At 37.0% G+C, this 57,671-nt stretch carries 39 protein-coding genes and 5 pseudogenes (2 of these 44 running past the window's edge); 23 read left to right on the plus strand and 21 right to left on the minus strand.

All coding sequences use genetic code 11. The features are described 5' to 3' along the window. Both STA7437_RS04240 and STA7437_RS04245 read left to right on the plus strand, forming a co-directional pair. Nucleotides 1-1,212 carry the 3' portion of a glycosyltransferase family 4 protein gene (locus tag STA7437_RS04240; protein ID WP_015192136.1) on the plus strand. It extends 51 nt beyond the left edge of the window, so only the last 1,212 of its 1,263 coding nucleotides appear in the window; the start codon falls outside the window, past its left edge; its stop codon occupies nucleotides 1,210-1,212. A gap of 304 nt (nucleotides 1,213-1,516) precedes the next feature. Next, entirely contained in the window at nucleotides 1,517-1,771 is a 255-nt protein-coding gene (locus STA7437_RS04245) for a hypothetical protein (protein WP_015192137.1), read from the plus strand. A gap of 165 nt (nucleotides 1,772-1,936) precedes the next feature. Here STA7437_RS04245 and STA7437_RS04250 read toward each other — a convergent pair. Next, nucleotides 1,937-2,500, minus strand: a pseudogene (locus STA7437_RS04250) (photosystem antenna family protein); the annotation flags it as partial. 362 nt (nucleotides 2,501-2,862) lie between these two features. On the opposite strand from STA7437_RS04250, the pseudogene STA7437_RS04255 reads away from it, so the two are divergent. The 3 genes and pseudogenes from STA7437_RS04255 to STA7437_RS04265 form a co-directional block, all read left to right on the plus strand. Then, nucleotides 2,863-3,665: pseudogene (locus STA7437_RS04255) on the plus strand (chlorophyll a/b binding light-harvesting protein); the annotation flags it as partial. Between the two features lie 18 nt (nucleotides 3,666-3,683). Next, nucleotides 3,684-4,019, plus strand: coding sequence for a hypothetical protein (locus STA7437_RS04260; RefSeq protein ID WP_015192139.1), 336 nt, complete (start codon nucleotides 3,684-3,686; stop codon nucleotides 4,017-4,019). A 96-nt stretch (nucleotides 4,020-4,115) separates the two neighbouring features. Next, on the plus strand, nucleotides 4,116-4,865 hold the full coding sequence (locus STA7437_RS04265; protein ID WP_015192140.1) for an alpha/beta fold hydrolase: 750 nt from the start codon (nucleotides 4,116-4,118) through the stop codon (nucleotides 4,863-4,865). 54 nt (nucleotides 4,866-4,919) lie between these two features. On the opposite strand, the gene STA7437_RS04270 is transcribed toward STA7437_RS04265, so the two are convergent. The 6 genes from STA7437_RS04270 to STA7437_RS04295 all read right to left on the minus strand — a co-directional run bounded on the left by STA7437_RS04270 (nucleotide 4,920) and on the right by STA7437_RS04295 (nucleotide 14,326). Then, nucleotides 4,920-5,843: a mechanosensitive ion channel family protein gene (locus tag STA7437_RS04270; protein WP_015192141.1), complete on the minus strand. Its 924-nt coding sequence runs from the start codon at nucleotides 5,841-5,843 to the stop codon at nucleotides 4,920-4,922. A gap of 60 nt (nucleotides 5,844-5,903) precedes the next feature. Then, on the minus strand, nucleotides 5,904-6,062 hold the full coding sequence (locus STA7437_RS25375) for a YqaE/Pmp3 family membrane protein (RefSeq protein WP_015192142.1): 159 nt from the start codon (nucleotides 6,060-6,062) through the stop codon (nucleotides 5,904-5,906). A 193-nt stretch (nucleotides 6,063-6,255) separates the two neighbouring features. Beyond that, entirely contained in the window at nucleotides 6,256-7,905 is a 1,650-nt protein-coding gene (locus STA7437_RS04280; RefSeq protein WP_041619749.1) for an alpha-amylase family glycosyl hydrolase, read from the minus strand. A 217-nt stretch (nucleotides 7,906-8,122) separates the two neighbouring features. Further along, nucleotides 8,123-9,637 carry a GMC oxidoreductase gene (locus tag STA7437_RS04285; protein WP_015192144.1) on the minus strand — a complete coding sequence of 505 codons (1,515 nt, stop codon included), beginning with the start codon at nucleotides 9,635-9,637 and terminating at the stop codon, nucleotides 8,123-8,125. A gap of 19 nt (nucleotides 9,638-9,656) precedes the next feature. Next, nucleotides 9,657-11,240 carry an FAD-dependent oxidoreductase gene (locus STA7437_RS04290; protein ID WP_015192145.1) on the minus strand — a complete coding sequence of 528 codons (1,584 nt, stop codon included), beginning with the start codon at nucleotides 11,238-11,240 and terminating at the stop codon, nucleotides 9,657-9,659. Between the two features lie 383 nt (nucleotides 11,241-11,623). Next, the gene (locus STA7437_RS04295) at nucleotides 11,624-14,326 is read right to left on the minus strand and encodes an MGH1-like glycoside hydrolase domain-containing protein (RefSeq protein WP_015192146.1); all 2,703 of its coding nucleotides are present in this window, start codon (nucleotides 14,324-14,326) and stop codon (nucleotides 11,624-11,626) included. Nucleotides 14,327-14,676: 350 nt separating this feature from the next. Between STA7437_RS04295 and STA7437_RS24675 the strand changes: the two genes are divergently transcribed. The 7 genes from STA7437_RS24675 (at nucleotide 14,677) to STA7437_RS04330 (ending at nucleotide 24,228) form a co-directional block, all read left to right on the plus strand. Next, the gene (locus tag STA7437_RS24675; protein WP_015192147.1) at nucleotides 14,677-15,216 is read left to right on the plus strand and encodes a hypothetical protein; all 540 of its coding nucleotides are present in this window, start codon (nucleotides 14,677-14,679) and stop codon (nucleotides 15,214-15,216) included. A 706-nt stretch (nucleotides 15,217-15,922) separates the two neighbouring features. Next, complete coding sequence (locus STA7437_RS04305; protein WP_015192148.1) at nucleotides 15,923-17,305, plus strand: glycosyltransferase family protein; 1,383 nt, start codon at nucleotides 15,923-15,925, stop codon at nucleotides 17,303-17,305. A 13-nt stretch (nucleotides 17,306-17,318) separates the two neighbouring features. Further along, complete coding sequence (locus STA7437_RS04310; protein WP_015192149.1) at nucleotides 17,319-18,596, plus strand: glycosyltransferase family 4 protein; 1,278 nt, start codon at nucleotides 17,319-17,321, stop codon at nucleotides 18,594-18,596. 3 nt (nucleotides 18,597-18,599) lie between these two features. Beyond that, the gene (locus STA7437_RS04315; protein ID WP_015192150.1) at nucleotides 18,600-19,820 is read left to right on the plus strand and encodes a glycosyltransferase family 4 protein; all 1,221 of its coding nucleotides are present in this window, start codon (nucleotides 18,600-18,602) and stop codon (nucleotides 19,818-19,820) included. Between the two features lie 3 nt (nucleotides 19,821-19,823). Further along, on the plus strand, nucleotides 19,824-21,626 hold the full coding sequence (locus STA7437_RS04320) for an ABC transporter ATP-binding protein (RefSeq protein ID WP_015192151.1): 1,803 nt from the start codon (nucleotides 19,824-19,826) through the stop codon (nucleotides 21,624-21,626). A 44-nt stretch (nucleotides 21,627-21,670) separates the two neighbouring features. Next, nucleotides 21,671-22,675: a phosphotransferase family protein gene (locus tag STA7437_RS04325; protein ID WP_015192152.1), complete on the plus strand. Its 1,005-nt coding sequence runs from the start codon at nucleotides 21,671-21,673 to the stop codon at nucleotides 22,673-22,675. A gap of 23 nt (nucleotides 22,676-22,698) precedes the next feature. Further along, nucleotides 22,699-24,228, plus strand: coding sequence for an iron uptake porin (locus STA7437_RS04330; RefSeq protein WP_150109033.1), 1,530 nt, complete (start codon nucleotides 22,699-22,701; stop codon nucleotides 24,226-24,228). 153 nt (nucleotides 24,229-24,381) lie between these two features. Here the strand turns inward: STA7437_RS04330 and STA7437_RS04335 are convergent, their stop codons facing one another. Together STA7437_RS04335 and STA7437_RS04340 are read right to left on the minus strand one after the other, a co-directional pair. Then, on the minus strand, nucleotides 24,382-24,801 hold the full coding sequence (locus STA7437_RS04335; RefSeq protein ID WP_041619751.1) for a DUF29 domain-containing protein: 420 nt from the start codon (nucleotides 24,799-24,801) through the stop codon (nucleotides 24,382-24,384). A gap of 386 nt (nucleotides 24,802-25,187) precedes the next feature. Continuing rightward, nucleotides 25,188-27,605, minus strand: a complete 2,418-nt coding sequence (locus STA7437_RS04340; protein ID WP_015192155.1) for a sucrose synthase — start codon at nucleotides 27,603-27,605, stop codon at nucleotides 25,188-25,190. A gap of 832 nt (nucleotides 27,606-28,437) precedes the next feature. Here STA7437_RS04340 and ppsA point away from each other — a divergent pair. Continuing rightward, nucleotides 28,438-30,942, plus strand: a complete 2,505-nt coding sequence (ppsA, locus tag STA7437_RS04345; protein ID WP_015192156.1) for a phosphoenolpyruvate synthase — start codon at nucleotides 28,438-28,440, stop codon at nucleotides 30,940-30,942. A gap of 93 nt (nucleotides 30,943-31,035) precedes the next feature. On the opposite strand, the gene STA7437_RS04350 is transcribed toward ppsA, so the two are convergent. The 3 genes from STA7437_RS04350 to STA7437_RS04360 all read right to left on the minus strand — a co-directional run bounded on the left by STA7437_RS04350 (nucleotide 31,036) and on the right by STA7437_RS04360 (nucleotide 34,344). Next, complete coding sequence (locus STA7437_RS04350; protein ID WP_015192157.1) at nucleotides 31,036-31,911, minus strand: phosphatidate cytidylyltransferase; 876 nt, start codon at nucleotides 31,909-31,911, stop codon at nucleotides 31,036-31,038. Between the two features lie 123 nt (nucleotides 31,912-32,034). Then, complete coding sequence (gene cbiT / locus STA7437_RS04355; RefSeq protein ID WP_015192158.1) at nucleotides 32,035-32,625, minus strand: precorrin-6Y C5,15-methyltransferase subunit CbiT; 591 nt, start codon at nucleotides 32,623-32,625, stop codon at nucleotides 32,035-32,037. 255 nt (nucleotides 32,626-32,880) lie between these two features. Then, complete coding sequence (locus STA7437_RS04360) at nucleotides 32,881-34,344, minus strand: aminotransferase class I/II-fold pyridoxal phosphate-dependent enzyme (RefSeq protein ID WP_015192159.1); 1,464 nt, start codon at nucleotides 34,342-34,344, stop codon at nucleotides 32,881-32,883. A gap of 217 nt (nucleotides 34,345-34,561) precedes the next feature. Here STA7437_RS04360 and STA7437_RS04365 point away from each other — a divergent pair, with 217 nt between their 5' ends. The 5 genes and pseudogenes from STA7437_RS04365 to STA7437_RS04385 all read left to right on the plus strand — a co-directional run bounded on the left by STA7437_RS04365 (nucleotide 34,562) and on the right by STA7437_RS04385 (nucleotide 39,606). Further along, nucleotides 34,562-35,317 (plus strand): response regulator transcription factor, encoded by a 756-nt coding sequence (locus STA7437_RS04365; RefSeq protein WP_015192160.1) that lies wholly within the window; start codon nucleotides 34,562-34,564, stop codon nucleotides 35,315-35,317. A gap of 33 nt (nucleotides 35,318-35,350) precedes the next feature. Continuing rightward, nucleotides 35,351-35,689 (plus strand): annotated as a pseudogene (locus STA7437_RS04370) (GTPase); the annotation flags it as partial. A gap of 896 nt (nucleotides 35,690-36,585) precedes the next feature. After that, nucleotides 36,586-38,391: a group II intron reverse transcriptase/maturase gene (ltrA, locus tag STA7437_RS04375; protein WP_051036029.1), complete on the plus strand. Its 1,806-nt coding sequence runs from the start codon at nucleotides 36,586-36,588 to the stop codon at nucleotides 38,389-38,391. Nucleotides 38,392-38,470: 79 nt separating this feature from the next. Continuing rightward, nucleotides 38,471-39,226 (plus strand): annotated as a pseudogene (gene ychF / locus STA7437_RS04380) (redox-regulated ATPase YchF); the annotation flags it as partial. 26 nt (nucleotides 39,227-39,252) lie between these two features. Continuing rightward, nucleotides 39,253-39,606 (plus strand): phage holin family protein, encoded by a 354-nt coding sequence (locus tag STA7437_RS04385; RefSeq protein WP_015192161.1) that lies wholly within the window; start codon nucleotides 39,253-39,255, stop codon nucleotides 39,604-39,606. Between the two features lie 70 nt (nucleotides 39,607-39,676). Here the strand turns inward: STA7437_RS04385 and STA7437_RS04390 are convergent, their stop codons facing one another. From STA7437_RS04390 to STA7437_RS04405, 4 genes and pseudogenes are all read right to left on the minus strand, one after another. Then, nucleotides 39,677-41,077 carry an ABC transporter substrate-binding protein gene (locus STA7437_RS04390; protein WP_015192162.1) on the minus strand — a complete coding sequence of 467 codons (1,401 nt, stop codon included), beginning with the start codon at nucleotides 41,075-41,077 and terminating at the stop codon, nucleotides 39,677-39,679. Nucleotides 41,078-41,183: 106 nt separating this feature from the next. Beyond that, nucleotides 41,184-41,375 (minus strand): annotated as a pseudogene (locus STA7437_RS27650) (hypothetical protein); the annotation flags it as partial. 11 nt (nucleotides 41,376-41,386) lie between these two features. Further along, on the minus strand, nucleotides 41,387-42,736 hold the full coding sequence (locus tag STA7437_RS04400; RefSeq protein ID WP_015192164.1) for an NAD(P)/FAD-dependent oxidoreductase: 1,350 nt from the start codon (nucleotides 42,734-42,736) through the stop codon (nucleotides 41,387-41,389). Nucleotides 42,737-43,093: 357 nt separating this feature from the next. Beyond that, the gene (locus STA7437_RS04405; RefSeq protein WP_015192165.1) at nucleotides 43,094-45,265 is read right to left on the minus strand and encodes a DUF3769 domain-containing protein; all 2,172 of its coding nucleotides are present in this window, start codon (nucleotides 45,263-45,265) and stop codon (nucleotides 43,094-43,096) included. Nucleotides 45,266-45,585: 320 nt separating this feature from the next. Here STA7437_RS04405 and STA7437_RS04410 point away from each other — a divergent pair, with 320 nt between their 5' ends. After that, nucleotides 45,586-47,211: a hypothetical protein gene (locus STA7437_RS04410; protein ID WP_015192166.1), complete on the plus strand. Its 1,626-nt coding sequence runs from the start codon at nucleotides 45,586-45,588 to the stop codon at nucleotides 47,209-47,211. A gap of 89 nt (nucleotides 47,212-47,300) precedes the next feature. On the opposite strand, the gene fba is transcribed toward STA7437_RS04410, so the two are convergent. Next, the gene (fba, locus tag STA7437_RS04415) at nucleotides 47,301-48,380 is read right to left on the minus strand and encodes a class II fructose-bisphosphate aldolase (RefSeq protein WP_015192167.1); all 1,080 of its coding nucleotides are present in this window, start codon (nucleotides 48,378-48,380) and stop codon (nucleotides 47,301-47,303) included. Between the two features lie 212 nt (nucleotides 48,381-48,592). Next, entirely contained in the window at nucleotides 48,593-49,771 is a 1,179-nt protein-coding gene (locus STA7437_RS04420; protein WP_015192168.1) for a class I SAM-dependent methyltransferase, read from the minus strand. Nucleotides 49,772-50,083: 312 nt separating this feature from the next. Between STA7437_RS04420 and fmt the strand changes: the two genes are divergently transcribed. Beyond that, nucleotides 50,084-51,079, plus strand: a complete 996-nt coding sequence (fmt, locus tag STA7437_RS04425; protein WP_015192169.1) for a methionyl-tRNA formyltransferase — start codon at nucleotides 50,084-50,086, stop codon at nucleotides 51,077-51,079. Between the two features lie 10 nt (nucleotides 51,080-51,089). Here the strand turns inward: fmt and STA7437_RS04430 are convergent, their stop codons facing one another. The 3 genes from STA7437_RS04430 to map form a co-directional block, all read right to left on the minus strand. Further along, nucleotides 51,090-51,440, minus strand: a complete 351-nt coding sequence (locus STA7437_RS04430; RefSeq protein ID WP_015192170.1) for a DUF6464 family protein — start codon at nucleotides 51,438-51,440, stop codon at nucleotides 51,090-51,092. A gap of 223 nt (nucleotides 51,441-51,663) precedes the next feature. Further along, on the minus strand, nucleotides 51,664-52,722 hold the full coding sequence (gene argC, locus STA7437_RS04435; protein WP_015192171.1) for an N-acetyl-gamma-glutamyl-phosphate reductase: 1,059 nt from the start codon (nucleotides 52,720-52,722) through the stop codon (nucleotides 51,664-51,666). A gap of 458 nt (nucleotides 52,723-53,180) precedes the next feature. After that, nucleotides 53,181-54,041 carry a type I methionyl aminopeptidase gene (gene map / locus STA7437_RS04440; protein WP_015192172.1) on the minus strand — a complete coding sequence of 287 codons (861 nt, stop codon included), beginning with the start codon at nucleotides 54,039-54,041 and terminating at the stop codon, nucleotides 53,181-53,183. Between the two features lie 375 nt (nucleotides 54,042-54,416). Between map and acpP the strand changes: the two genes are divergently transcribed. From acpP to tkt, 3 genes are all read left to right on the plus strand, one after another. Continuing rightward, nucleotides 54,417-54,665, plus strand: coding sequence for an acyl carrier protein (gene acpP, locus STA7437_RS04445; protein ID WP_015192173.1), 249 nt, complete (start codon nucleotides 54,417-54,419; stop codon nucleotides 54,663-54,665). Nucleotides 54,666-54,746: 81 nt separating this feature from the next. Continuing rightward, on the plus strand, nucleotides 54,747-55,997 hold the full coding sequence (gene fabF / locus STA7437_RS04450; RefSeq protein ID WP_015192174.1) for a beta-ketoacyl-ACP synthase II: 1,251 nt from the start codon (nucleotides 54,747-54,749) through the stop codon (nucleotides 55,995-55,997). A gap of 153 nt (nucleotides 55,998-56,150) precedes the next feature. After that, on the plus strand, nucleotides 56,151-57,671 hold the 5' portion of the coding sequence (gene tkt, locus STA7437_RS04455; protein ID WP_015192175.1) for a transketolase. 486 nt of this gene lie beyond the right edge of the window; 1,521 of the gene's 2,007 nt are visible here — the first part of the coding sequence; its start codon is at nucleotides 56,151-56,153; its stop codon lies off the right edge, out of view.

Here is a 57,671-nt window from a genome sequence, read left to right on the forward strand (position 1 = left end):
ATCGAGATTGGTAAAGAAGAAGCAGGAGGACAAAACGTTTACGTTCGCCAAGTGGGCGAAGCTTTAGCAAGACAAGGATGGCAAGTGGATATGTTCACTCGTAAGACCAACCCTACGCAATCCTCAATCGTTCAACATAGTCCTAACTGTCGCACTATTCGCCTCGTTGCTGGTTCTGAAACTTTTATTCCTAGAGATCAACTGTTTGAATATTTACCTACTTTTGTTGACCAGCTACGGCAGTTTCAAAGAGACAATCAGATTCAATATTCTCTCGTCCATACCAATTATTGGTTATCTGCGTGGGTAGGAATGGAATTGAAAAAACACCAACCCCTCAAACAAATCCATACCTATCATTCTCTTGGCGCAATTAAATATCAATCTGTGAGTGAAATTCCTGCTATTGCTGCAACTCGTTTAGAAGTAGAAAAAACCTGTTTAGAAACAGCAGATTGTATTGTTGCTACTTCGCCTCAAGAGCAAGAACACATGAGACAGTTCGTTTCTAGTCAGGGTAAAATTGAAATTATTCCTTGTGGTACTGACATTGATCGCTTTGGTTCAGTCTCAAGTTCGGAAGCTCGTTTACGTTTAGGTATTCCTAAATCAAGTCTGGTAGTATTGTATGTTGGTAGATTTGACCAGCGTAAAGGAATTGAAACTTTAGTTAAAGCGATCGGTAAATCAATATTCCCTGGTTTAGCAGATATACGTTTAATTATTGTTGGTGGTTCTCGTTCTGGACAAAGCGACGGAATTGAAAGAGAAAGAATTGAAGGAATTGTTGATGAGTTAGGGTTACGAGAATTTACTACTTTCCCTGGACAAGTCGATCATGACGAATTACCTAATTATTACGCTGCTGCTAATCTCTGCGTAGTTCCTAGTCATTATGAACCCTTTGGTTTAGTTGCGATCGAAGCAATGGCATCAGGAACGCCCGTAGTTGCTTCAGATGTAGGAGGTTTGAAATTTACCGTTGCTGACGAAAAAACAGGATTACTTTGTCCTCCTCAGGATGAAGAATCTTTTAAAGAAGCGATTGATCGCATTTTATCGCGTCCTACTTGGCAGAAAAAATTAGGTAAAGCTGCTCGCCAAAGAGTAGAAACTATGTTTAGTTGGAATGGAGTTGCTCAACAATTAAGCGATCTTTATGAATCATTGAATGAAGAAGCTTTAGAAGAATTAACTTTAATCAGTGCTTAGTACCGCTATGCGAAAATAGATTATCTCAATAATTTTTCATGATGGGGAGAAAAATCTCCCCATTTTTTTTAATAAAAACTAAAAAGATTAAAAATTTTGTTTATTTTTTAACTTCTGTACAGGCAAAGTCATTTATTCTAATGCTTGACCCCGAGTTGAAAATTGGTACAAAAAAGTATCACCAAAGTTAGATATGTAAAAAATCTTTTTTTTCTAAGATTGAAGAAGATTAGATTGTTATAATGCTTAAAAATAGCATTTTCTTCGGTCTAATATAATTGAAATTCTAGCTCAAAGAGTAGTTATGTCATCAACTAAAATGCTTGAAGGAATAGAATTAATTGATTGTGCCAAGGCTAATGCTAAACAAGGCATAAAAGTAGCAGCAAAGCAATGTGGCTATGGTGACAATCTTGATTTATTCAAACAAAATCTTATTCAATCCTGTCAAGAAATTGGAGTCGAGATTAAAGAATTAGAAGATTTAATTACCGATCAACAATTAGCTCAAGAACAACAAAAAAGAGAAATTGCTCCTGAAACACCGACAGAGCTATAATTGTAGTCTTTTTTAACAAAAATATCGGTGTAGCTAATTTGAATTTTGATACTAAATCCGATTACTAAAGTACACTATTATTCAGTTATCAGTTATCAGTGATCAATTTGTTACTTTGATCCTTCGTTTCACGTTTCTGAAGCTTCGCGCTTTCTGCCTCCTCGTTAAAGGATTTAAAGTAGGCTCGGTGACTACTCGCACGTCTTGAATATTGACATCGTATAGTCCACCCCAGAACATAGCTTTGCCCACTAGCAGCAATGCACCTATGCCTAGAAATAACAAATGATGACCGAGAATGATACCCAGTTGTTTAGGATCATCCCATTCAAAATGAAACTTACGAGCCTGTCCTTTGGCTTCTTTAAGATCGCTTGGTGCTTTGAAATTATGGAAGAGCGCACCTGCACCCAAAACGCCAGAAGAAATTAAATGTACTGCCCCGACAACAAACATAGGGTAAGTATCTACTGTATCTACTACTTGTCCTCCTTCGCCAACACCTAAACCAAGAGTAGCTAGATGAGGTAAAAGAATTAAGCCTTGTTCGCTCATTGGTAAGCTGGGGTCAAATTTTGATAGTTCAAAAAAAGTAAATGCCCCGGCCCAAAAAGTTATTAGGGCTGCTTGAGCAACATGGGCTGCAATAAACAAGCCAGATAAATTGGCAAACCGAGCGTTCCCTGCCCACCAATCATACTTAACTCTAGGTTGATCGTATGTGTGCAAAACGAAACCTCCTGATAAATTTTGCAAAATTTGTTAGTAATTATTCTCAATAAAACAACAACAAGTTAATTATGCATTATTGATAACTATTTGCAAATTTAATCGTGACAAAACTTAATAAATCTAGAGATGATCAACAATAATAGTTATTAGATTATTTGGTCTTAACCTCTATTTGAAAACCCGAAAAACTCTTTAATGTCGTCAAGCTTTGATTAAAATTTCTTTTGTATTTACTATGCAATCATTATATTTTTCGATACAAAAGAGAATAACTATCAATAAAAGATTTTTTAATGTAAGCTAAACAAAAAACTAATTGCATTAAATTCTCAATAAAGTTGAAAGGGAGGTTGGTAACTGTGACCGCCATAACTAATAGTCCTCAAGAAATTGGCGACTATACAGATATTCCCTGGTGGGCAGGAAACGCTCGACTAAAGGATATTTCAGGTAAGTTATTAGGATCGCACGTAGCCCACGCTGGTTTGATTGTATTTTGGGCTGGTGCAATGAGTTTGTTTGAAGTATTTCGCTTTGATCTCACTCAGCCAATGTACGAACAAGGATTAATTATTTTGCCTCATTTGGCAACTCTCGGTTTGGGTGTGGGCGATGGTGGGGAGGTAATTAATACCTATCCTTATTTTGTGGTAGGAGTAATCCATCTTATTTCTTCCGCCGTATTAGGTGCAGGAGGAATTTATCACTCTCTCCTGGGACCAGAAGTATTAGAGGAAAATCGAACTTTTGCAGGCTTTTTTGGCTATGACTGGAAAGATGACGACAAAATGACTAGTATTCTGGGCATTCATCTGATTTTTCTGGGTATAGGCGCATTTTTATTAGTTTTTTTTAAAGCTATGTTTTGGGGTGGATTATTTGACCCCTGGGCGATTAATGGCGGAGGAGTCAGAATTATTACCGATCCGACAGTAAATCCCATCACTATTTTTGGCTATCTGTTTGGGCTTCTGGTGAAGAGGGCATGGCAGCCGTAGACAATCTAGAAGATGTAGTTGGTGGTCATTTGTGGATTGGTTCGCTTTGTATCCTTGGTGGTTTCTGGCATATGCTTACTAGACCTTTTGGTTGGGCGCGTCGAGTGCTGGTTTATTCTGGAGAAGCTTATTTATCTTACAGTCTAGGCGCGATCGCTTTGTTGTAACTTTGTACTGATTATATGTTACAAATTTTTTATTTTGGTAGTATTTGGTTTTTAGTTTTGAGTGTACTGAGTTGGCGGTTAATCAAAATTACGCAAACAGCTTTCAGTTATCTCAAACGCTTGCATCAAATTCCTTGTTCTAAATGTCCTTTTTTTACTGGAGACTATCGACTTAAATGTACAGTTCATCCTATAACTGCTATGTCAGAAGAAGCAATTAACTGTCGTGACTTTATGGCGAAATCTTGCTCTCAACCTGATCATTCAACAGTTTTTAGTAAAAATTGTTCTAACAAAAAACGTGAGCAAAAAATGTGTGCTGTCTCTCCTTGTCAGACAATACACAGTTAAACCAAGCCAAAGAGCGATCTCGCCCAGGGGCGAGGCGCGCTGCAATCGCATTTTCCTCTTAACCAGAAAAATCTCTCATAATTTATGATAATCACAATGAAAAGTTCTCACTCAACAGCACCGGTTTGGATTAATGCTAATTTTAGTTTTAAACGTTTTGATGGTCGGATGGTTCGCCATCTTTCTCGTCACGTACCTCTTGCTTATTGGGAATATTCTCAACATCAAGATGAAGCAAGTTCTTTAGAAATAGCTTTAACCTTACTTCACGACTACCTTAAGTTCCTTGCCGAGCCAGTTAATTTAATCGGTCACAGTACAGGGGGTTTAATTGGATTGCTATACGCTCGTCGTTATCCTCACAAAGTCAAATCATTAACTTTATTAGGAGTAGGTTGTCATCCTGCGATCGATTGGCAAGCCCACTATTATTCTATGCGGAAGTTATTGCCTTGTAGTCAAGAAATTGTGCTGGCACGGATGGTACAAATGCTGTTTGGCTGCCAAGATAGATTTAATACTCGAACTTTAATTGAAATTCTCAAACAAGATTTAAATACTTCTCCTTCTTCTCATTCTCTTTACCAACACAGTAGTGTTTCATCTGAAGGAGTTTCGATGCCTCTGATGGTTTGTGGTAGCGAAAATGATGGAATTGTCGATCTTTCTGCTTTAAAAGGATGGAAAGATTATTTTAAAGAGGAAGATATTTTGTGGACAACTCCTTTGGGGCATCATTTCTTTCACTATTTTTTTCCCGAACCAGTAAGCCGAAAAGTAATCGAATTTTGGCATCAAGTCGATCAACAACAAAATAATTTTGCTTCTCAATTCATCAAAGTTTAACTAAAGCGATTTTCAAAAGAAAACTAATTGATCTGAAGAATAACTTTAATTAAATCAAATTTGACTCACCGAATAAGAATCATTTTTACCATCATTTGTCTCGGTTTCAGGCTGAGATGGTAAATAATCGTTATATTTGTCTTGATTATAAAAATAGAGACTACGAATCGGATAAGGAATATTAATCTCCGCTTCATCAAAAGCTTGTTTAATTGCCAAAATTACTTCTGTCTGAGCTTGTCTTACTTCTACCTGTCTAGGTGTAGTCCAATAACGAACAACAAAATCAATTGAACTCTCACCAAATCCAACTAAATCTATTTCTGGTTTTGGATGGTCTAATACTGCATCTACTTTAGCAAGAGTATGATGTAAAATTTCTTTTGCCTCTGGTAAAGAAGTATTATAGTCGACTCCTACTGCTAAATCCGTTCGCCGACTATCAAAAGCGGTACGTACCTGTACAGCATTGGTGAATACTTCAGAATTTGGCAGTAAAATTCTTTCACCATTATAAGTACGAATTTTGGTTGTGCGTAGATCTATTCCTTCTACTGTTCCTTCATAATTACCAACGATAATTTGATCGTGGATGTGAAAGGGTTCTTGAATCAATAATAAGATTCCTGCCAAAAAATTCTTAAAGATATCTTGAAAAGCAAAACCAATAGCAACCGAACCTAATCCTAAAGTAGCAATAATGTCACCTAAACGTAGACCTGGAAAAGCAACAACGCAGGCAAGTAATACTCCTACAATCCAAGTAGTTACATGGGCAGTTTTTACCAACAGTAATTGTAAGGAACTACTTTTTAAAGTTCTTTTTCCTAGTTTCTCGGCTATGCCTCTCATCATCTGAGCGACATAGCGAGTTAACATAATAATAACCAGAGCTATTAAGATTGCTGGTAAAATTTTAATGGTACTAGCCAGTAATTCTTGTAAACTACTGATTACGGTTTTAATTATTCGCTCCATTCGTTGATTTTTTTAATTAAAAGCAAGCAAGATTTTGGGAGTTGTATTAGGCTTGATTATTTATTTTCTGGCAATAATCCACACAGCATGAACGATACCAGGTATGTAGCCTAAAAGAGTTAATAAAATATTGATTGCTAAATCAACTGTGAAACCAACTTGAAGAAATACTCCTAAAGGAGGAAAAACAATAGCCAAAATTAGACGAACAAGATCCATGATTTACTTAAATTTGTTTAGATAAGTTTATTATGAGAATTTTAACAACTGAGATTCAGTTATTAAACTAAGTTAACAAAATTAGCTTTTGAATCAATCTTTCGCAAGCTAGAAATAATACGGGAACAATCGCTGATATCTATCTTAAGTATGATTTTTTGCTCAGGGCGAATGGTTATTCGCCCCTACAAATTTATTTGACAAAGACTTTAGCTTCGTATTCTGGAAGATCGATCATAATTTGATTTTCTCCAGCTTCGATATCATAGTCGCCTGTCCATTCATGCCAAGTTCCATTATCTGGAAAATTGGGTATGGTATAACCAGCTAAATATTGGTCAGAAAAATTGGCTACTACAACGACTCTAGAACCTTCATCGTTCCAACGAGTATAAGCAAATACTTTTGCCTCAGGGTCTTCGTAGAAAAATTCAATATTTTCAGTATAAAGAGCGTAATTGTGTTTTCTTAAATTAATTAAACCTTTATAATATGCCTGTAAACCACTATTAAGGTCATTTTTGAGAAGATTCCAATCAATTTTGTTAGATTCTTGGCTGAGAGGATGATAATCACCAAATTCCTCGCCCATCCAAACCATTGGTATACCAACGGCAGTCATTAACAAAGCTACACCCAACTTAAATCGTTTGAAGGCTGCTTCATCAAAGATACTACGATCTGCCAACTCTGCCATGATGCGTTCGTGGTCATGGTTAGTTAAGTAATTGACTACATTAGTTGCACCCAAAAAACCTTGACGTTTGCAATCAATCACATTTTTTAATTCTTCTAGCTCAAAGCGATCGCCACAGATATGAGCTTTCACGGTATGATAAAAGCTATCATGCCAACAGCCGTCCATTGGTCCATCTAAGTTAGTAATGGCAGGATTTTCGGGAATATGTTCGGCGATGTTATAAAAGGGTTTGCTGCCTGCAACTTCTTTAGTGCGATTAACAATCCAATGCATAAAATCGTAATTATCGAGTTGGCGGGCAGCATCGTAACGGATGCCATCGATATGATATTCTTTCACCCAATAATCAACTGTATCGCCGACGAATTGCCAAGCTGGTTTGAGGTCTAAATTTTCGTCATAATGTTCGTAGTTAAATTCTGGGCCCCAACTATTATCGGGGTCAGTGGGTTCGTGATGAAACCAATAATCATGATCGATTTGAGTCAAAGGACAATCGGTATTGGTGTGATTGTAAATCCCATCCATAATCACTCGGATGCCTTTAGCATGACATTCATCAATCAGACGCTTTAGTTCATAGGTAGAACCATAATTAGATTCAGCAGCAAAAAAGTGTTGTGGACTATAACCCCAACTATACTCACCAGGATTTTCTTTGACAGGCATCAATTCAATGGCATTGATCCCCAGATCTATTAAATAATCTAATTTTTCGGTAACGTGTTGATATCGACCTCGAATTTTCGGGTCATCTTCCCCACCAGAAAAGTCGCCTACGTGCAGTTCATAGATTACTAATTCATGGTCGGCAGGTAAAGGTTTATCATCGTGTTGCCAGACGTAGGTATCAACAATTTTTTTGCCTTCTTTAATCTTTAGAATTCCATTTTGAGTATATTCGTCAATATCAGTTGCATAAGGATCAATAATATCTACCCATTGGTCTGGTTCGAGAAACCAACTTTTGGAACGAACTTGGAATTTATAGCGATATTCACCATCTTCAAGTTCTACTTTATTTCTAAAATAACCGTCATCACCTTTTTCCATCTTAATTGGTTCCCAATCGGAAAAAGAACCAATGAGGTTAGCTTCTTTATTATAGGGAGCGAATAATTGAAATTCTATTGAACTTGCCATCTTTCTTTTCAATACCCCAGTGGAGACAGGGTGGATAAGTTTAAATATATTGGGGATATTTGCCCACTGCATCTATCCCAAGAATGAGTGAATCATAGAAATGTTTGAGTTGATGAAATTTGCTAACAGATTAGATAATAAGCAATCAACAAAAAAAGATTGAAATGCAGATCAAATAGGGTATTTTTATTCTCTTAAGATTTAAAATAATATAAATCTATTGATTTTTAAAATGATCTGCTACTCTTAAGGCATTAGCAATAATTGTTAAAGTAGGATTGACTGCACCCATAGCAGGAAAAAAGCTACCATCAACCACATAGAGATTTTCGACATCGTGAGTACGACAGTTGAGGTCAAGAACATTTTTAGTGGGGTCAGAACCAAAACGACAAGTTCCTGCTTGATGCCAACCGACTTCAATCGGCATTTTTTTGGCAAAAAATAGGAAAAAATCTAATTTTCTGAGATAATTTGTCCAAATATCAATTAAATCTTGGTGAGGTTTGAGATTATTAGCTTGATAATCAACTTTGATTTTGCCTTCAGAATTAACAGTAACGCAGTTTTCCCAACGAGGTAAATCTTCTGTAGTTAACCACCAATCCACTGAATGTTTTGCTATATACTCCAAACTAGATTGAGGTACAGAATCAGGCATAAAAGCTTTTAATCGATTCCATTTTGCTTTACCCGTCAATTGTATTTGTCCGAGAGGATAGTTTTGATTCGGTCCTTGAAAATAAAAATCGTTCACTCCCAAGGTTTTTTGAAAAATAGTATCGTTGGGTTGGTCGGCAACAGCAATTAAGGCGGAATGATTGTGTAACATTAAATTGCGCCCTACCATTCCTGAAGAATTAGCTAATCCATTAGGATGGCGATCGCTTTTTGATTTCAGGAGTAAAACAGCAGAATTAATAGCTCCGCAAGAGACAACGAAAGTATCTGCTGTAAATTTAATTATTTCGCCTTCTTTTTCTGCTTCTACGGCTGTTACTCTTGTTCCACTGGCATCGGTTATTAATTTGGTTACCCGAGTATTAATTAATAGTTCAACATTACGATGTTGCAAGGCAGGATCGACACAAGTGACTTGGGCATCGCATTTAGCATTAACTAAACAAGGATAAGGATCGCAAGTATCGCAGCGAATGCAAGGACGCTGTGCGGGATAATCTTCATCGCGGTTTAATGCCAAAGTAAGATGAAAAGGATGAAGTCCTAAATTTTCCAATCCATCAGTTATCTGTTGAATACGGGGTTCATGATGCAATGGTTTAAAAGGATATTCTGCTGAAGCTGGTGGTTCGGTAGGATCTTCTCCTCTAATGCCATGAATTTTATAGAGACTTTCGGCACGAAGATAATAAGGTTCAAACTCACTATAAGAAATTTCCCAAGCAGGAGAGACACCATCATAATGTTGTAATTCACCAAAGTCTTCTTCTCGCATACGTTGCAAAGCAGCACCATAAACTTTGGTATTGCCACCCACATTATAAAAAGCTTCAGGACTAAAAACTTGGTTATCTCGATCTAACCATTGTTCTTGAGTTTGATACTTGTGGTCTTGAAAAATCGCTTCAGGATTCCAATTATCCTTTTCCCTAGGTAAATATCCACCTCTTTCCAAAATAAGAATGCGTTTACCTGTAGCTGCTAAGGCATAAGCAAGAGTGCCACCACCAGCACCTGTACCAATAATAATCAAATCGTAGTGTTGCGTCATAGTTATCTTTGATTAGTAATTAATTATTAATAGTTTTTAATTTTTCTACCCAATCAGTACTGTGAATTTGGTCTGCGTCAGGCATTTGGTTTAAACTCATTAATTTAGCGATCGCAGCAATGTCTTGATCTCTTCCACATCCTGCTACAGCAAGAATCCGATCATCTTTAACATAAAAAGCGAGAAATTCCTGTTTCTTTAAATCACCATCAAGTGCAATTTGATCCCATTCAGTAGCGTGTCCGACATAACGCAACTTGAGGTCATATTGTCCCGACCAAAAGAAAGGAATCGCATCAAATTTGATTGGTCTAGGATTAACCATATTATAAGCAGCGGTGCGTCCATGTTGGGCTGCTAATCGCCAGTGTTCGATTCGAGTAGGTTTGCCCATAGGTGCATAAGGAAAAGTAGCAATATCCCCTGCTGCATATAAATCTGGTGCTGCTGCTTGTAAGTATTCGCTGACGGGAATACTATGATCTTCAGCTAATTCTACTCCTGTTAAATAATCTGTGATAGGTTCTACACCAATTCCCACAATGACTAAATCTGTATCAATTTGTTCGCCATTGTCTAAAACTACCGTTTCGACTTTACCGTCACCTTGCAACTCGGTTACTTTGGTTTTTAAATAAAACGTCACTCCCTTTTCTTGATGGAGTTGTTGGAACATCTTACCTACTTCTTCCCCAAGAATTTTGGCAAAAGGAACAGAACTAGGAGAAACTACCGTTACTTCAATACCCTGTTGTCTTAGACTCGCTGCTGCTTCCATACCGATAAAGCTAGAACCAATAACCACAGCCTTTTTAGCTTGTTTAACAGTCTTAAGAATATCTTGGGCATCTTCAACTTGTCGTAGAGTAAAAACATGATCTAAATCTGACCCAGGTATATTTAGTTTTCTCGCTTTACCTCCCGTAGCAAGTAATAAAGCATCGTAGGGAAGAGTAGAATTGTCTGCCAAAGTAATAGTTTTAGTAAATGTATCTACTTTAGTTACTGCTTGACCAAAACGTAATTCAATGTCATGTTCTTGATAAAATTCACAGGAACGTAGAGGTAAAGAATCTTCTGAAGCTTTGCCTTGAAGATAATTTTTACTTAGTTTAGTACGGTCATAAGGTAAATTGGCTTCCTGACTAATTAAAACTATTTTTCCTTGAAATCCCTGCTGACGAAGAGTTTCTGCTGCTATCGAACCACCCGCACCAGCACCAATTATGACAAAGACGCGCTTATCTTCAGAATCATAATCAACCATTGTTGGTGTGCAACCATCGGGAATTTCTTTCGGTATTTGTACCAGGACATTTTCCCCTTCAATTCTGACAGCAAAGCTAGGTAAATCGTTCAGTGCAGGTGGTTCTTTAAGATTACCGTTAGTTAGATTAAAACAAGCATGATGCCAAGGACAAACTACTCTTTCTTCGTGTAAAACACCCTTAGCTAAAGGTGCGCCATAATGAGTACAAAATGCCCCAGTCGCATAAAATTTACCATTAATTTTAGCTAATAAAATTTGCGAATCATCTACGGGAATTTGTTGCATCTGTCCATCCCGTAAATCTGTAGTTTTAGCTACTATAATTTCTTTCATGTTTAATTGAATCTATAATTACTTTTCAAGAATTTCGGCAAAAATTCTTAACCTTCATTGTTAAAAATAATTAAGTATTTATGTATCTAGCTCTAGTCTCATCTAAGAAGTAAGAATAAGATTAAATAAATTTGTATTTAAATATATAGTGGGATTGTTGATTAGAAAAACATCTAACTTTAGATACATTTTGAAGGAAAGATTTGTATATAAATTAAATTAGTAGAGACGTAGCACCGCTTAGTCTTTACTGATCACTGTTCATTGTTGATGGTTGAGACCTACGGTAGTGCGCTTCGCTTATGTTAATGGTTGATTGTTATGAGTAAAGTAAAAAGTAAAAAATTGGTAACTGGTGACTGATAACTGATAACTGATAACTGTTACCTGTCGTACTCGCTGCGTTGCATAATCAATTTTGCTATTAAAGCTGTCCAACCAGTTTGATGAGAAGCACCTAATCCTGCGCCATTGTCTCCATGAAAGTATTCATGAAAGAGAATTAAATTTTGCCAATTGGAGTCATGAAATTGTTCAAAATCTCCGTAAACGGGTCGATATCCGGATTCATTAGCTTGAAAAATTGCAATTAACCTTCTTTCTAGTTCTAAAGCTACTTCCCAAAGAGATACTAGATTTCCCGAACCTGTGGGACATTCGACTTTAAAATCATCACCATAGTAATAATCAAATCGCTGCAATGCTTCGATTAATAAATAATTAATGGGAAACCAAATTGGTCCTCGCCAATTAGAATTACCACCAAACATCGCAGTTTGAGATTCTGCTGGTTCATAACCTACTTGATATTCTTCGTCATTTGCCTGAAAAGTGTAAGGATGTTCGGCGTGATAACGAGAAAGGGAACGAATGCCATAATCACTCAAAAATTCGGTTTGATCGAGCATTTTTTCGAGAAGGCGACGCAACTTATCTCGGTCTACTATGGCTAATAAACGACGAGAATTTTGACCACAACCTTCCATACAAGCTATGTTACGACTTAAATGGGGACGATTGTTAATAAACCAATTAACTCGTTTAGTAAATCCTGATAACTTCTCAAAAGTCTCGCTTTTAATAATAGTAACTGCTAAAAGAGGAATTAAACCTACAAGCGATCGCACTTTGAGATCGATATTGTTTCCATTGGGTAAATCTAAAACGTCATAATAAAAACCATCTTCATTATTCCAAAGTGTGTAACCTTCTGGCCCAATATGGTTCATCGCTTCAACGATATAAAGAAAGTGTTCAAAAAATTTACTGGCAATATCTTCGTAAACTTCATTATCCGATGCCAACTCCAAAGCGATGGTTAGCATATCGAGACAAAACATTGCCATCCAACTTGTACCATCTGATTGAGATAGTTTACCGCCTGTCGGTAATTCATCGCCACGATTGAACACGCCGATATTATCTAAACCTAAAAAACCACCTTGAAAGACATTATTGCCATCCTTATCTTGTCGATTGATCCACCAAGTAAAGTTTAATAGTAGTTTCTGAAATACTCTTTCTAAAAACTTTTTGTCCGAACGTCCATATCTTTTCTGTTCAATAGTATAAATGCGCCAAGCTGCCCAAGCATGAACTGGGGGATTAACTCCATCAAAATCCCATTCATAAGCAGGTAATTGCCCGTTAGGGTGCATATACCACTCACGAGTCAAACGATCTAATTGTTTTTTGGCAAAATCGATGTCAATCACTGCTAAAGGAATTAGATGAAACGCCCAATCCCAAGCTGCAAAGTAAGGATATTCCCATTTATCGGGCATCGAAATCACATCATCAATATGAAGATGTACCCAATCACTATTTTTTCCTTGTTTACGTTCTTCTGGTGGTGATGGTTGTCCAGGATCTCCTGCTAACCAAGTATCAATAACATAATGATAATATTGTTTATTCCATAGTAATCCTGCAAAGGCTTGTCTTTGAACGTTGCGTAATTCTGGATCTTTTTCATAGGGAGAAATGCGTTGATAAAATTGTTCTGCTTCTTGAAAACGAGTTTGAAAGGTATCGTGGTATTCTTGTCCGAAAGGTAACTCTAACTCAGGATTGTTACAAAGTCGCAATTGAATTGTAGTGGTTTTTCCTGCTTCAATTTCTAAAGTATAGTAAGCAGCAAATTTTGTGCCGATATGATCAGGATTAACTGCTGATTTTTCTCCTTGAACTACATACCGATGAAAACTATCTTTAACATAAGGAGATTGATTTTTTTCTCCTGATAAACGTTGATAGTTGGTATTGTTTTCGGTAAACAGTAAGGGCGTTTCGCGTTCCCGAAGGGGGCGAAGCAACGCCCTTACTGGCTGTTCGCAATATAACCATCTCTTTCCTAGATCGGGATGTTCAGCTTCAATGGTACTAAATTGATCATTGCGATCGTATATTTTTAATCTTGGTTTTTCAACATCGTAACCCCAAGACCAAATATTGCGAAACCAAAGAGTGGGTAATAAATGTAATCTTTTAGTTTCACGATTGTGATTGGTAACGTGAATATTAATTAAAATATCTTCGTCAGTGGCTTTAGCATATTCGACTGTGATATCAAAATATTGATGATCATCAAAAATACCTGTATCGATCAACTCAAATTCTCGCTCTTTTAATCCTCGCTTTTGATTTTCTTGTTGCAATTGTTCATAAGGAAAAGCTTGCTGAGGATATTTATATAAATACTTCATATAAGAATGAGTTGGAGTATTATCAAGATGAAAATAATACTCTTTGACATCTTCACCGTGATTACCTTGACTATTACTTAAACCAAATAATCTTTCTTTTAAAAAAGGGTCTTGTTCATTCCAAAAAGCTAGGGCAAAACACAATCTTTGATGGTTATCAGAAATTCCAGCAATACCATCTTCTCCCCAACGATAAGCTCGATAATGAGATTGTTCAAAATCAAAATATTCCCAAGCTGAACCATCTTTACTATAATCTTCTCTGACTGTTCCCCAAGAGCGATCGCTTAAATAACAACCCCAACGTCTCCAATAAGCTTGTCTTTCTCGGTCTTGTTTTAATCTAATTTCTTCTTGAGTTAATTGCTCAGATGTTGACATTGTTAATGTAATTGTTAATTTATTGAACTTGAAAAGTTTGACAATAATCAAAATTGTCTTATTTAAGAATATGTAAATCAATGTCAAACCCAATCATCCTTAAGCTAGACATTTTATGCGTTAAAACTAATCCTAAGTTGGATGCTTTAATTATTTTTGATACAAATATACAACTTTAATAATTAAGTTTACCAAATCTTTAAATATTTAATCCGTCTAAAGTTAGAAGATACTAGTTGAAAATGTTGTTATTCTCTGACTATCTAATTAAAAAAGATTAGTTTTTTATTTTTAATTCCAACTCAATTACTTGTTTCATTAATTTCAATTTAACTCATTAAATAAATATTATGACTACACCAAACAATCCAAATAAAACTAAATCAGAACAATCTTATCGCGATGGTTATTATCAAGGTAGAGCAACAGAAAATCGTTTGCAAACAGAAACAAGAGCTAGCCAAAGTAATGGTGTTTCAGCAGGATTAGTTTTAGGATTTTTATTAGCTATTCTTGCTGGATTAGGAGTAGCTGCTTTCTTTGTATTTAATGGTAACAATGAACCTGTTTTATCTCCTAATGACTCAACATCTACTGAAATAGAAGAACCAAATACACCTGATAAAGAAACTACTATTATTGAAAGAACAATCGAAAAAACTCAAGAAGTTGTACCTGTACCTCAAGCACAACCTAGTAATCCTACTCCTACTCAAACTGAATCTCAACCTGTTGAAAACTCGATTACTATTCCTATCATTCAAGAACCCGAAAAATCTAATCAAGAACAAACCGAACCAACTAAAAATCCAGTAGAGTCTCCAGAAAAAGATAATCAATCTAGTCAGGAGTTAGATCAAAATCAAACTGAACCAGAATCAACACCTTAAATTGGTGCAAATTAATTAAATTGTTAAAGATTCCTTAAATTCACAAAAATTAAATTTTTGGCTAAAACCCACAGTAGGAGAGTAAATTATTCTCCTATTTTTTTTTCTTTTAAATAATTTCTTAATTGGATGGGAACAAAAATATTACCTTAGTTAATCATTTTTTAAGAGATTTACTGTTAGTGAGCAACTATTCTCAGTAAATTCATACTAATATTTTAGTACATTTTTTCTACTTAGAAATCAAGACAAAATTAAAATCTCTATCTGTCTTGTTCTATCTTCTTCCACCGCCAAGTATGAGATAAATTTTGCTCTTAATCTCAAACAATTTCTTTCAAGATGAAAAAATTCTCATCAAACTCTTATGGTGGTTTTATACAACCTTATTAAACTGAAATTAATCAAGAAATAAACTTTTCTTAAATTTATAACCTAAGCAAGATTTTTAGGAGGATAAAAGCAATTAATCAATTAATCTAGACTCACACCATTCTTGTCAAAAAAAATAAACTTAAATCTAATATTTTTAATAATTTAAAAAGATACAAAAGCTATTGTTTTGGCTTGAATAGCACTTAAATCGACTAAAAAAATAAACAATTATTTATTGAGATTATTTTTATAAACTGGTGCATACCTATTAGTATAGCCCGATCGCTTTCCTCAAGCATTACCCAAATTTATTTTATTACTAGGAAAGTTTATGAAAAATTCATCTTCTCTATTAACTCTCAAAAGACAACAAAATCCAAAGCTGCGCTCAATCTATTTAGATGACCGCTCTGAGATAAATATTCATCCTGTCTCACGATTAACACAACTAAGGGATCTAAAAACTTGGAACAACAACCAAGAATTGCCAACATTTCCCAATAATTCACCAAAACATAGCCGAAGAAAATTGAGAATCGCTCTTTATTCCCATGACACGATGGGATTAGGACACAAACGTCGTAATCTCTTGATTATGCAAACTCTTAGTTCTTCTAATCTTGATGCAGACATTTTGATGATTAGTGGAATGTCCGAGGCAAATAATTTTTCTATGCCACCAGGGATAGATTGTCTGACACTGCCAGCATTATATAAAAAGAGCGACGGACAGTATCAATCAAGACGTTTAGATCTTTCGTTATCAGAAATTATTAATTTGCGATCGCAAGTAATTCGCACTACCATCCAAACTTTTGCACCCGATGTTTTGATCGTAGACAATGTGCCACGCGGAGCAATGAAAGAACTTGATTCGACTTTAGAATATTTACGCCATAGTAAACAAACTTATTGTGTTTTAGGTTTACGCGATGTTTTAGATGAATCAAGCGTTATTCGTCGAGATTGGGAACGTTCTCATAACGAGCAAGTGATTCAAAACTATTACGATGCCGTTTGGGTGTATGGAGATGCTAATGTTTATGATCCAGTAAAAGAATATCAGTTAGCCCCTGAAACAAGTGCCAAATTTCATTATCTGGGTTATTTAGATCAAACAGCGCGTTTAAAATTTAGTGATGAAGCCAGTAAACAGGCAGTTAAATCTCTTAATCTACCATCAAAACGTTTAATTTTGTGTGTGGTTGGTGGAGGACAAGATGGAGCGCAGCTAGCAGAAGTTTTTGCTCGAACTAAATTGCCCTCCGATGCTTACGGTTTGATTTTGACTGGACCTTTTATGCCACAAGAAGTTCGCCAACGCATCCAAGCTAGGATAAACAAACGCTCCGACCTATTTTTACTAGATTATTTTCCTGAACCAACGTTGCTGATGAAGCAAGCAGACCGTGTTATTGCTATGGGCGGTTACAATACTACCTGTGAAATTCTGTCATTTCAAAAACAAGCTCTGATCGTACCTCGTATTAAACCTCGTCAAGAACAGTTGGTACGTGCCGAACGTTTACAAGCAATGGGATTAGTTGATATGTTACATCCCGACCGCCTTAATGCTAGCAATTTAAGCAAGTGGTTAAAAAAACCAGAGCATTTACCAAAAGTAAGAGATCAGATAGATCTCAACGGTTTAACTCGTATCCCACAATTTTTAGCCGAAATGCTTGCTGTTACTCATACTCATCACTCTATTTAAGTTAAGAAGAAAAATGTCGCTCCAAAAACCGATGCGCGTTGGTTATGTACTGAAACGCTATCCCCGTTATTCTGAAACCTTTGTGGTCAATGAGATTTTGGCTCACGAAGCGGTAGGACTTGAAATTGAAATCTTTGCCCTGCGTCCTCCTGAAGATACCCATTTTCAAAACATTATTTCTCAGGTACGCGCCCCTGTTCATTACATCCGCAGACCAGCACAAGGACGTAAAAGCGAATCACTCAACAGTTTAGCACCTACGGCAGCCAGCTATTTTTGGGCAGAGTTACAAGAAGCTAGTCGAGTCCTACCCAATTTGTGGTCAAAGTTGGGCGTAGGGTTTGGGGAAAGAGCTAGTACTGTTTATCAAGCTGCCTGGTTAGCACGGGAAGTGCAATTGAAAAACATTACTCACCTCCACGCTCATTTTGGTACAGTAGCAACTAGTGTCGCTCGTCTTGCTTCTCACTTTACAGGTGTTCCCTACACCTTCACTGCTCACGCCAAAGATATCTTTCACGAAAGCGTTGATTATGAAGATTTACGTCGCAAACTCAGTGATGCTTCAGCCGTTGTTACCGTCAGCGATTTCAACCTTAAGTATCTTCAAGACACTTATGATACCGCTGCGGAGCGGGTACAACGAATTTATAACGGCTTAGATTTATCACAGTTAAATTATCATTCCCCTTTGCATCGTTCACCATTAATCGTTTTTGTTGGTCGACTGATTGAGAAAAAAGGCGTATTAATTCTAGTGGATGCTTGTGCCAAGCTGAAAGATTGGGGTTGTGAATTTCGCTGTCAAATTATTGGAACAGGTTCACTTCAAAAACAATTACAGCAACACATTCAACAATTACAGTTAGATTCAGTTGTCGAAATTGTTGGCCCTCGTCCACAAAATGAAGTATTTGAATCTATCCAGCAGGCATCTGCCTTTGCTGCCCCTTATGTAATTGGTTCAGACGGTAATCGAGATGGTTTGCCAACGGTACTATTAGAATCAATGGCATTGGGAACACCGTGTGTGGCTACTGATGTCACAGGAATTCCAGAAATTGTTCGACACGAAGAAACTGGTTTACTAGTGCCTCAACACAACGCCGAAGCTTTAGCTCACGCTCTCAAACAACTTTTAAACAATGCTACTGAACGGCAACAATTATCATTACAGGCAAGAAAATTGATTGAAAATTTATTCGACATTCACCGCAACACCGCTTCTTTACGGACGTTATTCCAATCAACCAATACAAAAATTAATCAACAAATACTTCAGGAGGTTTAATTTATGCGTATTGCCTATATTTGCGCCGATCCAGGCGTTCCAGTTTTTGGTCAAAAAGGTTGTTCAATCCATGTGCAAGAAATATTGCGATCGCTATTAAAACTTGGTCATCAAGTGACTTTGTTTGCGATTCGCTTAGGAGATCATCCCCCTGAAGACTTAGCTCAGATTCCTGTTTACCGCTTGCCTCCTATTCCTAAAGGAGAGCAGTCAATGCGAGAAAAAGTCGCTTTAGCAGTCAATCCAGATTTACAGCTAGAACTTGAACTAGCGGGTTCATTTGATCTAATTTACGAACGTTACTCTCTCTGGAGTTTTAGCGGGATGGAATATGCCCGAGCCAAAGGAATTCCAGGTATTTTAGAAGTTAATGCACCTTTAATTGAAGAACAGGCAAAGCATCGAGGATTAATCTATTGCAAAAGTGCTGAAGGCGTTGCCCAACGAGTCTTTACCGCAGCGAGTAAGATTGTGGCTGTTTCTGCACCAATTAAAAATTATTTAACTAACTATGTAAGTCCCGAAAAAATCCACGTTATTCCTAATGGTGTCAATTGCGAGAGGTTCGCTTCACCTCTACTTCCCACTTTTCCTACCAATTCAGAAACTTTTGTCGTAGGATTTGTCGGTAGTTTGAAACCCTGGCATGGTCTATCAATTTTGACCGATGCTTTTACTCGTCTGCATCAACGAGTTTCCCAATCAAGACTTTTAATTGTCGGCGATGGTCCCGAACGAGAAAAAATAGAAGCTGATTTGTTGGCACGAAATTTACAATCTGCCGTTCATTTTACAGGTGCTGTTACCCCTAATCAAATTCCAGGATTGCTAGCTTCGATGAACGTGGCGGTTGCTCCGTACCCTGAACGAACCGACCAACGGTCACGCTTGCGACCTGGAGTTCGACTCCAGGTCGGTCGTGACTTTTATTTTTCTCCCCTCAAAGTCTATGAATACATGGCAGCAGGATTACCTGTTGTCACTAGTTCGATTGGACAACTTACTGATTTAATCGAAGACGGGATTAATGGCATACTTTGCCCTCCTGGGGATGCAGAGGCATTAGCCAATGCTTTGGAACTACTATGGCGATCGCCAGAACTAGCCATGAGTCTGGGTAATTTGGCTCGTCATACTGTCTTACAAAATCATACTTGGGATGCGATCGCTCATGAAATCCTAACCTTAGCGAATGTTAATCAACTAGTAGGAGGATTTAGGTAAACAATGGCAGCGAGCAAATCTTTACAAAAGTCTATTCCTGGACTATGGAGGGTTTTGCGTTATTTCTCTCCTTACATTCGCAAACAGCAAAAATTAATACTTATTAGTGGAATTGCTTTAATTGCTGATGTAGGGCTGCGCGTTCTCGAACCTTGGCCTCTCAAGTTTGTGTTTGATTACGTTTTGATTCAAAATCAACCACCTGCAAACCTACCCTTACTGAATAACCTCACTCCTGTTTGGTTACTAACTTTTTCCGCTCTTGCTGCGATCGCAATTCCTGCACTGCGCGCTCTTGCTGCTTACTGGAGTACGATCAGTTTAGCTTTAGTAGGAAGTCGTGTTATCGCTGAAGTACGCGAACATCTTTACCGCCATTTACAAAATCTTTCTCTTTCCTATCATACTAAAGCCAGAAGCGGTGATCTGATTGTCAGAGTTAGTAGCGATGCTAGTAGACTACAGGAAATTTTAATTACGGCAGCCTTACCCCTATTAGTTAGCATTTTGACTTTGTTTGGGATGTTAGTGGTGATGTTCTGGATTGATCGCGATTTAACGCTGCTTTCCTTAATCACACTGCCTTGGTTTGGTTTACTAGCAACTCGTTTAAGCGAACGTATTCGGGAATCTTCTCTAAAACAACGTAAGCAAGAAGGTGCAGTAGCTGCTACCGCTGCCGAGTCTATTGCTGCGATCAAACTAGTCAAAGCTCTTTCTCTTCAAGAACCATTTGCTCAAATTTTTGCTCGACAAAATCAAAGTAGTCTTAATGAAAGTGTCCAAACTCAACAATTGGCTTCTCACCTAGAGCGAACAGTTGATGTGGTCATTGCTATTGGTACAGCAGTAGTACTATGGTACGGCTCATGGCTAGCATTGCGAGATGCCCTCACTCCTGGAGATGTACTAGTATTTCTTACCTATCTGAAGAATGCCTTTAAACCAGTCCAGAATTTTGCCAAATATACGGGAAGATTAGCCAAAGCTGCTGCTTCGGGAGAAAGAATCTTAGATGTTTTAGAAGAAACTCCCGATGTTCAAGATTTGCCTGGTGCAATTACTGCACCTTCTTTTCGTGGTGATGTGGAATTTGAGCGCGTTAGTTTTGGTTACGAACCTAACCAAATCCTGTTAAACAATATCAATTTAAAAGTACAAGCAGGACAACAAGTAGCCATTGTGGGAACTTCTGGCGGTGGGAAATCTACTCTAGTTAGCTTACTAATGCGTCTTTACGATCCTATTTCTGGTGCAGTAAAAATCGACGGACGAGATCTGCGAGAATACACCTTAGATTCTATGCGATCGCAAATAAGTACCGTTTTACAGGATAGTCTTTTATTTGCTGCTACCATCCGCGAAAATATTGCCTATGGGGTTGATGTCAGCGAAGATGAGATTATCGCTGCTGCCAAACTTGCCAATGCTCATCAATTTATTACTGCACTTCCCCAAGGCTACGATACAGTGGTAGGAGAACGCGGTGCAACCCTCTCAGGAGGACAAAGACAAAGAATTGCGATCGCTCGTGCTGCTATTCGTCAAGCACCAATTCTGATTCTTGATGAACCTACTACTGGTTTAGATAAAGAAAACGAACAGGTTGTCATTGAAGCTTTACAAAGACTTGCCCAAAACCGCACAACTTTTATCATTACTCACGATCTTCATCTGGCTACCCGTGCCGATTTAATTATTTATTTAGAAGGTGGACAAATAAAAGAGCAAGGCAGTCACTCACAGTTGCTTCGTAGCAATGGTCGTTATGCAGCCCTTTATCAAATGCAATCGGCAGTTAAGTAGAGACGTAATATATTACGTCTGTACAAAAGTAAAAAGTAAAAAAAATGGTGTTAGCCTCAAACGTTTTTGTTAGCGATCCTTTTAATAGCGCGAACGATCCGAAAATGCCTTTTCTAGCAGAGGCACTCAATCCAATTAAAGTACAAAAATACTTGACCAAAGCATTATTCAATCAATTCAAAAATATTCAACTTCATGCTATTCGTGTCATTCGCCATAAACTCGGACGACGTTGTGCGATCGCTTATGAATTAACAGTTGACACCCAATCTCTGGTGATAATTGGCAAAGCAAGAGCAAAAGGACTAGACCACCACAGCTACGAACTACAGCGATCGCTTTGGCAGGCAGGATTTTCAGAAGATAGTAGCGATGGTATCTCTGTACCTGAACCTCTAGGTATCATTCCCGAATGGCAGATGTGGTTACAAAAAAAAGTGCCAGGAACGATTGCTACTGATTTATTACCTGGAACAGAAGGTGTTGCGATCGCTTCTAAAATTGCTGAAGCTGCCCATAAACTACATCAAACTGGTATTTTTACCCGTCGTTGTCACACTATGAGCGACGAATTAAACATTTTACATGAGCGTCTTCCTCAAGTAGCTCAACAATATCCCCAGTGGGAAAAACGGTTAGAACAGATTTTATCAAAGTGCGATCGCTTAGGGGCTAATACTCCAGAACTATCACAGTGCGGTATTCACAGGGATTTTTATGGCGACCAAGTTATTGTCAATGGCGAGCATCTTTATTTGATCGACCTAGATCTTTATTGTCAGGGCAATCCTGCTCTCGACATCGGTAATTTTATCGCTCATATAACTGAGTATAGTCTTCGTATTTTAGGCAATCCCAATGCTTTAGCGGATCGAGAAGCAGCTATGGCAGAAAGATTTATTCAGTTTCATGGAGAAGCGATTCGTTTAGGGATACAATCTTATACCACGCTGACACTAGTAAGACATATTTACATTAGTACCCAAATTAGCGACCGTAGTTCTTTTACAGAAGCAATTTTAGAACTGTGTGAACAGCGTTTGCGCTAAAGGAGATTATTGAAAAAGGATCAATGATGAATCAAGAGGGAAAATTTCGTTTAATTATTTTTAGTAGTCTTTTAATGTTGATTAATGTCACTCCAGCCACAGCATCTTCAATCAGAAAAGTCCAAGATTATTCTTCTCAAATTCCCTCAGTTTCACAACTATCAGATGTCAGTCCTGATGACTGGGCATATGAAGCATTACGTTCTTTAGTAGAGCGATATGGCTGTATTTCAGGTTTTCCCGATGGTTCTTATCGCGGGAATCAGACCTTGACTCGCAACGAATTTGCTGTCGCTCTTAATAATTGTTTACAAAATATTGAAAGTTTAGACACACAGATTGAGCGCGATACCTTAGCAACAATTCAACGTTTGCAATCGGAGTTTTCTCCTCAACTAACAAGATTAGGTAACAAGATAGAACAACTAGAAACTAGAGTCACAACTCTAGAAAACCAACAATTTTCACCCAACCTCGAACTCGAAGGCGAAGTGATTTTTGCACCATTGGTTGCTATTGGCGGAAACAAAGCTGATGGCAGTGGTGAATCGGTAGAGGAAAATGTGGCTTTAGGCAATCGTGTTCGTTTAACTCTAGAAAGTAGTTTTACTGGCAAAGATGAATTAAAAGTTCGTCTGCAATCACGTCAAGTTGCTGAATTGGAAGAAGTCACAGGCACACAAATGTCTAATTTAGGATTTGATGGTGATGATGGAGAACAATTTGAAATTGATGAATTAGGATATCAGTTTCTGCTTGGTCAACAAACTAGCATAACTCTCAGTACGGGAGGTGAAGGTTTAGGTGACTACGTTCCGACAGTTAGTCGTTGGTTTAGTGGTAGTAGCGATGGTTCTATTTCCACCTTTGGACGAGAAAATCCGATTCGTCGCCAAGGAGAAGGGGCGGGATTGGGAATATCTCACGATTTTAGCGATGCAATCAATTTTTCTACTGCTTATGTCGCTATTGATTCTGAAGATCCAGAAGCGGGTCTTTTCTATGGCCCTTTTGCTGCGATCGCACAAGTTACTTTTACTCCCCTAGATTCCTTAGCTTTTAGCTTGACCTACACTAATTCTTACAACAGTTTTAATACGGGAACAGGTAGCAGACTAACAGGCAATCCTTTTAACGATAGTTCTGATGCTATCAAAGCTAATGCCTATGGAGCAGAGGCTGCGATCGCTATTACCCCTACTTTTAATATTGGCGGACGAATTGGTTATTTAGAAGCAAACGCCAAAGATTTATCAGAAAACCCCGAAGCAGATATTTTAACTTGGACAGCCTTTTTAGCTCTGGAAGATGTTGGAACAGAAGGCAGTGTTGCAGGATTGATCTTTGGTCAACCGCCTAAAGTCATCGATAATAGTTTTGGTGAAGATTTTGAAGATCCAGACACTTCTTTACACATTGAAGCTTTTTATCAATTGCCACTCAATGATAATATTGCCATCACGCCTGGTATGTTTGTAATTACTAATCCTGAGCATAACAGCAACAATGATACAATCTACATCGGTACGATCCGCACAACTTTCAGTTTTTAATTGAATAAAGATAGCGTTTCTTATTAAGGTACACCAGTATTAGTTACCAGTTATCAATTAACAATTAACCATTAATAATCAACAAAAACCAGTCTCGAACGGATGTATCTCATAGAGCGTGAAAACTGCTATATTTTCTAAAGTGGTCAAAGATCAAGGTAACCAACTTTTATCAAGTAATTTTGATTCTTCATAAGGACAATTGAGAGGAAATAAAGTTATTTTCATTCCTGTTTCTTCACTTGCCCATTCTTTTGCTTCGATGTAAGCTTCAGGAATTATTTCTGGTAATTTTCTTTTTAAAGATGGTTGTTGTTTCAAAAGTTTAGCAATACGATTGCGACTATTTATAATTGAGCCACGCCAACTACCGCATTGTAAAGAAGGTTGATATTCCCATTTCAATAAATGAGCAATTAAAACAATAAGATAACTTTCTAGTTCTCTCTCATTGCTTTTATTCAAACCTTCTAATTCCTCGATTAAATATTCTATGTTTAATTCAGAAAAATTACGCGATCGCAATAGTTCAATTTGTTTATCTAAGCATAATTCGTAGCTTTCTTCAATCATGTTTTTTTTGATTACCAAACTTCTATTTAAGATCAAGTCCATTAATCCATCTAAATAAACTTACTTGCTTCTAACTTGTCTTTTCCTCCTGCCTTCTGCCTTTGATCCTTCAGCTTCGCGCTATGGTTACAGACGTAACATGTTGCGGTGAGACCCTGCGCCACGCCAGTCGCTCCACTTGGGGATACCCCAAGACCGCGCTGGCTCACCTGCGGGCGCAAAGGAACGCTCACCAAGACACGTCTCTACTTTTTACTTTTGTACAGACGTAACATGTTACGTCTCTACATTTTTACTTTTTACCTCCTGCCTTCCCCCACCAATAACATCACTATATTTAACAACAGTAGAGTGGGCAAATGCCCACCTTAGGAATTAATTTTGTTTTAACGTTGCCAATGTTGTTCTAACAATTCTTTCGCCCTTGGCTTATAAATCAAATAAAACAAAGCTTCAATGTAACGCAACAAGTCTTCTCGCTTTTCTTTAGAAGTATAATTCCAAAAACCATAAATACGAGCTAAAGAAAGCAATTTAGTAGTGTGAATTTTCCAGGTATAGGTACTATAAACCCTTTCGATACCTTGATTAGATATTTCATGCCAATAATCGGGGTTTTGATCACATTTAGAAACAAATTCTAAGATTTTACTAGCGGTTTCTTCTAAATTCGTGGGATTAATATAAAAACCATTAATTCCGTCTTGAATAATTTCTAATGGGCCACCAAACTGAGTGCCAAAGGTAGGTAAACCAGAAATCATTGCTTCTAAAATAGTCAAACCAAAGGCTTCAAATAAAGCAGGTTGAACAAATACCCCTCTGCGGTCAGCAATTACTCGATAAATTTCGCCTGAGTCACTCTTGGGTAAACGAAGACCTAACCATCGCATCTTACCATGTAGGTTATGTTGTTCAATGATGCGATACATTTTTTCAATTTCTTCTCGTTCCTCATTATCCTGAGTTTCTGCCCCATGAATTTTGCCTGCTACTAAAATGAGGTTACAACGTTCTTGTAATTCTGGTGAATTAGCAAAACATTCTGCCAAACCCGTCAGGTTTTTAATGCGGTCTAGTCTTGCCATTGAAAAGAGTGGGCGTTTACCAGGATCTTCTAACTTACCAAAGATAAAACTAGGGTCTTCTGTGCTAAAAAGTAATTCTTCTAATTTTTCTATTTTAGAAGGAGGGCGATCCTCGCTACGAGTATAGGGGAAGTAAACGTTCTCGTTAACTCCTGGAGGAACGATATTAAACTTGGGTGAAAATAATTCAATGCCATTAACAACGTGATACAAATCTGGCATGGTGAAATTATCGTAGGATTCGTATTGTCCTACGCTATCACTTCTGCCAGCAATTTCCTGATATGTACTGCTAATAATACAATTAGCAGCATTCATAGCAATTAAATCGGCGGTAAATTGTAGAGAAAAATGATAGTTAGGTTCTAAGTCTTGCCAGTACAAGTTACTAAATAAATATTTAGACTTCTCTAAGGCATGGGCAATCGTAAACTGAGTAACTTTTAATCTGCGGGCAAGTAGAAAAGAAACCAGGTTTCCATCAGAATAATTACCAATAATTAAATCGGGAATACCTCGAAATTCTTGATAGAGTTCTTTTTCGGCATCGACAGCGTAGGTTTCTAAATAAGGCCAAATTTCAAAACGAGAAATCCAATTTTGAGTCATGTTGGGGTTGAATTCTCGCAACGGTACACGCAAAATCCAACCGTTGTCTGTACCGTGAACTTTTTCTAATCGTTCGTTACAACGAGTTCCATCACTATTGGGGATCAGACGAGTGAGAATGATAACTTTGGGTTCAATGTTGAGACTATCTAAACCAGCTAAAGAAATATCTTCTTGTAGTTGTTTTTCTAGACTTCTTGCTTGATCCAGGACATAAACTACTTGTCCACCAGTGTCAGGACGACCTAAAACTCCTTCTTGGGCAAACCATCCATGAACCGATACCAACACGATCCGAAAGATCATGGGAATACGAGAGAGGAAATCTTCTAGAACTTTGTAGTCGGGAGAGTCAATTAACTCGTCAAGAATTTCTAAGGTTTCTCTTACTCTACCTGCCGTGTTACCCCAACCCGGTTCAAAACCAAAATTTTGTAATTCAAAGCGGAATTCTTCATAAGGTTTGGATTTAGGAAATCCACTGACTAGATTTAAAGCTTGTTTAATGCGATCGCTTAATTGTTTGCGGTCTTTGATTCTACCGTTAATTAGTAGAGTATTGCCGTTATAACTATGAAGACTTAAAAAGCTATAAAGGGCTTCTAACCATTGATTCGGGTCTTGAAAGATTTTACTAGAAAGATAACGATTGAGAAATTGTACCCCTCTGCCAATATTTTTAGGGTCGCGGATCGTTGGTGAATAATCATAAAATGGTCGAAAATCGATCTCAAAGACATCTCCTTCGTCAGGATGAAAATGATTAACAAAGCGATCGCGTGTATCTAGTAGCTGTTGCACTGTCATCGCTTCGTAGTTTAAATCTTCAAAAATCCGATAAGCTTCTTGTTGGGCGATTTTGGGACGGATAATCAGACAAATGCTTTCTTTTTCGAGAATTATCTCTTGTGTGTAGTAAATTAACTTTCCTAAGTTAGAAGAAAAATATGGCTGTGCTTCGCTTTTTGTAGTGCTAAATGAATCAAAGGAACTTAAAATTTCATTACGCAATAAATATCGCTGGTCAGATTCTTGTAACTGACTGATAAATTCTCTTAAATTATTTTTTTCTTCAGAATTTAAAACTGCTTCAATCAAATAGGACATAAATTATTGCTTCCTTAGTTTACTGCTTACAAATCTATTGAGGTCTTAATTCAAATATGGAGAGATTTGAATTTTTTCTAGTTTAAGTTTTGTTTCTTAATTTATCTTATTGATCAAGCTGCATAATTCTATCTCAGGAAAGAAAAACAGCTTAAAAAATCAAAAAATAAACGCTCATTAAGTCCAACTATATCTAAACAGATTCTACATCCTCAAAAAGATATGGGATTGTTTAATATTTTCTTCAATCTAAATCAGTTCAACCAAAGCGATCGCTTAGTTTTTTGTATTTATATATACTAAGAAAATTGACCTCTTGATGCAAATTGTTATCTAGCAGACATCTTAATTCTTGATGACCGTTTAGCACTTAGAAAATTTGAACTACGATCAGATGTACTTTAGCAGACATAAATATTTTAGCTTTTTTAAGCGATTATTAATTATATCAAAATATTTAAACAAATTTCTTAATTTACTATTAAAATTAACTAAATATTACTAAAAAAGTTTCAGAATTTTGGATTAATAAAATTTGAATAATTTTTTGTTTGATTTTTTGTAAAGAAATCTTCCCTCATCCAACAACAACCTGTTAATCTATTAATTGTAAGACAACTGAATCACCAAGAAAAACAGCTAAAAACAACTCAATAAATTGTCGAAGCAATCTAATTAATGGGTTATTTTTTAATAGTTATTCGCCAAACAAAAGAGATTTTGTAGAGATAATTTCTCAAGTAGGTTAGTAATCAAAAGTTTGAAAACTGTGCGATCACGAAGTGCCTCAGCTTCGCTGAGATCGCGCTTTGACTCAAAAGGGGAAGCTTTTATGATTAATATCGCTACAGACAAGCACCAATCAACCAACAAAGAAATATCTTTTGTGCTGTGGTTTGAAGAAGTAGGCATTCAAGATATTCCTTTAGTTGGAGGCAAAAACGCTTCATTAGGGGAAATGATTCAACAACTCACTCCCAAGGGAGTGAATGTTCCTACAGGATTTGCTACTACTGCTTATGCTTATCGTTATTTTATTACTCAAGCAGAATTAGAGCCAAAATTAAGGCAGATTTTTGCTGATTTAGATGTAGACGATGTTAACAATCTGCGAATTAGAGGTAAACAAGCTAGAGCGTTAATTCTTAATACTCCTTTTCCAGAAGAATTAGAATTAGCTATTTCTACGGCTTATTTTAAACTTTGTGAACGCTATGGAGCGAGAGCCGATTTTTGCGATCGCTTTGACTCCGAATATCGAGATAAATGTCGAGAATTCAGTTACGATGTCGATGTCGCTGTCCGTTCTAGTGCCACGGCTGAAGACTTACCCGATGCTAGTTTTGCAGGACAACAAGAAACCTATCTCAACGTCAACGGAGTTAAAAACGTCCTAGAATCGTGTCATAAATGTTTTGCTTCTATTTTTACAGACCGAGCTATTTCCTATCGAACGATTAAAGGTTTCGATCATTTTGACATTGCTCTCTCCGTCGGCGTACAAAAGATGGTGCGGTCAGATCTTGCCTCTTCTGGGGTCATGTTTTCGATTGATACCGAAACAGGTTTTAAAAACGCTGCCTTAGTCACTGCTGCTTATGGATTAGGCGAAAATGTTGTTCAAGGCGCAGTCAACCCCGATGAATTCTTTGTCTTTAAACCTACTCTACAACAAGGTTTTCAGCCCATTCTATCCAAACGATTGGGTAGCAAAGAAATCAAAATGATTTACGATGTGGGAGGCACCAAATTAACGAAAAATGTTTCTGTCTCTGAGTCCGAAAGATGCAAGTATGCTATTAGCGATGAAGAAGTTCTAACCCTAGCCAAATGGGCTTGTATTATTGAAGACCATTATTCCCAAGTCCGTAATACTTACACCCCAATGGACATCGAATGGGCAAAGGATGGACAAACAGGAGAACTCTTTATCGTCCAAGCTCGTCCCGAAACTGTCCAATCCCAAAAAACGGAAAATGTTCTACGCAACTATAAGTTAAACGGAACGAGTAACGTTTTAGTTACTGGACGTGCAGTTGGAGAAAGTATCGGACAAGGATCGGCTCGTGTTATTTTAGACGTTCACAAAATCGATCAATTCCAACCAGGAGAAGTTTTAGTCACCAATAGAACCGATCCTGACTGGGAACCGATCATGAAAAAAGCCAGTGCGATCGTCACCAACCAAGGCGGAAGAACCTGTCACGCTGCTATTATTGCCCGTGAAATGGGAATACCTGCGATCGTTGGTTGCAGTACCGCAACAGGCAACATTAAAACTGGTCAACCTGTAACTGTATCCTGTTCCGAAGGAGAAGAAGGCAAAGTTTATGAAGGTTTAGTTCCCTTTGAAGTAGAAGAAACTAAACTAGATAACTTACCGCAACTGCGTACCCAAATTTTGATGAATATTGGCAACCCTGAAGAAGCCTTTAGTTTAGCTGCAATTCCCTGTGACGGAGTTGGTTTAGCCAGACTAGAGTTTATTATTGCCAATCACATCAAAGTCCATCCTCTAGCTTTGATGCACTTCGCTCAATTAGAAGATACCTGCGTTAAACACGAAATTGCCCAACTAACTCGTCTTTATGACCATAAACCTGATTTCTTCGTTGATAAATTGACCCAAGGTATTGGTAATATTGCAGCAGCATTTTATCCCAAACCTGTAATTGTCAGGATGTCGGACTTCAAGAGTAATGAATATGCTAATCTTCTCGGTGGCAAACAATTTGAACCCAAAGAAGAAAACCCGATGATTGGTTGGCGTGGCGCATCTCGTTACTACGATCCAAAATACAATCAAGCTTTTGGTTTGGAATGTCAGGCACTCAAACGAGTTCGAGACGAAATGGGTTTAACTAATCTAATCCCGATGATTCCTTTCTGTCGGACTCCCGATGAAGGACGTAAAGTTCTCGAAGAAATGGCAAAATACGGCTTGAAACGAGGTGAAAACGAGTTACAAATTTACGTCATGTGCGAAGTACCCAGTAACGTCATCCTCGCGGATGAATTCAGTGAAATCTTTGACGGTTTCTCGATTGGTTCAAACGATCTAACTCAATTAACTCTAGGATTAGACCGAGATTCTGCGTTAGTTGCTCATATTTTTGACGAACGCAACCAAGCAGTTAAACAAATGGTCAGGATGGTAATTGAAAAAGCGAAGAAAAATGGTCGTAAAATCGGTATTTGCGGTCAAGCACCTAGTGATTATCCAGAATTTGCTCGTTTCTTAGTTGAATTGGGTATTGATTCGATTAGTTTGAATCCTGATTCTGTCTTGAAAACTTATCTAGATCTTGCGGAGGTAGAATCGAAAGTTCAAAATTAAAACTGAAGTAATTCTCAATAATTGAGATTGGGTAGAGGTAATTCATGAATTGCCTCTACATTATTAAATAATACAGAAATTACAAATAACTGTTCAATTAGCAAGTAAAGGTAATAATAAAGTTACAAAATAATAAACTAAAGGAGCAGTAAACACATAACTATCAGTACGATCTAAAATACCTCCATGCCCAGGAATTAATTGCCCCGAATCTTTAACCCCTGCATCTCGCTTCATCATTGATTCAGTTAAATCTCCTAAAAGACTAGAAATCCCAATTAATGTCCCTAACAACAAACCACTAAACTGCCAAGCAGGTAAATGAAAATACCAAGCACCCACTTCCGCCACTATTAAACTACCTAGTACACCAAAAATAGCCCCTTCTACGGTTTTTTTAGGACTGATTTCTGATAATCTAGTACGACCAAAATGTTTTCCCATTGTATAAGCACCAATATCTGCTGCCCAAATACAAGCCATGACTAAAAACGTGAGCGTTAAAGCAAAAGGAAATTTACTAGGATCTGTCCAAGAATCAGGCCAATATCCATCAAAAGGAAGATTACTGTTACTAATTGTATTGGGTAAACTGACTCGCAAACGTACCCAATAACTAGGAAGATATCCGCCATAAAATAAACCCAAAATCGAGCTAGAAATATCTGCGATCGTCGCTATTTTAGGTTGAAAGAGTAAGTAAAAACAAATAAAAGTCCCTGCTAAGGGAAACATTGCATCAGTTAAATTAGGGGCAACAGCAGCAGTAATTAGCAGTAACTGAGAGACTACTAAAGTCGTTTTGGCAGCAGGTTCAATTCCCTTAGCTCGAACCAAGCGAAAATATTCCAGTTGGGCTAAAAAAATTAAAATACCAATACCTAGACTAAAATACCATCCGCCTAGAACAATCATTCCTAGAGCTAGAGCGATCGCTACTATTCCACTCAAAACACGAGACCAAAGCATAGGGATATTTAACCAACGACCGCTAAATTAAGTGCGGTAAAAGTTAAGAGAATTATTAGAAAAGGTTAACAAATTACTGATATATCTTAAGCACAATTTTTGCTAAATCCGAAATTCTTTAACTTATAATTTTTCTCCGCTTAAAATAAACATCGGATTAACTGCTGCAAAAACTTGATGAATCCCGCGAGTTTCTAAACGATTGACTGCTGATTGGACTACTTCAATGTTACGCGCTTGCAATTGAGCTAAACCTTCAGAAATAGTATATAAGCTTTCTAGGTTACTTGCTGTAGCTACAATTCTTCCTCCTGGCTGTAAGTATTCCCAAGCTTGTAAAATAATATCCTTAATTGGTTTACCTCCTTCAAGACAAATCCTATCTGGTAAAGGGGCTAATTTTTGTAAACAATCAGGCGCACTACCTTCAATAACTTGAATATTATTGACATCAAACAGATTGCAGTTTCTTTTGATCAAATTAGCTACTTCTTCATCTCTTTCTACGGCAATAATTTTTCCTTGAGGACAAAGTAAACCAATTTCTACAGGAATAGTACCTGTACCTGCTCCAATATCCCACAAGACGGAATCAGGTTTCATTCTGAGTGAAGAAATTAACAGCAATCTCACTTCTCTTTTACTTAGAGGAATGCCAGGTAATTGCTCAAATAAGTTATCAGGAATACCGGGAGTATTATAAGGCCAAAGCATATTCAGTTATCAGTTATCAGTTATCAGTAGAGACGTTCCATGGAACGTCTCTATAGTTATCAGTAGGGGCGGGGTGTATAAACAAGGGGTCGTCTGCGTCATCGTATGGCGCAGTTCATGAACCCCGTTCTGGAGGTTTTTTCCAGAGACAGCCCCTTGCGAACCAACCTTCGCCCGTACATCAGTTATCTGTAGAATTATCAAAGATGTTTGTTATTAATTGTAGAGCTAGGATTTTCCGTAACTTCAATCTCATTAATTAATAACTTGAATCGTGGTTAAATTAGGATCGCTACAACCTGAAATTTTACCACCGAGAGTAAGAACTGTTTGTAAATAATCGATCGCTTCGGAGGTAATAATTTCTCCTGGCATCAAAATTGGAATTCCTGGTGGATAGGGACAAATTAATTCGGCACAAATGCGTCCGCTAGACTTTTTAATAGCAATAGTTTCACTAGTAGCAAAAAAAGCTTCTCTAGGGGAAAGAGAAAGAGGGGCAAGGGAGAAGAGGGGAGTAGGAGAAAAATGAATAAAGGGGGAAGGAGAAAGGGAGAGAGTTTTAAACGCATTAACTAGCTGATTAATGTCTTCAGTGGTATTACCGAGGGAAATGATGAAGGTCAGATGTTTTAATAAGGGTAGTTCCGCAGTTACTCCTAACTGTTGATCTAAAATTTCATCCGCTTCATACCCAGTTAAACCTAGTTGAGTAACGTTAACTGTTAGTCTGGTTGGATCGAGATAGCTAAAACCAGGACTAGGGATCAATTCTAAACATGATATTCCTGGTATGGCGGACAATTGTTTTCGAGCTATTGCTGCTAACTCTAAAGTTTGATTCATCAAGCGATCGCCTGATAAGGCCATTTGTTGTCTGGCAGCATCGAGGGAGGCTAACAAAATATAATTGGGACTGGTTGATTGTAATAACTGTAAAGCTTGACTAATTCTACTTGGTGCTATTCGATTACCTTGTAGATGCAGCATCGAAGCTTGAGTCATGGCACTTAAAACCTTATGAGTTGATTGTACGGTTAAGTCTGCACCCAAACTCAAAGCAGAAGGAGGTAAATCGGGATGAAAAGCAAAATGCGCTCCATGTGCCTCATCAACGAGCAAAGGAATATCATACTGATGAGTAATTTGAGCGATCGCCGCTAAATCTCCACCAACTCCTTGATAGGTGGGATATAACACCATTACTGCTTTGGTATCTGGATGTTGCTGTAGGGTTTGTTTTAGACTTACTGAAGTAATACTGTAAGCTAAATCTTGTTGAGAATCATATTCGGGATTAATAAAAATGGGTATCGCACCAGAAAGAATTAAACCCGCGATCGCAGATTGATGAATGTTTCGCGGTAGAATGATTTTATCCCCTGTTTTACAAGTAGCTAAAATTGCTGCGATAATTCCGCAAGTAGAACCATTAATCAAAAACCAAGTTTGTTGTGCGCCAAAAAGTTCTGCTGCTAAATGTTGTGCTTCCTTAATTACTCCTTCTGGCGCAAATAAATTATCTAATTGAGGTAATTCTGGTAAATCTACTTTAAATACCGAATTTCCCAAAATATCAGTCAAATTACTAGCAATTCCTTGTCCTTTTTTATGTCCTGGTGCATAAAATGCAGCATCAGGTTGTTGCGATAAACTTTTCAAGCAATCAACGAGAGGAGTTTGAGATTGAGAAAGGCAAGAAAAATTTGATATTTTCATGATCTTTGAGCTAGTTTAAACCAAAAAAAATATTTTTTTAGCTGAATATTTTTAGTTTGTGACCTAGTTTTTTCTTGATAAAGATATCTTTTTAATCTTAACTTTATACACCTCGCTTCTATTTAAAGATTAAGTAAAAAAAAACTATAAGCAATTTTTTTTCAGTGTTTTTTCTGATATCTTTTGTTTAAGATAAATAAACTAGAGGATTAATTAAGTGTATTTATTAAAAGAAGAATCATGCCCAGCCATGGAAGTTAATAAAAAAAAAATACTGGTAGTCGATGACGATCCTGCTTTAGTCAAATTAATTTGCAGATTTTTTAATTACAATAATTACTTGACAGAATATGCTGAGGATGGCAAACAAGCTCGGCAAATTTTCAGGAAGTTTAAGCCTGATTTAGTAATTTTAGATATTAATTTACCCGATGAAACAGGATTAAATTTGTGTCAAGAAATTAGAAAAACTGACGCAATTATTATCATGCTTAGTTCAATGCAAGATACTAATTATATTTTAGAAGCTTTTGAACGAGGAGCAGACGATTATATTATTAAACCTTTTAATTTACAAATTCTCAAAGCAAAAATTGAAGCTTTATTAAGAAGATATAAACCTCTCTCCACTAATAATACTAATAGAAAACCTTTAGTTTTAGATCAGTTAATAATTGATTTTTGTCGTCGAGAAGTAATTCTAGATGGTACAAGCGTTACTTTAACAGCATTAGAATTTGATTTACTACATTTTTTAGCAACTAATCCCAATCGAGTTTGGGATCGAGCAGAGTTAATTGTAGCGATTTGGAATCGTGATGATTACACTGGTGACGATCGCAAAGTTGATATTCATATTGGTCGAATTCGCAAAAAAATAGGCGATCTCGATGGGAGACTAATTAAAACAATTTGGGGTAGAGGTTATATGTTTGAGTTAGCTAATGGCGATAAAGTAAAATTAGCAGACTAAAACTTATCGATTAAACCCTTAACTACAATTGTTATGTTACGAGCCGGAATCGTCGGACTACCGAATGTTGGCAAATCTACCTTATTCAATGCTTTAGTGGCTAATGCTAAAGCGGATGCAGCTAATTTCCCTTTTTGTACTATTGAACCTAATGTAGGTGTGGTATCTGTACCTGATGAACGTTTAGAGGTATTGGCAAAAATATCCCAATCAGCCAAAATCGTTCCTACCAGGATTGAGTTTGTTGATATTGCTGGCTTAGTCGAAGGTGCAAGTAAAGGCGAAGGTTTAGGTAATCAGTTTCTTGCCAATATTCGCGAAGTTGATGCCATCGTTCACGTTGTCCGTTGTTTCGACGATGATGATATTGTGCGACCCGTTTAGTACAAAAGTACTCTAAAAGTACGTGGTACTAGCCTGGTGAAAGAGGAACGTATTAAGCAATGTTAAGAAATTAGCAAAAATTAACTCAAGTACTCCAGAACCTTGACAACTAAATAATCCGTGAAGGTGAGAGTAACCTGTAATAAGGTCGCTAAATAATAATAAAAGTATAAAGACTCAAGCCCTTCTCCGCAAGTGTTGGCGGTAAAAGCATAGAGCGTCCCTCTCTGTGAAGAGAGTGAGAAGTTTCCCTTATACCTGGAATGATAACCCAGGGATAAAAGCGGGACTAAAAGGAGCAACGACTGATAGTCTAAATCGGTCAACTTCTAGCAAGAATCTATGAGTAGCGCAAGCAAACTAGCCTGATGTCGTTACATCGAAACAGCCAAACAGACTGTTAGGCTGTGTCCAAAAGGACATTGTTTAAAAGATGGTTTTAGAAGATATCTCTAAAATCCAACACTATCAAAACACGGCATCTAATAAGGCAAAGTCATAAGTATCGTTAAAGTTAAACAGCCAAATAGACTTTATGGGCTGTAGCCAAAAGGCACTGGTTCGCAAAACAATAACTCCAGTTCCGTTAGGAGTTATCAACACCTGTTAGAACCCGGTATAAAGACAGACTCTAAGGATTCATACCAACGGATTATTTGGAACGGGAAAACCCCCTTACACCTCTCTAAAGAGTAGTCAATCAAGACGCAACAATCTTCCAACTAAGGAAGGGAGTAAGGGGAGTAGGATTGGTCAAAAAGCAAAAGCCTCAACCCGAAATAACGGGTATCATCTGACCAAAACAAAGGGAAGAAAGGGTAATGCCGAGGATAAGCTGACGTGACCACTGTAAATAGGATGATAGAAGATCAAGTAGGATAAAAATGGCTAAAACACATTCAATACAACAGAATAGTGTGGCATGGCAAGAGATAGACTGGCGTAAAGTCAGAAAAACTGTTGCGAAAATCCAAAAGAGAATCTATCGAGCCAGCATCAACGGCGATGTCAAGAAAGTACGCCAATTACAAAAAACACTAATCAATTCCTACCATGCCAAATTAACGGCAGTCAGACAAATAACACAGGATAACTCAGGCAAAAAGACAGCAGGGGTGGATAGAATAAAGTCCCTCACACCACACCAGCGACTAAAGCTAGCCGAAAACTTGAAGCTAACGGATAAAGCCAAACCTGTAAGGCGAGTCTACATCCCAAAAGCCAATGGTGAAAAGCGACCACTGGGAATCCCCACTATCTATGACAGAGCAACCCAGAGTCTAGTGAAAATGGCACTCGAACCAGAATGGGAATCAAAATTCGAGCCGAATAGCTACGGATTTAGACCAGGAAGAAGCGCACACGACGCAATCGAAGCCATATTTAATTCAATAAGACAAAAAAGCAAATACGTACTGGACGCTGACATAGCCAAATGTTTTGACTGCATCAACCATTCAAAACTACTCAAAAAACTAAATACGTACCCCAAGATACGCAAGCAAATAAAATCTTGGCTAAAAGCAGGAATACTGGATAATGGAGAATTAATTTTTCCAGATAAAGGTACTCCGCAAGGCGGAGCTATAAGCCCACTACTCGCAAACATAGCACTACATGGAATGGAAAAAGAAATCGAAATGTATGCGGAAAGCTTAAAAGGCAGGAAAAATTATAATAAAACCGCCCTAAAGTTAATCAGATATGCAGACGATTTCGTAATTACCCACGACAATTTAGAAGCTATAGAGCAATGCAAGAACATAATCAATGAATGGTTGAAAGACATCGGACTGGAACTAAAACCAGAAAAAACAAGAATAACCCACACCCTAAGAGAACATGAAGGTCAAAAACCAGGATTCGACTTCCTAGGTTTTCAAATAAGACAATTCCCTGTAGGAAAACACCAAACTGGTAAAACAGCACAGGGAAGACCAATTGGCTTCAAAACCATAATCAGACCTTCTCAAGAAAGTGTTAAAAAACATTATCAAAATCTTGCCAGAATAGTAGACAGTCACAAGGCAAAAAGCCAACACACGCTGATTCAAAAATTGAATCCAGTAATAATAGGATGGGCAAACTACTATAAATCAGTAAGTAGCAAAGAAACATTCTCAAAAATGGATACACTGCTATTTAAAAAATTATGGCAATGGGGATGTAGAAGACACGCAAACAAAGGGAAAACCTGGGTTAAGGACAAATACTGGCATAGGATTGGAATAAAAATCTGGAATTTTATTGGGGAAGGCAAACAATTGGCAGAACACTCCAAAACAAAAATCTCAAAACATATTAAAGTAAAAGGGGAAATAAGTCCCTACAACGGAGATGAAATATATTGGAGTATGCGGATGAGAAATCATCCCACCATGCCAAGAAGAAAGTCAAACCTACTAAAAATTCAAAAAGGAATATGTAATTGGTGCAAAGAGTACTTTCACACGGGAGAGAAGATGGAAGTAGACCACATCACACCGAGAGAAATCAAAGGTGATAACAGTTATGGAAATCTTCAACTCCTACACAAACATTGTCACGATACAAAGACCAAAGAAGATTTAAACCAGATAAGAATACATAAAATCAGAAAATCCAGAAACAACCTAGTACAAAAAGATTGGAAATGGATAGATGATATGTTGGTCTGCGTCAAGGATGGTACTCATACAGAGCCTATTTAGAGAGGAGCGGAATGAGGTGAAAGTCTCACGTTCCGTTCTGAAGACGAGTCGGCTTGGTGACAAGTCGGCTTAGTTTAACATTCATGTTGCTGGTTCGGTCGATCCAGTTAGAGATATAGAAGTTATTAATTTAGAATTATCCTTGGCCGATTTAGCTCAAGTTGACAAAAGGATTGAAAGAGTACGAAAACAAGCTAAAAATAGTAAAGAAGCTCAAGCAGAGATGGTAGTACTAGAAAAACTTAGTGCTGCCCTTAACGAAGGTAAATCGGTTAGACAAGTTGATTTAGCTGAAGAAGAAACAGAAATTATTCAATCTTTAGGATTATTGACCGCTAAACCTGTAATTTTTGCTGCTAATGTGTCCGAAGATGATTTAGCTAGTGGTAACGATTGGGTAGAACAGGTAAAAACGATCGCCTCTACAGAAAATGCTAAAGTGGTGATTGTTTCGGCACAAGTAGAATCAGAATTAATTGAATTATCAGAAGCGGAAAAACAAGATTTTCTAGAATCCTTGGGAGTAAGTGAAGGAGGCTTAAAATCCCTGATCAAAGCTACTTATGAACTTTTGGGTTTAAGAACATATTTAACCACTGGGGAAACAGAAACCCGTGCTTGGACGATTAAATCAGGCATGAAAGCACCCCAAGCAGCAGGTGTAATCCATTCAGACTTTGAACGAGGTTTTATTCGTGCTGAAACTATTTCCTATCAAGATTTAGTGCATTCAGGTTCGATGGTAACAGCTAAAGAAAAGGGATTGGTTCGTTCCGAAGGTAAAGATTATGTTGTCCAAGAAGGCGATGTCATGTTATTTCGCTTTAATGTATAAGTAGTATCGCATAGGAGTTTACTTAAATGGTTGCTCTGTTAATTACCTGGTTAGTTACCGCCGTAAGTCTTTTGATTATTTCCAAATTACGGATAGGAGTAGAAATTGACAGCTTTGGGAAAGCTTTGCTTTCTGCGGTAGTTTTTGGGATTTTAAACGCTTTAATTCGCCCTGTGCTAGCTTTTTTTGCTTTTCCTCTGACGATTATTACCTTTGGGTTATTTGCTTTAGTAATTAACGCTATCATTTTTGGTCTAGCTGCTGCTTTAGTCCCAGGATTTAGATTGCGTTGGGGTTTTTGGAGTGCATTAATTGGCTCTTTTGCTTTGGGAGTAATTAACTCAATAATTTTTAGAATACTTCCTTTTACTGCCGGTTAATACGAGTGATAATCTGACTCAAAAACTGATAATTGCTCATGATCTTCGGATTTTGAGCGATTTTTTAGATTTATTGCCATTGAGCAAAAATTTGTTGAATTTGTGCGATCGCACTATCGGCTGCTTGTTCTGGGGAAATATCTTCCAAGATGATTTTTTTGAGTGCTTGTCCCCAAATATTTTGTTCTAAAACTAAGCTATAAGCAGGATTTTGCACAGAATAAAATAGTCTGGTTGGTTGATCGATTAAAGTTTTAACTGCGGTATAAATATGGGGATCTGCCTGATTTTGCCAAAATTTGTCTTTTCTTGCTGCGGTCATAACAGGAACATAACGACCTCCAGCACTTTTGAGATAATCTGCAATTACTTCTGGTTGAATCAAATAAGTAAGAAATTCTTTGGCTATTTTTTCCTGTTTAGCTCCTGCCAAAATCACAGCTTGTCTAACTGATACAATGTGACGCATGGGTTCGCCATTGGGTTTACGAGGAAATTCAGCAATGCCCAGTTTATTAAAATAAGTTTCTGGATCTTGACGTACCGCACTAGCAATAGAAAGAGTAGGATTGGGAGTCATCAAGACTTGACGATTGAGTAAGTTACGATTGTTGTCAGGGTCTAACCATTGTAATGCTTGAGGAGGAATATATCCTTGTTGATACAGTTGTTGATACCATTGCAAACAAGTAATAATTCCTTGGCGAACTTGAGGTTGATCAATCAACAAATTTCCTTCAGAATCTAAAATTTCGACATCGTAAGCTTCTAAAATTTGCTCAAATAAATAGTAAGTATCTGAAGCTTCGACGGAAATAGGAATCCCAAGAGCATATATTTCTGATTGTGCTTGAGTTTTGATTTGCTCAGATATAGGTTGCCAAAATTGCCAAAAATTGTCCCAATCTTGAGGAATATCCTGGGCAGTTTTCCCTACTTGTTTTAACCAATCTTGCCAATAAAAAATATGAATAGTTGCTTGATGAAGCGGAACTGCATAGTAACTTTTTTGCTCTGCCTTTTGATTATATAAATAAGCAGCTTTTAAAGCAGTAGTAGAATATAGTTTTTCTATTGGTTTGATTACTTCAGAGACATCGGCTAGTTTTCCTTGCCAAGCGAGTAAAGGATATTCAGCACGACTAGAAAATAAAACATCTGGAGGATTACCAGCTTCAATAGCTCTTTTTGTTTTTTGAGTAATTTCGTCAGCAGTATAAAAGGTCAGTTCTACTTGATTACCAGTTTTTTGTTGCCAATTATTAACAAGTTTTTGCAGAATTTCGTCTTCTTCAGGAATATAACCTTTATCCCACCAAATTTGTAATGTATCAGAGCTATTAGTTGATTGATTAACTTGGGATAAATTAGAATTTGATGTATTGCTACAAGCAATAATAATACTTACAATGGCAATTAAAGGTAGATAAATGAAAATCAAACGTTTCTGCCAACGATTGAAGGGTAGCATTTCCTAAAGCTTTAAAAGATACTTCTCAAACTTGTGAGCAATCATACTAGATTTAGTGATACTAACTAATAAATAGTTGTTAATACTTTACGTCTGGATCTACATTTTTGAAAAATACTTCAGCGTTAGTTAATTGATTGACGTTGGGGGATACCTCATCCCATGGCGCAGATACAACCAACGTGTTGACGGTAGTAGAAGTTAAAACTGGTGTACGATGTGCCTGTCTTTGTAGACGCTTTGTTGCTGCCTCAATTGAGCTATAAGTAACCAATTTTAGGGGATTTTCTACTACCATTGAGATGATTTTTAATTTTTCAAGAGTTCATATTGATTAGCTTCAGTTTCTACCTGTTTGCCATCGGGAGTGATTTTTTGGTCGGTAATTAAGCGCGCTCCGCGTCCTCTAGTAAAGTAATTCCAACCCCATTGCACCATAACTATTAATTTATTATCAAACTCAATCAAATAGTAAATATGGGCAAACACCCAAATCAACCAAGCTAATAGTCCCGAAAGTTTAATAAAACCGAGATTAACTACAGCCGAATTTTGCCCGATAACCGCTAGATTTCCCACATCAAAATATCTAAACGGTGGCATAGTTTGATTTTTGAGCCGTTTGGAAATGAGTTTGGCAACGTATTCTCCTTCTTGAATAGCAACTGGTGCTACTCCTGGTAAAGGTTTTTCTCCTTGATGAGGAAAATTAGCTAAATCGCCAATTACAAAAATATTAGGATATCCTGCGATCGTTAAATCTGGTTCAACCATTACTCTACCAACACGGTCTAATTCTGCGCCAGTTCGCTCGGCTAAAGCTTTGCCCATTCTAGAAGCTTTGACTCCAGCAGCCCATAAAATAGTATTAGAGCGAATTTGTTCACTATGGTCACCATATTTGACTGTAATGACATCTTCAGCAATTTCAGTTACTAAAGCCTTGGTTTTGACAGTAACACCTAGTTTTTCTAAAGAAGATTGCGCTTTTGCTGATAATTCAGCAGGATAAGGCGGTAAAAGGCGATCCATTCCTTCTAATAAAAGAATACGAGTTTCACTAGTATCAATATTGCGGAATTCATTTTTGAGAGAACCATGAGCAATTTCCGCGATCGCACCTGCTAATTCTACTCCTGTTGGGCCTCCTCCTACAATGGCAAAGGTCAAAAAAGCTTGTCGTTTTTCGGGATCGGTTTCTTTTTCTGCTGCTTCAAAAGCTAAAAAGATGCGTCGGCGAATTTCTAATGCATCTTCAACCGTTTTTAATCCAGGCGCGGTAGCTTGCCAATGTTCGTTACCAAAATAATGATGAGATACTCCTGTAGCAATAATCAGAATATCGTAATCAAGTTCGGGATGGTCTTGCAGATAAACTTTTTGTGTTTGGGGATCGAGGTCTACAACTCGGTCTAATAAAACGTGGGTATTCTTATTTTTACCCAAAACAACTCTCAGAGGAGAGGCAATATCCGCAGGGGATAAGCTACCTGTAGCTACTTGATAAAGTAGGGGTTGAAAAAGATGAAAGTTGCGTTTATCGATTAAAGTAACTTTGACGGGAGCTTTGCCTAACGCTTTGGCAGCATAAAGACCACCAAATCCGCCACCGACAATAACTACATGAGGTTGAGATTGATTAGTTTGGGCTGTATTCATAAAATTTATTTAGTCTGAAATGACAATTTATATAATTTTTACTTATAAAAAATTTATTGTTTTAAAACTTAGTTTATAGATTAGATAATAATTGCTATTTTCAGGTTAGTTGTTAAAGTTCTAAAATTCATCTGTTGAAGCGGAATTAATTTTTAAGATTTAAATATTGTAAACACGATCGCATCAAACTGAAGTAGCAGTCTTTACAAGCACAAGGATCAATTTTTAGGAAAAGGGAAAAGGAGACTAGGAGACTAGAAGAAAACCTACTGGTGTACGGGCGAACGGCGGTTCGCAAGGGGCTGTCTCTGGAGGAAACCTCCAGAGTTCATACGCCCCGCCCCTACTGGTAACTGATCACTGACTCACTCCCTGATTTACTGGACGAATATTATTACTTTCAAATGGTCTAGCATCGCCACGCCAGTTAAAACCATTGATACGAAAATTAATTGAACCAATTTCTAAGACAGGATTGTAGCGAAGAGTGATGTTGTGGGTACGGCGACTGTATTCTAAAACATAGTCGGTGCTGATTTCCTCATTATCATCAAGATTCAAGGAAGTTTGGACTCCAACTCGAATTGGCCCATATATTTGCTGAGTAAGTCCTAGAGATAAAGTTTTTTCGTCAACATAACGATCAAATAAAAACGGAGAGCGATCGCTACGAAGTCCTTGAGAATAGGTCAGACTAAATCCTGTATAGTCCAAGTAGGAACGGGAAAAATGTCCAAGTTGTCCCTCAATGCCGATGTTAGCTTGTAAAGACTGTTGATCATCTCCGTTGCTATAAAAACTACTGACTCCAGAAATTCCTGTAAGAAGTTGGAGAAAAGGAACTACAGGAGTAGGAGTGAAACGTAAACCTTGGTTTGGAGTTGGTGCTAAGGGTTTACCTTGCCACAACAGGAAACCTTTACTAAGAGATGCTGCGGTTTGATAACGGGTAAGATTAATGCGGTTATTATCTCGATTGGATTCGAGTAAATCTTCTCGATCTGTATCTGCACTAATATTTTGAATCGATCCTTGGTAAGTAAGATTAATTCCTGTTTTTCCTAAAGGAATATTGGGTGAAGTGATAATTCCACCAAGACTACTGTAAACAGTTTGGAAACCAAGAGAACCATTAAAAAGGCGATCGCGGAAATTGTATTGTAGGCTAAAGGTATGAGGATTAGCTAGATTACCTAATTGTTGATCAAAAGCGATTCTACTTCTTAATCTATCTTCAACATCTTCCAGATCTAAACTGGTAAGACTCAGTCTGGCTTGTAAATTGGTACGGGGAGAAAACCTCTGAGTGAATTGACTTTGTAGTCCCAAAGAGGAAGGATTGAAAACACCCCCATCATCTTCATCACTAAAATCAAAAGCGGTGGGAAAAATAGCTTTTTGTATGAAATATTGAGGCGTAATTTCCCAATTGGTTTTTTCTGTCTCAATTAGCTGAAAACTACGTTCAAGATATAAACCCCCTCTTTCTTCTCCATCAAATCCAAAGCTAACAATTCCTGGTTGACGAGGACGACGATCTATCACAAATCGATTGGTTAATAAAGGAACAGTAAAACTATCATCAATAACGATACGAGAATTTTGAGTAGTCAAAACACTAACTTGAGGCGCAGTTTGGGTAAAATTAGCAGTTTTAGCTCTTAATTCCAACTCTGGAGGCGAAAAAGGATCATTAGTTAAACGAAAATCAGTGGCGGTAAAATTATTGTTTTCAAACTCCATTCTGGCTGCTTCAAATCGCAGTCGATTAATTTGTCCTCCACTGGTTTGATTGTTTCTATCACCAAGAATTTGATAGTCTCTGCTACTTCCTACAGAAATACCAATCGATTCGGTTGCAGTTACGTCAGTTAAAGGTTGAGTGATCGTCAAGCGATCGCTTAAGGTAGTCTGAGGAATAATTCTACTTTCTGGCAATCTAGCGGATAAATCGCGGTTAAGAGTAGCTTGATCTACTTGCCCTTGGGCATTAATAACTACCCCGCGATCCTGAACTAAATAATATTCAAATTTCTCTCCTCGTAGCACTTGTTGTCCTCTTGTCAGCACAACATTTCCTTGAGCTACAGCAATTCGATCTGCTAAATTAACTTGAAGACGATCCGCAGTTAGAACGGCTTGAGCGAAATTCATCACCACGTTACCTTCAGCCGTAACTACCTGTTGTTGATTATTATACTCCTGGCGATCGGCAATGACTTCGATAACATCAACTTGTTCTACAGGAGTGGGAGTATTGGGTTCAGTAGAATTAGAGTTATTTTCAGGAATAGTAAATTCTCTGATTTCTCCGTTGCGTTCCTGAGTTATTAAATAACTAGCAGGGGAAAACCTGCCTTTATTTTTTACCTGCAACTGAGTTATTAAAGTTCGATTAATATCTTGATTGTTAATTTTCCCCTGGTAGGTTTTTGGTGCTTTGTGGAGAATGGGTATAGGTTGAGTTTGGTTTTCAACTATTGGCTGTGCAACCGCCAAATAATTCAGGGAGATTAGCAATGAAATCATCGGTTTCAATAACGCTGGTAGTTAGCAATTTTAATCTTTATTTCCATGAATGCAAGTAAAATTTTAAGTTTTCAACCAATAAGTCTGAATCAAAAGTAGTGTTTTCCCAAACAATACAAATTTAAACAGAGAAAAAGACACACAATTTTTGTATTCGCGAACAGGAGGTAGAGACAATTCATAAATTGTCCTTACTACTCTGAGTTAAAAGTAACAAAATTAACTTGATTTAATTTAACAAGCAGTGTCTAATATATAAATTATTTTTTAAATTCTTAAGATACTTATAAATTGCTTTTATTTTATCGAAAATATTTACAATGACTCCAAGTTTACATAAATTAATTGAAAAGCTCAAAACAATTAAAAGTTATCTTAATAGCCAATTAAAGCATTATCCCGATTATGAACCGTTAATAACAAGAGCAACAGAGATAATTGAGCATTGTAATAATAAAAAAATTAGTATTAAATTAGCTAGTTATTCAATTGATTTTTTAGAAAATTTTAACAAATTTACCCTAAAAAGATATAGTTTGGTTGAATATTTAAATTTTGAAGTTGTTAATTTAAACCAAAATATTGAACAAGTTTTTGCTCGTTGCGATTTACTATGTTTGATTTATGATTCTCAATTACCAATTTCCAGTCTAGAAAAACAATTAATTGAACAAGCAAATTCAAGACAAATTAAACAATCCTTACTTATACTTGATAACAGTTTAATTGAAGATAATTTAATAAATATAATTAATCTCGATTATTTGAAAAATTGGCTTAATAATAATTATAAGCAAGCAATTAATCATTTTTTGGTTAGACTAGATGCCAATTGTAATTTACAATCTTCTGAAGAATTAAATCAATTTTATAATTTTATTGATACATTAGTGCAAAACGAATTTGACAATTATATTGACCATACTTTTCATGGTTTAAAAGTAAATATAGCTGAGTATTTTGAGCAAGAGAAAAAAACTTATTGTCAAAAAATTCATTCTCAAAAAGCCAATTTTTGCCAAGGAGAAAATCCTGAAAAATTTAAGCAAAAACTTAATCAAACCATTCAAAAACTCAACAAGGAACAACAGCAAATATTTAAAATTCTTAAACAAGATGTTAATCAATATAAATTAGAGCTATTGAATCCTTTTATCTATGATAGTTTAATGTATCAAGTTCAACAAGCAATTGAAAAATCTGAAATATTAGAATGTCAAGAAAATAACAAAACTTATTTATATCTAATAATTAAAAACCAACAATATTCTCAAAGGCTTCCTACTTATATAATTAATCTTTGTCAACAAAATTTAAGTTATTGGTTTGAGCAAGAATGGGAAAAAATTCATTATCTTAAACCTGAAAATAATTTACCACAATTTTGGCAAAAAACTCAACAAGAATTAGAATTTATCAACTCTAGTAAGATCCAAACAATTAACTTTAATTTGTCAAGTAAACCTGTTTTTGAAATAAACGATTTTATTACTATATCAATCTTAGAAGAAACTAGTAAAACTCTGCTGGACTATCATTACACTCAAAGTACTTGGTTCCGACTTGCTGTGGCTATGATTGTTGGTTTGATAATTTTTCTAGTTACTAGTAAATTATTTGGTTTTGTAATTGTAATTTTTCAATTGATCAATTTATTTACTGCTCAAAATGCTAAAACAATCCGGATCAAACAACAAACCAAAGAATTAAAAAGAATAGTTGAAGGCAAATATCAATTTCTAGTTCGGCATTTATGCGATCGCGCAGGACAAATTTTGATTACAACTTTAGATGAAACCAGTCAACAATATCAAATTGAATTAGATGCGATCGCGTCAAAAGCTGACGAACAATTGAATGAAGTAAAACAAAAGATTAACAGTTACCAAGATATCATCAATCAACTCAAACAAGACCAAGCTGAAATTGAAAAATTACTACTTTAATTAATCAACAAAAAAAATTGGGTAGCTATGACAACTACCCAGCAACGAATCAATTTTTATGAATGATTTAGTTAGTCGGTGAATTAAAATTACACAGCAACAGTTTTCTTAACACCAGCAGCTAGTTCACCTTTAGCATATTTAGCTGCATAATCATCCAAAGTCATTTGTTTGATCTTGCTAGCATTTCCAGCAGTCCAGAATTGCTGATAACGGTCAGCACAAACTTGCTTCATGTACTTCATCGAAGGTTTCATGAAGTGACGAGGATCGAAGTTGGAAGGATCTTTAGCAGCAGCTTCACGAATTGCAGCAGTGATAGCTAAACGGTTGTCGGTGTCAATATTAACTTTACGAACACCACTCTTAATACCTTTTTGAATTTCTTCAACTGGTACACCATAGGTTTCAGGAATTTTACCGCCGTACTCGTTAATCATATCCAACCACTCTTGAGGTACGGAAGAAGAACCGTGCATAACTAAGTGAGTGTTGGGTAAACGGCTGTGAATTTCTTCAATACGGCTGATTGCTAAAATTTCACCAGTAGGTTTACGAGTAAACTTGTAAGCACCGTGGCTAGTACCAATCGCAACTGCAAGAGCATCTACTTGAGTACGTTCTACAAAATCTACAGCTTCGTCAGGATCGGTTAAAAGTTGGTCTTTGCTGAGAGTACCTTCAAAGCCGTGACCATCTTCTGCTTCCCCTTGACCAGTTTCAAGAGAACCTAAACAACCTAGTTCACCTTCAACGCTAACACCGATAGAGTGAGCTACTTTTACTACTTCAGCAGTAACATTAACGTTGTAATCAAAGCTAGCAGGAGTCTTAGCATCTGCTTCTAAAGAACCATCCATCATTACGCTGGTAAAACCATGACGCATAGCAGAGTAACAAGTAGCAGGACTGTTACCATGATCTTGGTGCATAGCAATAGGAATATGAGGATAGGTTTCTACTGCTGCTAAAATCAAGTGACGGAGGAAGTATTCACCTGCGTAGCTGCGTGCGCCTCGAGAAGCCTGTAAAATTACAGGACTGTCTGTTTCATCGGCAGCCTGCATAATCGACAAAATTTGTTCTAAATTGTTAACGTTAAATGCAGGAATACCATAATTGTTCTCAGCCGCGTGATCTAAGAGCAGCCTCATAGGGACGAGCGCCATAGATGTCCTCCTAATCTATTATCTTTTTTTTAGTTAGTTAGTTTTTAAGAAATTTAACTTTCTTACTTGTCAATCTTAAGATATTTTTCATACTTTGATAAAGTATTTTATCTATATCTCTAAATGTTACGGGATCAGTTATACTTATAACCCCGATAAATTCTCATTAATTCGAGCGTATTTCGATATTGAGCCGAGCAAAATTTTTTCAATTAAGTTAGAGGAGGAATGGTAAATCCTTTTAAAAGATGTTGATCAGTTTTTAGTCCTTTTGCCTGTAATAACACGCCAAAACCACCTAAACCACTAGGATTGATAAGTTGATGCAGTGCATCTCGACGCTGAATAACTTCTAATGCGCTATAGTTACCATTAGCAAGATTTGATAAGCGATCGCCTAATCCCAAAGCCATTAAGAACATTCCTTGTTGAGTAAAACTAATTTTGGTTAATCCCCACTTGTTACCTTCAACTTCTAGGGCCGTAAAATCAACATGAGTAGTAAGGTCTTGATAACCAAGATTAAGATAAGGATTATTGTGTCGGCGATGTTGATAGTAGCATTGTAATGTTCCTTGCGACCTTTGGGGATGGTAGTATTTGTGGGCAGGATAGCCGTAGTCAATGGTTAATAAATAACCTTGTTGTAATTTATGAGCTATGGTTTTTAACCAATCCAAAGCAGCCAAGTTAACTTCAGTACGATAACTTTCGGGATAATCTTTACTAGGAAAATTCAACTTAACTAACTGAAAGTATTCTAATATTTTAGAAGTAGATAGTTCTCCATAAACTTCAGTAATTTGATTCTCTAAATTAGTTAAATAAACCTCTTGTAATTTACCTTGATTAATAATTACTTGATTAACAGGAAAAGCATCAATTAATTCATTAGAAAATACACAACCAACTAAAGAATTATCAGGAAGTTCTAAAAGCGATCGCCATACAATTTGATCTTTAAATTCTTGAAGTAATTCTTGTTGTCGTTTTTTCAATGCTGGAGATTCTTCGATAATAATATATTTTAAAGTCTGAAAGAAATCTTGTTGATTATTTTGTAAATAATTGAAAATATCAAAAGCTAAATTGCCATTGCCTGCTCCTACTTCTACTAAACAAAAATCATTAGGACAATCCATTTTGAGCCACATTTCTACAAATTGAATTGCCAGTAACTCACCAAAATCTTTACCCAAAGAAGAAGCAGTAAAAAAATCTCCACCAGAGCCGATTTCTACAACTCCAGAACTGTAATAACCATACTGAGGATGATATAAAACTACATCCATAAATTCAGCAAAAGTTATTTTTTGTTGAGGTGAAGCAGTAATGCGATCGCGAATTATATTTTGTAGAGCGTAAGAGTTAGATTGAATTTGATTATTCATAACAATTTAAATAAAAGTTAGTTATTTATAGCAGTACAAAGAAAGATTAGGACATTATTGTAAATCGTAGGGGCGATTGGTTAATCGCCCTTACAAAATTTATGTGTCCTAACTTCGGTAAATTATTTGGATTGGAATTGTCCACAGATAAACCCTGATAAACGTAGCTCAATTTATCGGTTGGTTGTGTTTTTTGGGCAAGTCATATTTTTATGCAGTTATAATTCATGAATTATGTCTACTTGTTTTTTGTCTTTGTTTTGAACAAAATCGCTATATAATCAACTTTTCAATCAATCATTAATTTATAAGATGAAGATAGTATTTTTTGGTACTCCTCAATTTGCTGTACCTACTCTTGAAAAATTAATTGAACACCCAAATTTTGAGGTTATTGCGATCGTTACTCAACCTGATAAAAGAAGAGGTAGAGGTAATCAAATGATGCCTTCGGCAGTGAAAAAAGTTGCTCTAGAGCATCATATCCCAGTCTGGCAACCAAAAAGAATCAAAAAAGACCGCGAAACTCTAACTAAACTAACTCAATCTCAGGCTGATGTTTTTGTCGTCGTTGCTTATGGACAAATTTTATCTACTGAAATGCTTCAAATGCCAAAATTAGGCTGTATTAATGTTCATGGTTCGATTTTACCCAAATATCGCGGTGCTGCGCCTATTCAATGGAGTATTTATCATGGTGACCAAGAAACAGGTATTACTACCATGTTAATGGATGAGGGTATGGATACAGGAAATATGCTCCTCAAAGCCTATACTCCAATAGAATTATTGGATAATGCTCATCAAATAGCAGCTACTTTAGCTAGTCAAGGTGCGGATTTATTAATTGAAACTTTACTCAAACTGCCAGCTCTTCAACCAATTCCTCAAGATGATTCTCAAGCTACTTATGCTCGTTTAATTGACAAATCTGATTATGCAATAGATTGGTTTCGTACTGCTATAGAAATTCATAATCAAGTTAGAGGTTTTTTTCCTAATTGTGTAGCTACTTTAGATAATAAACCCCTCAAAATTATGGCAACAGTTCCTGTCGAAGCAGCTTATTTTACTCAACTACCAGCAGAATTTAAAACTTTGAAGCAGAGATTAACAGATTTAGCATCGCTGACAGGACATCCAGGAGAAATTGTTAGTATTATCAAAAATTTTGGGGCAGTAGTACAAACTGGAACAGGATTATTACTACTTAAAGAAGTACAAGTTGCAGGGAAACGTCCACAGTCTGGATGGGATTTTGTCAATGGAATGCGCCTGTCAGTAGGAGATCGAATTGATAATGGTTAATCAAAAATTGCTACGTTTCATAATAGCGACAACCTTGACAAGGGCCTTCAGGATTGACTGCACAACGTAATATTTCTGATTTGGCATTAAAACGACAATTAGCATCACCAACTACCCAACGTCCTTCAATTAAGGTTTTTTCGGTTGGTTTTCGTGATTCTTGGACATGAAGGGAAATTTTTTGCAAAGAATAACCACCAATCTTGTAATGATAATGGTGGTGGCGTTCTAATACAGCGTAAGTTTTACCTTTTAATTCTAAATAGTTTCCTGGTTGTGGTGTCCAGTCAAGATTAATCTTTCCGAGAGATTTACGGGGATGGGTCAAAATGACTTCTGTTAGTAATGAATCTGGCTCCATAACAAAATATCCTGTTTTGCTAACTACATTTGAAAATGTTAACGCGATCTTCTTGATCGCTGTAAGAATCGCTTTTAATAGTTCATTTTATTATTTTTGCTTATCTAATCAAAATTGCGGTCTTGCTTTGAGTGAAGTGCTTCGCAGTTTGCTAACGAAGAGAATGAAGACAAACCTTTTGCTTTACACTTCAAAAACTACTAAGACCGCAATCTAAAATTTTTTAAGGATAAAAACCCAATTGAGGTAAACCGGTCGTTTCTTCCCAACCCATCATCAAATTTAAACACTGGACGGCTTGACCAGCTTGTCCTTTAATTAAATTATCGATCGCAGACATGACAATAACACGTGAGGTACGCGGATCTACTTCTATTCCGATGTAACAAATATTTGTTCCACAAGCCCATTTAGTTTGAGGATAAACTCCACTGGGTAAAATATTTACAAACGGTGATGAGCGATAAAAGGCAGAAAAAATTGTAATCAAGTCTTCTCGAACTAATCCAGGATCTCGTAAAGTCGCGTAAACAGTAGCTAAAATTCCTCTTGGCATGGGAATTAAATGGGGTGTAAATTGTACTCTTACTTCTTGTCTGGCTAATTCACTACAAATTTGTTCAATTTCAGGTGTATGACGATGATTAGCTACTCCGTAAGCTCCTAGAGAACTATCTGCTTCGGCTAACAACAAATTAATTTTGCCTTGACGACCACCACCAGAAGTTCCTGATTTAGCATCGATAATTGCTGTTTCAGGTGCAATTAAACCTTGCTTAAGTAGAGGAGAAAGAGCTAGTAAACTAGCAGTAGGATAGCAACCAGGACAACCAATCAATTGAGATTGTTTGATTTTATCGCGATATAATTCTGGTAAACCATAAACTGCTTTAACTGCGATCGCTTGATCTTGTCGTTCTGTTTTATACCAAGCAGTATAAGTTTCTAGATCACTAAAACGATAATCTGCGGATAAATCTAATACTTGACAACCTTTTTCGATTAAAGTTGGTGTCATTTGACAGGCTAAACCATTGGGTAAACCTAAAAAGACTATTTGACAACGATCTGCAATCACATCTAAATCAATAGCTTCTATATTGAGATCGACTCGATTAGTTAGATGAGGATACAGAGAAGTATATTGTTTTCCTGCACTACTATCTCCTCCTAAATAATTAATCTCAACTCCAGGATGTTCTAGCAATAATTTTACTAATTGAACTCCACCATAACCAGAAGCTCCTACAATTCCTACTGATATTTTGTCTGTATGATTCATAAGTGTTAACTTTTTGTTGATTATCCTACCAGGAAAATTTTTCTGCTTGACTTGGGTTTAAGAATTATTTAACTTACAAAAAACCCATGATTATTTAGTTTTTAAAATGGCAAATTTTTGATTTTTATTTTGATAATCTTGTTACGTAATTAATAAAAAAATATTTATAAACAAAATTAATTTCTAAAAAATTGATTTTAATTTTAACAAGATTAGGAGTTATTTTTTATAAACCTAATTATAAAGATACTAGATATTTTGAGATAAAAATTATCTTTAAATATTTGTTAATTGTTCAGAGCTTTTCATTGAACAACTATCAAACTTGATAAATTTTTACCATTTTATGGAAATAAGCTAAAGTTCATTCGGCATCTTAGCTGGTCAATACTACACTGACTTACTAAATTTTCTTCATTTTAATTAAAGCGATCGCCTTAAAAAAAACTAAAATTTAATTAAAGCTGAGAACGAGCCGTTAAAATTTCATAGCCAGTTTTAGTGACTAACACTGTATGTTCAAACTGTGCTGACAAAGAATTATCTACAGTTACTACCGTCCAGCGATCGCGTAAAGTTTTAGTATATTTAGAACCTGCATTAAGAATTGGTTCAATCGCCAAAGTCATTCCTGCTTTTAATTTGACATTGGGCATTTGATTAGTACGAAAATTAAACACCGAGGGCAACTCATGCAGATTTCTGCCTACACCATGTCCCGTGTATTCTTCCACCACACTGTAATGATGAGCTTTCACATAATCTTCAATTGCACCAGCAATATCTAATAAAGAATTACCTTCTTTAACTTGTTCAATTCCTTTATACAAAGCAGCCTCAGCTACTTGAATCAATTTAGCTGCTGAACGAGAAATTTTACCAACTCCAATTGTCAGACAAGAATCGCCATGAAAACCTTGATAATAAGCCCCAGTATCTACTTTTAAAATATCTCCTGATCGAATAATTTTTTTCGGACTAGGAATACCATGTACTACTTCATGATTTAGACAAGCACAAATTGAGCCAGGAAACCCATAATAACCCTTAAAACTCGGAGTAGCATCCATTTCCCGAATTCTTTTTTCAGCATAAGCATCTAAATCAGCCGTACTCATACCTGGTTGTACAAGCTGAGAAATTTCTTGTAAAACTGTCGCCACAATTTTGGCAGCCGAACGCATTTTTTCAATTTCTTCTGCTGATTTAATTTCAATCCTGCGACGGTTATTTTTAAGTGCAGGAAGTGCAGTAGAGTCGGCAGCAGTTTTTGGTTGAGATTGTTTTAAGGAAAACAATAAATTAGTAATGATATTCATTAATTTTTGTCTAAAAAATAAATACTAATAAAATTTTTACCCCATTGTCGATCAAATACAGAGTTTGTCCTAAAAACTCATACTGTTAAGCTAGTTTAATATTTTTAGAACTTGGTTGGAACTTTTGCTTCAAGTTATACGCCGACTAAGCAAGGAAGTCTTTTTCAACTTCTTCAAATTAGGGCAAAACCATTCAACTTATTTGTCACTCTTTCAGATAAGATGAAAAATACTGACTAACTCAGAATCGACTTCGACGTTTTTGAACGAAGTTCCTTTGCTAACAATTTAAGAGAGTGTTTTATTGGGAAACGGTAACACCCGCCCCGTTTTCTGCCTATAATTCAGGATGGGTTATTTAGCGGGAAAAAATCAATGAATCAGGAAATTTTTGACAGAGTAAAAAAAATTGTTATTGAACAGTTAGAAGTAGAAGAAGAACAAGTAACTCAAGATGCTAGCTTTGCCAACGATCTAGGCGCAGATTCTTTAGATACAGTAGAACTAGTAATGGCACTAGAAGAAGAATTTGATATTGAAATCCCCGATGAAGTCGCAGAACAAATTGATACCGTAGGTAAAGCGGTAGATCATATCAGTTCTGCCACGGAAGCAACTGCATAAACTAAATTTTTTGACCTTAGTCAAATTATATAATCAGCAATAACTGCATTCTGGGTTTAAGTCCCTTTAATTTCTAGGATAATGACAAATTGGCAAATGAAACGGGTTGTGGTAACTGGCTTAGGGGCAATTACCCCCATTGGCAATAATTTACAAGCATATTGGGAAGGTTTACTTGGTGGACGCAATGGTATCGGTCCAATTACCTTGTTTGATGCTTCTCAACATCCTTGTCGCATTGCTGGTGAAGTAAAAGATTTTGACCCTTATACCTACCTAGACAAAAAAGAAGCCAAACGGATGGATCGCTTTGCTCAATTTGCCGTCGTGGCTAGTTTACAAGCGATCGCAGATGCCCAATTTGTCATTAACGATCTCAATGCCGATCAAGTAGGAGTTTTAATTGGGACAGGAATAGGAGGCATCAAAGTTCTAGAAACTCAAAACGAAGCTTTGCTCACCAAAGGACCAAGAAAGGTTAGTCCGTTTACGATTCCGATGATGATCGCCAATATGGCTGCGGGTTTGACCGCAATTCATACAGGGGCTAAAGGACCTAACTCTTGTACGGTAACAGCTTGTGCAGCAGGCTCTCATGCGATTGGTGATGCTTTTCGTTTGGTACAAAGAGGTTATGCTACAGCCATGATCTGTGGCGGTGCAGAGGCAGCAATTACTCCTTTCTCTGTCGCTGGTTTTTCATCGGCTAAAGCCTTATCTACTCGTAATGATGACCCTCTTCATGCTAGTCGTCCTTTTGACCGTGACCGAGATGGCTTTGTGATGGGCGAAGGTGCTGGCATTCTGCTACTTGAAGAATTAGAAAACGCTCTAGCTCGCGGTGCAAAAATTTATGCTGAAATAGTTGGTTATGGCATGACTTGTGATGCTTATCACATGACTTCTCCTGTTCCCGATGGGCAAGGAGCAACTAAAGCCATTGAACTAGCCCTCAAAGACGCCAATTTAACTCCCGAACAGGTCAGTTATATTAACGCTCATGGAACTAGCACTCTAGCTAATGATGTGACAGAAACCAAAGCGATTAAAAAGGCTTTAGGAGAACGTGCTGATCAGATCGCAATTAGTTCTACTAAATCCATGACTGGTCATTTATTAGGCGGTTCAGGAGGAATTGAAGCAGTAGCCACCATTATGGCGATCGCTAATGACCAATTACCACCAACGATCAACCTAGAAAATCCTGATCCAGAATGCGATTTAGATTATGTAGCAAATACTAGTCGCGCTCAAACAGTTGAGGTAGCTCTATCCAACTCTTTTGGATTTGGTGGTCATAATGTTACCTTAGCTTTCCAAAAATATAATTAAACTTTCAATTGAGAAATTTTTCCTGTTTAAGTTTTATTAAACTTGCTCAGCGATCCTGATCAATGGGATGATGGAACATAGCCTTGGGGCAACCCCCAGCCATCAAGTTTCAAATAATTGCAAATATTGTCGTAGTTAACATCAAGATCGATTATGGTAGTTGCCACCCAGTCACTCGAAGAACTTTGCATCAATTCTATTCGCTTTTTAGCTATAGACGCGGTTGAAAAAGCTAAATCCGGTCATCCAGGACTGCCCATGGGGGCTGCTCCAATGGCTTTTGTTCTTTGGGACCGCTTTATGAAGCATAATCCCAAAAACCCTAAGTGGTTTAATCGCGATCGCTTTGTGCTTTCTGCCGGTCATGGTTGTATGTTGCTGTATGCTTTAATGTATCTTACAGGCAGCGATGTGGTTACTCTCGACGAAATTAAAAACTTCCGTCAGTGGGGTTCCAAAGCACCAGGACACCCAGAAAATCATATTACTGAAGGAGTTGAAGTAACTACTGGACCACTAGGACAAGGTATTGCTAATGCTGTTGGTTTAGCGATCGCTGAAGCTCATCTTGCTGCTAAATATAATAAAGAAGATTGCAAATTAGTAGATCATTACACTTACGTCATCCTCGGTGATGGCTGTAACATGGAAGGTATTTCCGGTGAAGCTTGTTCTTTAGCTGGACATTTAGGTTTAGGAAAACTGATTGCTCTCTACGATGACAACCATATTTCCATTGATGGCTCTACTGATGTTTCCTTTACCGAGGATGTCAGCAAGCGATTTGAAGCTTATGGTTGGCACGTACTCCATGTTAAAGACGGTAATAGCGATCTAGACGAAATTGCCAAAGCCATTGAAGACGCTAAAGCAGTTACCGATAAACCTTCGATGATCAAGGTTACCACCACAATTGGTTACGGTTCTCCCAATAAAGCTAATACTGCTGGCGTTCACGGTGCTGCTCTCGGTGGAGATGAAGTAAAAGCCACCCGTGAAAACTTGGGTTGGAATCATGAACCGTTTGTAGTTCCTGATGATGCTCTAGCTCACTTCCGTAAAGCAGTAGAACGCGGTGCTAGTTATGAAGCAGAATGGCAAGAAACTTTAGCTCACTACAAAACTAAATATCCCCAAGAAGCTGCTGAATTTGAGCGGATTATTAGTAGTACTTTACCAGAAGGTTGGGATAAAGTTCTACCTAGCTACACTCCCGAAGATAAAGCTCTAGCAACTCGGAAACATTCAGAAATTACTCTCAACGCTCTTGCTCCTGTGTTACCAGAACTAATTGGTGGTTCGGCGGACTTGACACACTCTAACTTAACTTACTTAGAAGTCTCTGGTAGTTTCCAAAAAGGTGCTTACCAAAACCGCAACCTCCGCTTTGGGGTAAGAGAACACGCTATGGGGGCAATTTGTAATGGAATTGCATTACATAGTCATGGTTTAATTCCTTACGGTGCTACCTTCTTGGTATTTACCGATTATATGCGGAATTCAATTCGTCTCTCTGCTTTATCGGAAGCCAGAGTGATTTGGGTAATGACTCATGATTCGATTGGTTTGGGTGAAGATGGCCCTACTCACCAACCCGTTGAACACGTTGCTTCTTTACGTGCTATTCCTAACCTCACTGTTTATCGTCCTGCTGATGGTAATGAAACTTCCGCA

Source organism: Stanieria cyanosphaera PCC 7437, from assembly GCF_000317575.1.
GTDB classification, from domain to species: domain Bacteria; phylum Cyanobacteriota; class Cyanobacteriia; order Cyanobacteriales; family Xenococcaceae; genus Stanieria; species Stanieria cyanosphaera.

Excerpts from the sequence above, each read along its gene's own strand:
- STA7437_RS04420 (WP_015192168.1), bottom strand. The coding sequence starts at position 49,771 with ATGAATAATCAAATTCAATCTAACTCTTACGCTCTACAAAATATAATT.
- STA7437_RS04280 (WP_041619749.1), bottom strand. The coding sequence starts at position 7,905 with ATGGCAAGTTCAATAGAATTTCAATTATTCGCTCCCTATAATAAAGAA.
- STA7437_RS04390 (WP_015192162.1), bottom strand. The coding sequence starts at position 41,077 with ATGCTACCCTTCAATCGTTGGCAGAAACGTTTGATTTTCATTTATCTA.
- STA7437_RS04285 (WP_015192144.1), bottom strand. The coding sequence starts at position 9,637 with ATGACGCAACACTACGATTTGATTATTATTGGTACAGGTGCTGGTGGT.
- STA7437_RS04330 (WP_150109033.1), top strand. The coding sequence starts at position 22,699 with ATGATGAATCAAGAGGGAAAATTTCGTTTAATTATTTTTAGTAGTCTT.
- STA7437_RS04305 (WP_015192148.1), top strand. The coding sequence starts at position 15,923 with ATGAAAAATTCATCTTCTCTATTAACTCTCAAAAGACAACAAAATCCA.
- STA7437_RS04335 (WP_041619751.1), bottom strand. The coding sequence starts at position 24,801 with ATGATTGAAGAAAGCTACGAATTATGCTTAGATAAACAAATTGAACTA.
- STA7437_RS04385 (WP_015192161.1), top strand. The coding sequence starts at position 39,253 with ATGGTTGCTCTGTTAATTACCTGGTTAGTTACCGCCGTAAGTCTTTTG.
- ppsA (WP_015192156.1), top strand. The coding sequence starts at position 28,438 with ATGATTAATATCGCTACAGACAAGCACCAATCAACCAACAAAGAAATA.
- STA7437_RS04430 (WP_015192170.1), bottom strand. The coding sequence starts at position 51,440 with ATGGAGCCAGATTCATTACTAACAGAAGTCATTTTGACCCATCCCCGT.
- STA7437_RS24675 (WP_015192147.1), top strand. The coding sequence starts at position 14,677 with ATGACTACACCAAACAATCCAAATAAAACTAAATCAGAACAATCTTAT.
- STA7437_RS04360 (WP_015192159.1), bottom strand. The coding sequence starts at position 34,344 with ATGAAAATATCAAATTTTTCTTGCCTTTCTCAATCTCAAACTCCTCTC.
- STA7437_RS04400 (WP_015192164.1), bottom strand. The coding sequence starts at position 42,736 with ATGAATACAGCCCAAACTAATCAATCTCAACCTCATGTAGTTATTGTC.
- ltrA (WP_051036029.1), top strand. The coding sequence starts at position 36,586 with ATGGCTAAAACACATTCAATACAACAGAATAGTGTGGCATGGCAAGAG.
- STA7437_RS04295 (WP_015192146.1), bottom strand. The coding sequence starts at position 14,326 with ATGTCAACATCTGAGCAATTAACTCAAGAAGAAATTAGATTAAAACAA.
- STA7437_RS04315 (WP_015192150.1), top strand. The coding sequence starts at position 18,600 with ATGCGTATTGCCTATATTTGCGCCGATCCAGGCGTTCCAGTTTTTGGT.
- map (WP_015192172.1), bottom strand. The coding sequence starts at position 54,041 with ATGAATATCATTACTAATTTATTGTTTTCCTTAAAACAATCTCAACCA.
- fba (WP_015192167.1), bottom strand. The coding sequence starts at position 48,380 with ATGGCGCTCGTCCCTATGAGGCTGCTCTTAGATCACGCGGCTGAGAAC.
- acpP (WP_015192173.1), top strand. The coding sequence starts at position 54,417 with ATGAATCAGGAAATTTTTGACAGAGTAAAAAAAATTGTTATTGAACAG.
- fmt (WP_015192169.1), top strand. The coding sequence starts at position 50,084 with ATGAAGATAGTATTTTTTGGTACTCCTCAATTTGCTGTACCTACTCTT.
- STA7437_RS04270 (WP_015192141.1), bottom strand. The coding sequence starts at position 5,843 with ATGGAGCGAATAATTAAAACCGTAATCAGTAGTTTACAAGAATTACTG.
- STA7437_RS04340 (WP_015192155.1), bottom strand. The coding sequence starts at position 27,605 with ATGTCCTATTTGATTGAAGCAGTTTTAAATTCTGAAGAAAAAAATAAT.
- STA7437_RS04260 (WP_015192139.1), top strand. The coding sequence starts at position 3,684 with ATGTTACAAATTTTTTATTTTGGTAGTATTTGGTTTTTAGTTTTGAGT.
- STA7437_RS04320 (WP_015192151.1), top strand. The coding sequence starts at position 19,824 with ATGGCAGCGAGCAAATCTTTACAAAAGTCTATTCCTGGACTATGGAGG.
- STA7437_RS04265 (WP_015192140.1), top strand. The coding sequence starts at position 4,116 with ATGAAAAGTTCTCACTCAACAGCACCGGTTTGGATTAATGCTAATTTT.
- argC (WP_015192171.1), bottom strand. The coding sequence starts at position 52,722 with ATGAATCATACAGACAAAATATCAGTAGGAATTGTAGGAGCTTCTGGT.
- STA7437_RS04350 (WP_015192157.1), bottom strand. The coding sequence starts at position 31,911 with ATGCTTTGGTCTCGTGTTTTGAGTGGAATAGTAGCGATCGCTCTAGCT.
- STA7437_RS04310 (WP_015192149.1), top strand. The coding sequence starts at position 17,319 with ATGTCGCTCCAAAAACCGATGCGCGTTGGTTATGTACTGAAACGCTAT.
- STA7437_RS04410 (WP_015192166.1), top strand. The coding sequence starts at position 45,586 with ATGACTCCAAGTTTACATAAATTAATTGAAAAGCTCAAAACAATTAAA.
- STA7437_RS04325 (WP_015192152.1), top strand. The coding sequence starts at position 21,671 with ATGGTGTTAGCCTCAAACGTTTTTGTTAGCGATCCTTTTAATAGCGCG.
- cbiT (WP_015192158.1), bottom strand. The coding sequence starts at position 32,625 with ATGCTTTGGCCTTATAATACTCCCGGTATTCCTGATAACTTATTTGAG.
- STA7437_RS04290 (WP_015192145.1), bottom strand. The coding sequence starts at position 11,240 with ATGAAAGAAATTATAGTAGCTAAAACTACAGATTTACGGGATGGACAG.
- STA7437_RS04245 (WP_015192137.1), top strand. The coding sequence starts at position 1,517 with ATGTCATCAACTAAAATGCTTGAAGGAATAGAATTAATTGATTGTGCC.
- fabF (WP_015192174.1), top strand. The coding sequence starts at position 54,747 with ATGACAAATTGGCAAATGAAACGGGTTGTGGTAACTGGCTTAGGGGCA.
- STA7437_RS04405 (WP_015192165.1), bottom strand. The coding sequence starts at position 45,265 with ATGATTTCATTGCTAATCTCCCTGAATTATTTGGCGGTTGCACAGCCA.
- STA7437_RS25375 (WP_015192142.1), bottom strand. The coding sequence starts at position 6,062 with ATGGATCTTGTTCGTCTAATTTTGGCTATTGTTTTTCCTCCTTTAGGA.